At 47.6% G+C, this 57,671-nt stretch carries 52 protein-coding genes and 1 pseudogene (2 of these 53 only partly in view); 27 read left to right on the forward strand and 26 right to left on the reverse strand.

Going from position 1 to position 57,671, the window contains the following annotated elements; translation table 11 throughout:
• Window positions 1–852, forward strand: partial view of a signal peptide peptidase SppA gene (sppA, locus tag NC980_RS01740; RefSeq protein WP_190378747.1) — the final stretch only. Its footprint begins 951 nt before the window's first position; only the last 852 of its 1,803 coding nucleotides appear in the window; its start codon lies beyond the left edge, outside the window; the stop codon is at window positions 850–852.
• Window positions 853–960: 108 nt separating this feature from the next.
• Here sppA and NC980_RS01745 read toward each other — a convergent pair whose 3' ends face one another.
• The 3 genes from NC980_RS01745 to NC980_RS01755 are packed head-to-tail and all read right to left on the reverse strand — an operon-like array spanning window position 961 to window position 2,911.
• Complete coding sequence (locus NC980_RS01745; protein ID WP_190378748.1) at window positions 961–1,575, reverse strand: Uma2 family endonuclease; 615 nt, start codon at window positions 1,573–1,575, stop codon at window positions 961–963.
• Between the two features lie 2 nt (window positions 1,576–1,577).
• Complete coding sequence (locus tag NC980_RS01750) at window positions 1,578–2,174, reverse strand: DUF3172 domain-containing protein (RefSeq protein WP_190378749.1); 597 nt, start codon at window positions 2,172–2,174, stop codon at window positions 1,578–1,580.
• Between the two features lie 32 nt (window positions 2,175–2,206).
• Entirely contained in the window at window positions 2,207–2,911 is a 705-nt protein-coding gene (locus tag NC980_RS01755) for a hypothetical protein (RefSeq protein ID WP_190378750.1), read from the reverse strand.
• 121 nt (window positions 2,912–3,032) lie between these two features.
• On the opposite strand from NC980_RS01755, the gene NC980_RS01760 reads away from it, so the two are divergent.
• Complete coding sequence (locus NC980_RS01760; RefSeq protein ID WP_190378751.1) at window positions 3,033–3,851, forward strand: ABC transporter permease; 819 nt, start codon at window positions 3,033–3,035, stop codon at window positions 3,849–3,851.
• A 110-nt stretch (window positions 3,852–3,961) separates the two neighbouring features.
• The gene (locus NC980_RS01765; protein WP_190378752.1) at window positions 3,962–4,720 is read left to right on the forward strand and encodes a pentapeptide repeat-containing protein; all 759 of its coding nucleotides are present in this window, start codon (window positions 3,962–3,964) and stop codon (window positions 4,718–4,720) included.
• A gap of 14 nt (window positions 4,721–4,734) precedes the next feature.
• Here the strand turns inward: NC980_RS01765 and NC980_RS01770 are convergent, their stop codons facing one another.
• Window positions 4,735–6,957: a SulP family inorganic anion transporter gene (locus NC980_RS01770; RefSeq protein ID WP_190378753.1), complete on the reverse strand. Its 2,223-nt coding sequence runs from the start codon at window positions 6,955–6,957 to the stop codon at window positions 4,735–4,737.
• A gap of 572 nt (window positions 6,958–7,529) precedes the next feature.
• Between NC980_RS01770 and NC980_RS01775 the strand changes: the two genes are divergently transcribed.
• The 3 genes from NC980_RS01775 (at window position 7,530) to NC980_RS01785 (ending at window position 10,047) form a co-directional block, all read left to right on the forward strand.
• Window positions 7,530–8,627 carry an AI-2E family transporter gene (locus tag NC980_RS01775; RefSeq protein ID WP_190378754.1) on the forward strand — a complete coding sequence of 366 codons (1,098 nt, stop codon included), beginning with the start codon at window positions 7,530–7,532 and terminating at the stop codon, window positions 8,625–8,627.
• Between the two features lie 70 nt (window positions 8,628–8,697).
• Window positions 8,698–9,606, forward strand: a complete 909-nt coding sequence (locus NC980_RS01780; protein WP_190378755.1) for an alpha/beta hydrolase — start codon at window positions 8,698–8,700, stop codon at window positions 9,604–9,606.
• Between the two features lie 78 nt (window positions 9,607–9,684).
• A complete protein-coding gene (locus NC980_RS01785; protein ID WP_190378756.1) occupies window positions 9,685–10,047 on the forward strand; it encodes an S-layer homology domain-containing protein in 363 nt (120 codons plus the stop codon).
• A gap of 54 nt (window positions 10,048–10,101) precedes the next feature.
• On the opposite strand, the gene NC980_RS01790 is transcribed toward NC980_RS01785, so the two are convergent.
• Window positions 10,102–10,368 carry a Precorrin-3B methylase gene (locus NC980_RS01790; RefSeq protein WP_190378757.1) on the reverse strand — a complete coding sequence of 89 codons (267 nt, stop codon included), beginning with the start codon at window positions 10,366–10,368 and terminating at the stop codon, window positions 10,102–10,104.
• A 254-nt stretch (window positions 10,369–10,622) separates the two neighbouring features.
• Between NC980_RS01790 and NC980_RS01795 the strand changes: the two genes are divergently transcribed.
• From NC980_RS01795 to NC980_RS01805, 3 genes are all read left to right on the forward strand, one after another.
• A complete protein-coding gene (locus NC980_RS01795) occupies window positions 10,623–11,480 on the forward strand; it encodes a D-alanyl-D-alanine carboxypeptidase (protein ID WP_190378758.1) in 858 nt (285 codons plus the stop codon).
• 93 nt (window positions 11,481–11,573) lie between these two features.
• The gene (locus tag NC980_RS01800; protein WP_190378759.1) at window positions 11,574–12,173 is read left to right on the forward strand and encodes a TetR/AcrR family transcriptional regulator; all 600 of its coding nucleotides are present in this window, start codon (window positions 11,574–11,576) and stop codon (window positions 12,171–12,173) included.
• 66 nt (window positions 12,174–12,239) lie between these two features.
• Entirely contained in the window at window positions 12,240–12,743 is a 504-nt protein-coding gene (locus tag NC980_RS01805; RefSeq protein WP_190378760.1) for a glutathione S-transferase family protein, read from the forward strand.
• Window positions 12,744–12,965: 222 nt separating this feature from the next.
• Here the strand turns inward: NC980_RS01805 and NC980_RS01810 are convergent, their stop codons facing one another.
• Together NC980_RS01810 and NC980_RS01815 are read right to left on the reverse strand one after the other, a co-directional pair.
• Complete coding sequence (locus NC980_RS01810) at window positions 12,966–15,011, reverse strand: S9 family peptidase (protein ID WP_190378761.1); 2,046 nt, start codon at window positions 15,009–15,011, stop codon at window positions 12,966–12,968.
• A gap of 179 nt (window positions 15,012–15,190) precedes the next feature.
• A complete protein-coding gene (locus tag NC980_RS01815; RefSeq protein WP_348253900.1) occupies window positions 15,191–15,868 on the reverse strand; it encodes a DUF305 domain-containing protein in 678 nt (225 codons plus the stop codon).
• Window positions 15,869–16,145: 277 nt separating this feature from the next.
• Here NC980_RS01815 and NC980_RS01820 point away from each other — a divergent pair, with 277 nt between their 5' ends.
• The 3 genes from NC980_RS01820 to NC980_RS01830 all read left to right on the forward strand — a co-directional run bounded on the left by NC980_RS01820 (window position 16,146) and on the right by NC980_RS01830 (window position 18,955).
• A complete protein-coding gene (locus tag NC980_RS01820) occupies window positions 16,146–16,340 on the forward strand; it encodes a heavy-metal-associated domain-containing protein (protein ID WP_190378763.1) in 195 nt (64 codons plus the stop codon).
• A 22-nt stretch (window positions 16,341–16,362) separates the two neighbouring features.
• A complete protein-coding gene (locus tag NC980_RS01825) occupies window positions 16,363–18,618 on the forward strand; it encodes a heavy metal translocating P-type ATPase (RefSeq protein WP_190378764.1) in 2,256 nt (751 codons plus the stop codon).
• A gap of 97 nt (window positions 18,619–18,715) precedes the next feature.
• The gene (locus NC980_RS01830) at window positions 18,716–18,955 is read left to right on the forward strand and encodes a hypothetical protein (protein WP_199298679.1); all 240 of its coding nucleotides are present in this window, start codon (window positions 18,716–18,718) and stop codon (window positions 18,953–18,955) included.
• On the opposite strand, the gene NC980_RS01835 is transcribed toward NC980_RS01830, so the two are convergent.
• The 3 genes from NC980_RS01835 to NC980_RS01845 form a co-directional block, all read right to left on the reverse strand.
• Window positions 18,948–19,211, reverse strand: a complete 264-nt coding sequence (locus NC980_RS01835) for a metal-sensitive transcriptional regulator (RefSeq protein WP_190378765.1) — start codon at window positions 19,209–19,211, stop codon at window positions 18,948–18,950. The genes NC980_RS01830 and NC980_RS01835 overlap by 8 nt on opposite strands.
• Window positions 19,212–19,280: 69 nt before the next feature.
• Window positions 19,281–24,218, reverse strand: coding sequence for a caspase family protein (locus NC980_RS01840; protein ID WP_190378766.1), 4,938 nt, complete (start codon window positions 24,216–24,218; stop codon window positions 19,281–19,283).
• A gap of 59 nt (window positions 24,219–24,277) precedes the next feature.
• On the reverse strand, window positions 24,278–25,201 hold the full coding sequence (locus NC980_RS01845) for a hypothetical protein (RefSeq protein ID WP_190378767.1): 924 nt from the start codon (window positions 25,199–25,201) through the stop codon (window positions 24,278–24,280).
• Window positions 25,202–25,321: 120 nt separating this feature from the next.
• On the opposite strand from NC980_RS01845, the gene NC980_RS01850 reads away from it, so the two are divergent.
• The 4 genes from NC980_RS01850 (at window position 25,322) to NC980_RS01865 (ending at window position 31,456) form a co-directional block, all read left to right on the forward strand.
• A complete protein-coding gene (locus tag NC980_RS01850) occupies window positions 25,322–26,551 on the forward strand; it encodes an MFS transporter (protein ID WP_190378768.1) in 1,230 nt (409 codons plus the stop codon).
• A gap of 7 nt (window positions 26,552–26,558) precedes the next feature.
• Window positions 26,559–27,731, forward strand: coding sequence for a tellurite resistance TerB C-terminal domain-containing protein (locus NC980_RS01855; protein WP_190378769.1), 1,173 nt, complete (start codon window positions 26,559–26,561; stop codon window positions 27,729–27,731).
• 114 nt (window positions 27,732–27,845) lie between these two features.
• Window positions 27,846–29,732: a glutamine--fructose-6-phosphate transaminase (isomerizing) gene (glmS, locus tag NC980_RS01860; protein WP_190378770.1), complete on the forward strand. Its 1,887-nt coding sequence runs from the start codon at window positions 27,846–27,848 to the stop codon at window positions 29,730–29,732.
• A 1,166-nt stretch (window positions 29,733–30,898) separates the two neighbouring features.
• Window positions 30,899–31,456, forward strand: a complete 558-nt coding sequence (locus tag NC980_RS01865) for a DUF2808 domain-containing protein (protein WP_190378771.1) — start codon at window positions 30,899–30,901, stop codon at window positions 31,454–31,456.
• A gap of 117 nt (window positions 31,457–31,573) precedes the next feature.
• Here the strand turns inward: NC980_RS01865 and NC980_RS01870 are convergent, their stop codons facing one another.
• The 6 genes from NC980_RS01870 to NC980_RS01895 form a co-directional block, all read right to left on the reverse strand.
• Entirely contained in the window at window positions 31,574–32,806 is a 1,233-nt protein-coding gene (locus tag NC980_RS01870) for a glutamate carboxypeptidase (protein WP_347272953.1), read from the reverse strand.
• Window positions 32,807–33,419: 613 nt separating this feature from the next.
• Window positions 33,420–34,685, reverse strand: a complete 1,266-nt coding sequence (locus NC980_RS01875; RefSeq protein WP_190378772.1) for an AAA family ATPase — start codon at window positions 34,683–34,685, stop codon at window positions 33,420–33,422.
• Between the two features lie 75 nt (window positions 34,686–34,760).
• Window positions 34,761–35,081, reverse strand: a complete 321-nt coding sequence (locus NC980_RS01880; RefSeq protein WP_242027131.1) for a hypothetical protein — start codon at window positions 35,079–35,081, stop codon at window positions 34,761–34,763.
• A gap of 133 nt (window positions 35,082–35,214) precedes the next feature.
• Window positions 35,215–35,985, reverse strand: a complete 771-nt coding sequence (gene hisF, locus NC980_RS01885) for an imidazole glycerol phosphate synthase subunit HisF (RefSeq protein ID WP_190378773.1) — start codon at window positions 35,983–35,985, stop codon at window positions 35,215–35,217.
• A 95-nt stretch (window positions 35,986–36,080) separates the two neighbouring features.
• A complete protein-coding gene (locus NC980_RS01890) occupies window positions 36,081–36,464 on the reverse strand; it encodes a DUF4346 domain-containing protein (protein WP_190378774.1) in 384 nt (127 codons plus the stop codon).
• A gap of 31 nt (window positions 36,465–36,495) precedes the next feature.
• Window positions 36,496–37,686, reverse strand: coding sequence for a GNAT family N-acetyltransferase (locus NC980_RS01895; RefSeq protein ID WP_190378775.1), 1,191 nt, complete (start codon window positions 37,684–37,686; stop codon window positions 36,496–36,498).
• Between the two features lie 514 nt (window positions 37,687–38,200).
• Between NC980_RS01895 and NC980_RS01900 the strand changes: the two genes are divergently transcribed.
• Together NC980_RS01900 and NC980_RS01905 are read left to right on the forward strand one after the other, a co-directional pair.
• A complete protein-coding gene (locus tag NC980_RS01900; protein ID WP_190378776.1) occupies window positions 38,201–40,273 on the forward strand; it encodes a sensor histidine kinase in 2,073 nt (690 codons plus the stop codon).
• A gap of 159 nt (window positions 40,274–40,432) precedes the next feature.
• The gene (locus tag NC980_RS01905; protein WP_190378777.1) at window positions 40,433–41,134 is read left to right on the forward strand and encodes a hypothetical protein; all 702 of its coding nucleotides are present in this window, start codon (window positions 40,433–40,435) and stop codon (window positions 41,132–41,134) included.
• A gap of 12 nt (window positions 41,135–41,146) precedes the next feature.
• On the opposite strand, the gene NC980_RS01910 is transcribed toward NC980_RS01905, so the two are convergent.
• Window positions 41,147–43,066, reverse strand: coding sequence for an acetate--CoA ligase family protein (locus tag NC980_RS01910; protein WP_190378908.1), 1,920 nt, complete (start codon window positions 43,064–43,066; stop codon window positions 41,147–41,149).
• 165 nt (window positions 43,067–43,231) lie between these two features.
• On the opposite strand from NC980_RS01910, the pseudogene NC980_RS01915 reads away from it, so the two are divergent.
• The 3 genes and pseudogenes from NC980_RS01915 to NC980_RS01925 form a co-directional block, all read left to right on the forward strand.
• Window positions 43,232–43,414, forward strand: a pseudogene (locus tag NC980_RS01915) (hypothetical protein); the annotation flags it as partial.
• Window positions 43,415–43,638: 224 nt separating this feature from the next.
• Window positions 43,639–44,481, forward strand: coding sequence for a cyanophycinase (locus NC980_RS01920; protein WP_190378778.1), 843 nt, complete (start codon window positions 43,639–43,641; stop codon window positions 44,479–44,481).
• A 262-nt stretch (window positions 44,482–44,743) separates the two neighbouring features.
• Window positions 44,744–46,105, forward strand: a complete 1,362-nt coding sequence (locus NC980_RS01925) for an 8-oxoguanine deaminase (RefSeq protein WP_190378779.1) — start codon at window positions 44,744–44,746, stop codon at window positions 46,103–46,105.
• Window positions 46,106–46,249: 144 nt separating this feature from the next.
• Here NC980_RS01925 and NC980_RS01930 read toward each other — a convergent pair whose 3' ends face one another.
• From NC980_RS01930 to fmdA, 9 genes are all read right to left on the reverse strand, one after another.
• Window positions 46,250–46,387 (reverse strand): hypothetical protein, encoded by a 138-nt coding sequence (locus NC980_RS01930; RefSeq protein WP_190378780.1) that lies wholly within the window; start codon window positions 46,385–46,387, stop codon window positions 46,250–46,252.
• A 113-nt stretch (window positions 46,388–46,500) separates the two neighbouring features.
• Complete coding sequence (locus NC980_RS01935; RefSeq protein WP_348253898.1) at window positions 46,501–47,097, reverse strand: HupE/UreJ family protein; 597 nt, start codon at window positions 47,095–47,097, stop codon at window positions 46,501–46,503.
• A gap of 135 nt (window positions 47,098–47,232) precedes the next feature.
• Window positions 47,233–47,577: a nitrile hydratase accessory protein gene (locus tag NC980_RS01940; RefSeq protein ID WP_190378782.1), complete on the reverse strand. Its 345-nt coding sequence runs from the start codon at window positions 47,575–47,577 to the stop codon at window positions 47,233–47,235.
• 17 nt (window positions 47,578–47,594) lie between these two features.
• The gene (gene nthA, locus NC980_RS01945) at window positions 47,595–48,203 is read right to left on the reverse strand and encodes a nitrile hydratase subunit alpha (protein WP_190378783.1); all 609 of its coding nucleotides are present in this window, start codon (window positions 48,201–48,203) and stop codon (window positions 47,595–47,597) included.
• Between the two features lie 30 nt (window positions 48,204–48,233).
• Window positions 48,234–48,953, reverse strand: a complete 720-nt coding sequence (nthB, locus tag NC980_RS01950; protein WP_190378784.1) for a nitrile hydratase subunit beta — start codon at window positions 48,951–48,953, stop codon at window positions 48,234–48,236.
• A gap of 36 nt (window positions 48,954–48,989) precedes the next feature.
• Entirely contained in the window at window positions 48,990–49,505 is a 516-nt protein-coding gene (locus NC980_RS01955) for a DUF1097 domain-containing protein (protein WP_190378785.1), read from the reverse strand.
• Between the two features lie 46 nt (window positions 49,506–49,551).
• Complete coding sequence (locus NC980_RS01960; RefSeq protein WP_190378786.1) at window positions 49,552–50,511, reverse strand: GTP-binding protein; 960 nt, start codon at window positions 50,509–50,511, stop codon at window positions 49,552–49,554.
• Between the two features lie 202 nt (window positions 50,512–50,713).
• Window positions 50,714–50,974 carry a zinc ribbon domain-containing protein gene (locus NC980_RS01965; RefSeq protein WP_190378787.1) on the reverse strand — a complete coding sequence of 87 codons (261 nt, stop codon included), beginning with the start codon at window positions 50,972–50,974 and terminating at the stop codon, window positions 50,714–50,716.
• A 66-nt stretch (window positions 50,975–51,040) separates the two neighbouring features.
• The gene (gene fmdA / locus NC980_RS01970; protein WP_190378788.1) at window positions 51,041–52,246 is read right to left on the reverse strand and encodes a formamidase; all 1,206 of its coding nucleotides are present in this window, start codon (window positions 52,244–52,246) and stop codon (window positions 51,041–51,043) included.
• Window positions 52,247–52,596: 350 nt separating this feature from the next.
• On the opposite strand from fmdA, the gene NC980_RS01975 reads away from it, so the two are divergent.
• The 6 genes from NC980_RS01975 to NC980_RS02000 all read left to right on the forward strand — a co-directional run.
• Window positions 52,597–52,842: a hypothetical protein gene (locus NC980_RS01975; protein ID WP_190378789.1), complete on the forward strand. Its 246-nt coding sequence runs from the start codon at window positions 52,597–52,599 to the stop codon at window positions 52,840–52,842.
• A gap of 88 nt (window positions 52,843–52,930) precedes the next feature.
• A complete protein-coding gene (locus tag NC980_RS01980) occupies window positions 52,931–53,473 on the forward strand; it encodes an OsmC family protein (RefSeq protein WP_190378790.1) in 543 nt (180 codons plus the stop codon).
• 219 nt (window positions 53,474–53,692) lie between these two features.
• Window positions 53,693–54,823 carry an acyl-CoA dehydrogenase family protein gene (locus NC980_RS01985; protein WP_190378791.1) on the forward strand — a complete coding sequence of 377 codons (1,131 nt, stop codon included), beginning with the start codon at window positions 53,693–53,695 and terminating at the stop codon, window positions 54,821–54,823.
• Between the two features lie 35 nt (window positions 54,824–54,858).
• The gene (locus tag NC980_RS01990) at window positions 54,859–56,442 is read left to right on the forward strand and encodes an ABC transporter substrate-binding protein (RefSeq protein ID WP_190378792.1); all 1,584 of its coding nucleotides are present in this window, start codon (window positions 54,859–54,861) and stop codon (window positions 56,440–56,442) included.
• Window positions 56,443–56,444: 2 nt separating this feature from the next.
• Window positions 56,445–57,287, forward strand: a complete 843-nt coding sequence (gene ntrB, locus NC980_RS01995) for a nitrate ABC transporter permease (protein WP_190378793.1) — start codon at window positions 56,445–56,447, stop codon at window positions 57,285–57,287.
• Window positions 57,288–57,671, forward strand: the 5' end (the start) of a protein-coding gene (locus NC980_RS02000) for an ABC transporter ATP-binding protein (RefSeq protein WP_190378794.1). It continues 486 nt past the right edge of the window; 384 of the gene's 870 nt are visible here — the first part of the coding sequence; it begins with the start codon at window positions 57,288–57,290; the stop codon falls past the right edge of the window.

Here is a 57,671-nt window from a genome sequence, read left to right on the forward strand (position 1 = left end):
GTCGTCTATGCCGAAGGTCAAATCGTCAATGGTCAAGGGGGGGCTGGGCAAATTGGCGGCGATCGTTTAGCGAAACAACTGCGGGATTTGCGATTTGATGATGATGTGAAAGCCGTTGTCTTGAGAGTTAATAGTCCTGGCGGAAGTGCGACCGCTTCAGAAATTATTCAGCGAGAAGCCATTCTGACCAACCAGAAAAAACCTGTGATTGTGTCGATGGGCAATGTTGCGGCATCCGGTGGCTATTGGATTTCAACCTATGCCAGCCAAATCTTTGCAGAACCCACCACGATCACAGGCTCGATCGGTGTATTCGGCGGGCTGCCCAACATTCAGCAAATTGCAAATCAAAATGGCTTCAATTGGGATGTGGTAAAAACTGCTCGCTTTGCGGATAGCCGCACGATTTCACGCCCGAAAACACCAGAAGAGCTAAAGATTATTCAAACCTCAGTTGATCGCATCTATGACCAGTTTTTGACCAAAGTCGCGAACTCGCGCAAGCTAGAGAAATCCAAAGTTGCGGAGATTGCTCAAGGTCGGGTCTGGTCAGGCAATCAGGCTAAATCGATCGGTCTTGTCGATCAAATCGGTGGACTTGAAGATGCGATTCGAGCGGCGGCAGAACGCGCAAAACTGGGGAGCGATTGGCAAATTGACGAATACCCAAAACCCCGATCGTTTGAAGAACGCTTGATCGAAACGCTCACGGGAGCGATGGTGAATGAACCTGAGATCGATCCACTCACGAGCGAGATAAAGAAACTTCAGACGCAGTTAGAGAGCCTAAAATCGCTGAACGATCCGCATGACATCTATCTACGGATGCCGTTTGATTTGTCGATTCGATGAAGCTCTACTGGATCGCTAAGGAAACGCGATCGCCGCCCCCACTCCGCAGCACACCTAGCACTTTGACGACTCTTATTCAGAGTCATATTCACGTCCATTATCGGGGGATTAGCGATCGCGCATTGCTTGCTGAAAGACCCGGACTGCTTCACCGAGATCGGTCTCACCTATGAGAATGCAGCGCTGTAGTAGATCGAGATCCAGATTTTTCAGGTCTTCGAGTCGGCTGCGGTAGCTTCGCTTCCCTTCGGGTTCGATTTGCTTATAGCCATCAGCCTCCAGATGATAAAGCTTCAGCACCCCGTCTTGCCAAAACCACACCTCAGCGACGCCTAATGCTTGGTAGCGCCTAAGTTTGTTCGCTCCACCGCTCGTAAAGACAACCTCAATCGATAAATCAGGAATCGGCTTAACACAACCCAAACAGTAGGACTGATCAGCTTGAGCGGATGCAGTTCCTTCTTGTTCTTGAGTCATCGCTCCGGTTGGCTGAAAGAAGATTCCTTGATGGATCAGGTAGGTTGTGACCAAGTATCCGATAATGTGTCCAAAAATTTCGTGATCGCGTCCAGGCATGATTAGCTCGATCGTTCCGTCGTAATAAAATAGACGAACCCCGCGTGAGTGTTCAAATCCCTTTTGGATGGATTTGAACTGCTCCCACGTTCCAGGCACAACAATGTGCTGATCCGGCGTTGTGGTTTTTAGCGGGGTTTGCGTCATGGTTAGAACTGATCGTCGTTACCGAGGGTCGGGGTGGAAGCGCCACCTAAAAAGAGGTTCTTAGCGTTATCACTCTGGTAGACGCAATCGATCGTCACTTTATCTTTGTTGTCGAGATTGCCGATGTAGCCGAAGGTATTCATCTTCTGACGACATTCACGGCTTTGCTCGGCAGTCAGCAATTTGCGCTGTTCTAGCACTGACCAGTTGGCGCGTCTGATGATGCAGGCAGGTTCCATTCCCGCTTGTGCCACAAAGACCTTGAAGGGATTGAGCGTTACATAAAGGCGGGTACTCACCGCCATCGCGCTGGCTCCGTTTTGGATACAGATTTCAGGGTTGGGGGCTTGCTGGTCGATTTGAAGGTTTGTGACTACGCTAGTTGGGTTGGTTGGAGTCGCAGCGCTGAAGGCAATTCCGACCCCAATCCCTAAGACGAAAATGCCTGCAAGCACCGCAATTACGGTGGCGTTAAACCATGAAGGATTGTTATTGTTCACAGGTTTTCCTCGCTTGGGTTCGGGGGGCAGATATTCATCGTCTCGATCGTAGTCATTGTAGCGATCGTTGTAGGAATTGTTGCGGGGTCTGCGCTTCATAAGTGAGAAATTGAGAAGGGTTGGATTCTATTCTAGCGGCTCAAGCCTTGGCTTTCTTTCAGGAGGTCATAATACGCTTGGGTGGTGTCTTTCATGAATTGATATTCTGCTTTGACGCGCTCGTATTGGGCATCGAGAGGAACGTGCAGATCGAGCAGTAGGTCTGGATTGAAGTCTGCAATTCTTGTTCCAATTAAGGTTTCTCGCACGATGCGGACGTAGACTTCGCTGAGTTCATCGACTTTCTTAATGAGCTTATTAGTTTCATCGATCGCTTTTTCGTAGATTTCTAACTGCGACGAATAAAAATCAGAAACCGCAACTAATTTCGCAATTTTGTTAATCTTCTCAAACTGCTTTTCGAGCGCGATCGTATCGAATTCCAGTTTCAAATGCTCTTTCATAATCGGCGCGAGTTCTGCCATGACGCGGATTTTGTTTTGACGATCGGTGCGCGACAGGATGACGGGGGTAACCGAGCTTAAGCTGTGCCAGGAGTAAATATATTCGACATCACCTGCGTCGGTGATGGTGGGAAACACGACTTGAACGCGATCGGGAGCGCGAAATCGATGCGGCACAGCGAAGTTTCCCAACGGCAAATTCGGGTAGCGGTCTTCGGCTCCTTTGACAATCACGACATCACTATTGCGGATCGTCCGAATCTGATAATTCTGGTAGTGCAAATATAGATATGCGATTAGACCCATAAATAGAAAAACTAGCAGTAAACTCACCGCAAGATCTCCAGACTTTATTAGTTTATTGTGGCGAATTCGATCGCGATCTTGCCATCAGGGTAGAGATTAGAGTGCGTCGTTGATGTCACAATAATTAGCATTGTAAAGTTTTCTATATATGCGTTCTTCTCTGCGTCGTTCTTCGCTGTCTACTTCTTCGCTACCTACGTTGTGGCAAGATAGCCTAACGGTATTTTGGGGGGATTGGCTGGATCTGCGGGTACGGCTGGTTCAGATTGCGGCTTCGGGTTTGGTGTCGCCGTTAATTTATATTTTGGCATTTGGGCTAGGATTGGGTAGTTCGCTCGACAGCGTAACCAAACCGAGCGCAGGAGATAACTATTTGCAGTTTATTTTGCCGGGAATGGTGGCGCTTTCGTCAATGGTGATTAGTTTTGGCGGCACGACCTTTTCGATTTGCGGCGATCGCTTGTTTACGAAAACGTTTGAGGAAATTTTGCTGGTTCCAGTGCATCCGCTGGCAGTGCATCTGGGTAAGGTGCTGGCGGGAATTGTGCGCGGCCTACTGACGGCTGGGTCAGTGATTCTAGTGGCAATTCTATTTACAGGCAAAGTTTGGAGCTTTCTGAACCCATTGTTTTTGCTGGTTCTGGCTTTGAACTGTGCTGTATTTGCAGGACTGGGTGTGATTGTGGGCTTGAATGTGAAGTCACTAGAAGGTGTTGGCATTTATAACAACTTCGTGATTGTGCCGATGTCGTTTCTGGGTGGAACATTTTTCGATGCAGCAACATTACCCGCAGCGTTAAAAGCGATCGTTTATCTATTACCGCTAACCTATACAAGTTTAGGCTTAAGAGCGGCAGCCTATTTACCGATCGCGCAATTTCCCTGGTTTGTGATTCCGGTTTTGCTGGTGATGGCGATCGGACTTTCGGCGGTGGGTGCCTATCAGTTCTCACACCTGCAAGATTAAACTTTCATATCGCTGTATTTCACTCCATTACTTTCGATGCTCAATCTAGAACGAACGCTCTATAACCCTTGCAGCAACGCTTAGACTGTGAGCATAGGAGGGGCTGAATCATGGAAGTTCAGGAGCTACTACGGCGGTACGAATGGGGCGATCGAGATTTCTCTGGGGTTGATTTGAGCAATACCGATCTGAGCAATGTCACACTCGTCGATATTAATCTCAGCAATGCCAATCTAACAGGTGCAAATTTGAATCGAGCGTTCCTGATGAAAGCAAATCTGCGGGGTGCATTTCTGAATTGGGCAGATCTTCGCTTTGTCAAGCTGAATGAAGGGAATCTGATCGAGACAGATTTCACCAAAGCGCACCTCAACGGCGCATTTCTGGTGAGGTCTGATTTTTCACGATCGCGCCTCAGTGGTGCCGATTTGAGTCACGCCAATTTACGCGGTGCAGTGTTAGAACACGCCAATCTTTGTGGCGCAAAACTGCTTAACACAAATCTCCGCAGCGCCAATCTCCAGGGCGCAAACCTCAACTGGGCAAATCTGCAAGGCGCGAAACTGAGCGGTGCAATGCTCCAAAATGCGTTCTTGAGCGAAGCAAATCTGGCGGAGGCGTTTCTCAATGGAGTCGATCTGCGAGGGATTGATTTAAGTGGGATTAATCTTCGGGCAGCAAAGCTAAACGGCGCAAATTTGGAAGGTGCGACTTTATCGTTTTCAAATCTGCGTGAGGCACACTTACACGGCGCAAATCTCACCCGTGCGAATCTGATTGGCGCGAATTTAGAAACTGCCTTTCTTCAAAGATCCCTAACTGAATTGCATTACTACAATTCGATCGACCGACAAAGCGGTGAGTTTTGAAAGCGATAGACGACTCAAAACGAGTCCAATAGCTGATTGATTTCTTTCTCGCGATGCTGAAGACGTTCAGCCAACAACCCAACAATAAATCGATGAATGCTCGCTGCCAGCATCGGATCGGTGTTTTCAAGCTGCTCGAACGATTCTGTCGATAGAAAATATAACGTGCTGGGTTTGTCTGCAACCACCGATGCCATGCGGACTGTCCGGCGATACAGCCCCATTTCTCCGATCGTGTTGCCGATCGTGTAGGTACGAATCCGTTTGTTTTGACCATTGCTCAATTTCAAAACAACACTCACTTGTCCCGATGCTACAAAGTAGAGTCCATCAAACGGATCGCCCTGATGGAATAGATATTCACCTTCGGCAACCTGGCAAACCTCTAGACACTTCATCAGGCGATCGACCTGACGCGGATCAGGAAAATCAGCCTTTAGACAAGCGGCGAGTGCGGCATCAGGAGACTGAAACTCCTCTTCGGTCAGCGATTGATATTGCTGCAAAATTTGTTGCTCATACCATTCCAATCCTCGATCTAAGTCATCAAAGAGATGGCAAGCTTCATGATCTAAACAATCGCCCTGCTCTAATCGCTGATGCGCCGCAGAAGACAGATGGGTGTAAATCAAGTGAACCTGCTTCTGATGCGCTACCTGCTTCAGTTTGGCAAAGCTAAGAACGGCTGAGGCATCTAGCCCACTCACCAGCCGAAAATCGAGGATCACATAGTGAACAGGCGGTAACTCATGATTGTTAATGCGATCGCGGACTTGATTGAGCAATTTATTTGCCGTTCCAAAAAAGATCAAGCCCTGCAATTCCACAATGTAAGCTTGCTCACCTTGTTCTTCTAGGATTTCCAACTCTTCAGACGTGCGGAGGACATTACTGTGATGATAGGTTCCTGTGCTGATGCGTCGAACCACAGTCAGCCGGCTGTAGTTAATTACAAACAACACGATCGCCGTCCCTAGCCCGACGGCGATCGCTTGCAAAAAGCCAATGGTCGTCGTCACAATCACAATCAGCACAATGATGGCATAATCGGCACGCGCAAACTTAAACCAAGCTTCGTAGAGCCATTCATTAAAAAACTCAACTGTAATCAACAGCGGCATCCCAATCAGAATGAATTTCGGGAATAGCGATAACAAGGGCGCTCCACCCAGCATCATTGCGAGGCAAAGGGCTGCAATAATCCAACCCACCAATCGCCCTCGCGCCCCCACTTGGTAGGACAACGCATTCTCTCCAGCGCTGGCAAATCCACCGACTCCACCACCAATCCCTGCAACTAAGAACGCCACTCCCGATGCTTTCAATTCCTGATTCAGATCGAGATCGCGGGAAGCTATAAGCTCAACGCCATTAGAGTGAAGCAACAATGCGATCGCGGAGATCAGCCAAAGTGCCGCTAAGGTTGGAATTTGCTGAGCAATCACGCTCCAATTTGCTTGCTGGACTGCGGCAAGACTGGCAAAGTGATACAGTCCACCTGCGGGAACACTGCCCAAAATCCAACCCCGTTGGCTGGCATCCGCGATCGAAGTTCCGGTGAGCGCTAGAGCAGCGTAAAACAGCGCGATCGAGCCAAGAATAATACCTGGATAAACGAAACTACTATTAATTCGTTGGGGTAACACAAACATTGCCGCCGCAAATAAGGCAGCCGGAAGCCATTGCAGTAAAACATTCACCTGAAAGAAAGCAGCCAGCGAAAAAGGCTGTAAATCCAGCCCTGAAACCGACTGAAACGCTGCCACAAACAACAATGCTCCAATGCCTGCCAGAAAGCCTCCCACCACCGGATAGGGAATGTATCGCACGAAACTTCCCAAGCGAAACCAACCCAATCCCAGGAAAATGATGCCTGTGATCAGGCTATTCACCGCAAAGGTGGCAACAACGGTCATTAGCTTTTGCTCGATCGGAGCGTCCGGCATCGCTGCCACAATTTGCTTCGCAATCAAGCTGAAGATCGGAACTGTGACTTCTGCGATCGTCGCCACGATTGCAGGGTATGAACTGAGCGCGGTCACAACCGTACTAATAATGACCGAGCTAAAGAGCAGCAGCCCGATTCCAAAGGGCATAAACGGTGCGAGATCGCCTGAGAAAATCAGAGCGCCAAACGATACGGCACTCGTGACAGTGAGCAGACCCATAATTGCGCCTGCAATGCTATTGGAGACGATCGGGCTTGTCCCTAAGTTAGACTTTGCGATAAGAGTCACTGTAATTAGAAGATGAATATAGAAAAATAATGTCTGGATGTGCTTATCGTATAGAACTCTATTCAACTTTAGGGAATCAAACACCAAATTTCCTGCCTCAGAAGTAAGTTGAAGCAATTTACAATCAGTCTTTTGGCATAAGACAGGGCACACAATTGGCTGTTGGAGTGCTGTGTTATACCAAATTGATTTGTGGATGCGACAGGTCCTCGCCCCCTAAATTCCCCATTCTGCGGGAACTTTGAGTGTGATCTGTTGCGTTCTATGTTTAATTCGGTATTACCTCAGTTCAGATTTATACCTGCTCTAACGCTCTAATTTTATACCTGCTCTAACGCTCTAATATATTGAGCGTCTAGGCGAGGTTGGTGCAGGTGCGGAAGGATTAGCAGAATGAATTAAGTCACCTCTATCGAAAGATGTTTATTGTCCAAACGCTATTAATCTTGAGATGTTCTGCCCTTGATCAAGGGTCATAGTTCTTACTGCATTGATTCAGTGTTGAGTAGATGCGGCTTGCTCTGTATCACCACATTCAATCTCAGGGAAAAACCATAAAAGTAGAAACGTCTATGTTTAGCTTGTTTAACCGCTTTCCGGCTCAATTAACTCAGTGGATACTGGCTGGATTACTCGTACCGATCGTAGCCCTCAACTTATGGCTACTCTTCAAAGCGGTTCACTTGGCTCAACCTCTGGTTTCAATTCTTGTTTCAGCAGCATTACTGGCATTTCTTCTCAATTATCCGGTACAACTAATTCAGAAATGGGGACTCGATCGCAAGTATGCGGTTACAAGTGTGGTGGTCATGTTCTTTGGCTTGCTCATCGGCGCAAGTATTACCATCCTGCCCCAATCGTCTGAAGAACTTGGCGAATTCATCAGCGCATTGCCGACTCGGATACAATCCACTCAGCTAAAGCTTCAGATTCTGCAAGATTGGGCAATGCAGCATCATATTCCAATTCGGCTCAATCAGTGGACAGCTCAGTTTACTGATGGCTTACCCGATCGCATACACACGCTCGGAAATAATGCAGTAAATCTAATCTTTAGTGCGTTGGGCAGTGCGTCTAACTTAGCCTTAACAGGAATTTTCACCGTCTATCTTTTATTTGACGGATTGCAGCTTTGGAACGGAATTGCTCAACGATTACCGAGTCAAAAAATTGCACAGATTCAGCGATCGCTCCAGCAGCACTTTGAGGACTATTTCACCGGACAGGCAATTATGGCGATCGTGTCTATTGTTGCACTGACGGTCGTTTTCTTGATCCTCAGAATCCCGTTTCCATTGCTGCTCGGATTGTTCATCGGCACATTATCGATTTTTCCCTTTGGTGCTACGCTGGCAAGCTTCATTAGTGCATTGCTCATCGCAGCCGATGATCCAGGTTTAGGGCTTTGGCTACTTGGATCATCGATTGTGACAAATCAAGCGATTGATCAATTGATTACACCCCGCTTGATGGGAAAGCTGGTTGGGCTAAGACCATTTTGGATATTGCTTGCCTTAATGGTTGGAGCGAAGCTAGGTGGATTGATTGGAGTCATAATAGCGGTGCCGATCGCAAGCTGTCTGAAAGATATCCTTCAGGGATTTCCGACTTCTGTATCCTCGCCTGACGCTCTTCCTGCTGCTCCTGTCCCTTCAGAAATACATAGCTGATTGTGCTTGCGATCGCTGAGTATCTTAAAGAAGTGGCGCGTTATCAGGCTTGCCTGTGGAGGATTAAGGGATGCTACCTGAGTTTTTGCCTGCGTCAGCGAGTGTGATCGAGGATACGGATGCGATCGCTCTGCTGCAACAACTCCAGCGTCGAGCAATTCAAATTTCACTAGAGTTAGAAACAATAGAGATTGCAACGGCTTATGTTTATGCAGCGTGTGAGCAATCAACAACCCCGATCATTTTGCTTCCCGGATTTGATAGTTCACTACTAGAGTTCCGACGATTGTTCCCGCATCTTGCAGCTCAACATTCCGCCTGGACGATCGATCTAATTGGATTTGGGTTTACAAGCGCGATTCCAACCGTTTCTATCTGTCCTCAGACTATCCGGAAGCATCTGTTGAGCCTGGTTCAAACTTGGATTGCTCAACCTGTGATTTTAGTGGGTGCATCATTGGGGGGTGCAGTGGCGATCGATTTTGCGCTGCATCATCCGAACTGGGTGCAATCTCTCGTGTTAATTGATAGCGTTGGGTTTTCTGGCAGCTTCCCGATCGGGCAGTGGATGCCCCGCTCCGTGCTGGAATTCGGAGCAGATTGGCTACACTTCCGCAAACAAGCTGCTCTAAGTGCTGCATTAGCAATCCCAGGAATGGATTTAACGCTGATTGATGCACTTCGCTGTTCACTGCTGCATCAAGCTATGCCCGGATGGAAGGAAGCGATCGTCTCTTTTAGCCAAAGTGGAGGTTATACTAACTTAGACACTCAACTTGGGAAGATCCAACATCCGACTCTAATTCTTTGGGGAACCTCGGATGATGTTCTGGGCACAAAGGATGCAACCCGATTTCAGGAAGCCATTTCAAACAGCGAATTGATTTGGATTGAAAAGGCGGGTCATGTGCCACATTTTGATCAATCTGAGGCAGTTGCAGCCCATCTATCAAGCTTTGTGCATCAAGTCGGAAGCTGATCGTTTAAGAGAGTTATCAGTAGGATAAAGAAATAAGAATTCGTTAGTTAAATCCACTCACTGAAATTCTCTTCGTCTATGAAATTCTGGTATCTCACTATTACAACCCCTTTGATTACAACTCTTCTTTTTTCTGGCATGAGAGCGATCGCACAGTTGCCTTCCACTCCTGTTCAAACATCCCCTACTTCCGGTTGTCTCTTTGGCTATCCAGACCGTACTTATCAAGGGGAGCGTCCGATCACGCGCAATGAATTTGCGGCAGGACTGAATGCGTGTTTGCAGCAAGTAGATCAGTCGATTCGCTTCAATCGGGAAGAGTTTGCCACAAGAGCGGAGTTTGAACGCCTGCTTCAACGGCAAAGAGAGTTAAACGAACAATTGCGCCAAACAAGCGATCGTGTCGATACGCTCTCAAATCCACCTGCCTCGTCGAAGTAAATGTAGTTTTATTCCTCTAAACTCTCGAATCTTACAGCTAACAAAGCTGTAAGACTACTTCGATTTTCGCTTTGACTTTGGGGCAGTTCGATGTGCGCCAAAATATTTTTCGCTGCGATATCTCAGCCAAACTCGTAGGGCTTCCGGGATTTGGTCTTTCTGTTCTTTAGTCAGCGTGTTGTAGAGAGCGAGTGCTTTTTCTCGTTCTCCGCGACAGGCAGCATTGTTGTGAGCATCCCAGTAGCTACGAGCCACTCGAATCCGCCGACAGACTTCCTTGATTAGCGCCGCTCCGGTTAGCGGTTCGTCTTGCTTTGCCATGCGTTAATCTCAATCTCACTTTATTCTAACTAACCTCGCGGTTGCGATGAATCGCTGGTCTGCCACGTTCGTCAAATAGTATGAGATCAATCAATACCCAATTGCGATCGCTTCGGAGCCATGCTGTACGTGATTTTTCCCTCGGTGTCCGGCAAAACAGAAAATGCTGTCAATTTCAGTTCGTATGATATATTGCTTCACGGTGGATGAGGATTCTACTACAGAAGACCTAAGTACGATCTACGATAAGCAAGATGAAAAAAGCCGACAAGACAGCCCCCAACCGAGCTTACACCGTTCTAAAAAGCACCGCCGTTGTTGTCGGTATCAGCGTCGGGTTCTGGAGCCGGCCAGCAGCGACTGTTGCCCAAACCCTTCAACCGATCGTTTCTGAATCCAGATTTTGCCGCAGCGATTTAGCGTCGAAAATTGATCGCATTGTTCAACAGCCCAAATTTCGCACTGCACAATGGGGCATTCTGATTAAACCGATCGAAACCTCGACAATCCTTTATCAACGCAATTCTAATCGTGCCCTGATCCCCGCATCAAACGTCAAGCTTCTGACCACTGCTGCCGCCCTGCAAGTTGCAGATCAAAAGCCGCGATCGCTCCCAACTGTAAAGAACTGGCTGATTGCCGTGAACCGTTACAGCGATAACTATAAAGCGGATGCGCTGCGTCGTCGAATTGGAGGTCAACCGGCGATCCGGTCTGCGCTCGAAGCCTTGGGTGTTCAAGCGAATAGTTATGCACAGGTGGATGGTTCGGGACTCTCTCGCAGTAATCGAGCGACACCCGCTGCACTGGTGTCTGTGTTAGAAGCAATGTTCAGCGATCGTCAGAGCGAATTGTTTTACCGATCGCTAGCGGTTGCTGGAGTGAATGGAACATTGCGAAGCCGATTCCGCAATACGCCCGTTCAAGGCAATCTTTATGGTAAAACGGGAACCTTACGCGGCGTAAGAGCGCTGTCTGGATATTTAGATAATCCGAACTATGGCACGATCGCGTTTAGCATCGTGGTGAATCAACCGGGACAGTCTGGACAAGCGTTAGCGCAAGCGATCGATCAAATCGTGGTGCAAACTGCTAAGGTCGATCGCTGCTGAGCGGTGCTTGAACAATACAAGGTTTTGCGCTAAAAATCCTTTCCTTTTAGCGCGAGTTTCGTTTATATTTGAAGAAACCGAGCGGTCTGTAAAATGTCCAAAGCCTCTGAAGATACTAGAGCCTACATCATTGCTCAAGCAGCTGAACTGTTTAATCAAAAAGGATTTTCAGCAACTTCGATCGCAGATGTGATGCAGGTAACGGGATTGCAGAAGGGTGGTATTTACAATCACTTCAAAAGTAAGGAGGAACTAGCGATTGCGGCATTCGATTATGCCGTGACGCTGAAGCAGAAACGCTATCACAGTGTGTTACGCTCGTCGTCCAAATGCTTAGTTCGCTTGTTTAATTTCATCGATCTATTCTGCCAAGAGCCTGACACGCCGAGCCTGAAAGGCGGATGTCCGATTATGAATACGGCGATCGAGCATGATGCAGTTAAAGTGGAATTGCTCGATCGTGCCAAATCTGCAATGGATCACTGGCGGGCATTTCTGTGCAAAATCATTGCGCGGGGAATTGCCCATCAGGAGATCCAAGCTTCGGTCTACCCGGATGAAGTGGCGACGCTTATCATTGCTACATTGGAGGGTGGACTAATGATGAGTCAGCTTTATGACGATCGCACCTATCTTGATCGAGCCGCTCTTCATCTAAAACAGCACTTGCAAACATTAGCAGCAGCCTCATAATCTTTTTGAGACTTTACAGACCGATCGGTTTCTATTTTTGAACTAAGAATCCTGGAGAAATTAGTTATGTTGACGTTTTACTATCATCCACTGTCGCCGATCGCCCGACGAGTTTGGATTTGCCTGCTGGAGAAAGGAATCGAATTTGAGGCACAGGTCGTGCAGTTGCATCTAAAAGAGCAGTTTGAAGCGGAGTTTCTAGCATTGAACCCGTTTCATCATGTACCCGTTTTATTGGATGGTGAGGTGAGGCTAATTGAGTCGATCGCAATTCTGGATTATTTAGATGCTCAATATCCTCAGCCTCGAATGTCTCTACAAACTCCAGTAGAGCTTGGCAAGATGCGAATGATCCAAATGGTCACAATAAACGAGATCATGAGCTGTTTGTCAGCAGTGATAACAACGGAACAGGATCATCCCAAAGCAGAAATGCTAAACACGGGTCTAGAGTTTTTGGAACTGCAATTAGAAAGTGATTATTTTGGGGGAGATTGCTTGAACCTGGCAGATTGTGTTGTGGGTAGTACGCTACCCCTGTTTCGGCGGTTAGGGGTTCGGTTTGATTAGTATGCGAAACTGAGCCGCTGGATGGATAGATTGTACGATCGACCAAGTTGGCAACAGACCGAGCCGTCAGAGGAAGACTTTGGGAAATGGCGGCGGTTTGTGGAAGTAATGCTGTCGAGAAAGGTATCAAAGAAGAGATAGCCTCATCAGTTACATCACCTCCACCACACAATAGGGTTGGTACGGTAGTGTATGACTATCAGGGGCGAATGATCGCTTTACTTAGGCAAGCTTCCACTGATCCAGTAGAAAAGCATACTCAAACGCAATCTCTTTCAAGCGTTCGTATCGCCCAGATGCGCCGCCGTGTCCAGCCCCCATGTTAGTCTTTAACAGCAAGACGTTAGTATCTGTTTTCAATGCTCTCAGTCTTGCTGTCCACTTTGCAGGTTCCCAATAGGACACACGCGGATCATTTAAACCTGCGGTAATCAGCAAGGCAGGATAGGCTCTCGCTTCGACATTATCATAAGGCGAATAGCCTTTCATGTAGAAGTAAAACTCCGGATTATTCGGATTGCCCCATTCTTCCCATTCCGTTGCCGACAAAGGCAATGAAGTATCTAGAATCGTAGTAACGACATCTACAAAGGGAACCTGTGCGATCGCGGCTTTGAACAATTCTGGACGCTGATTGATCACCGCCCCCATTAACAATCCGCCTGCGCTTCCTCCAGAAATTGCTAAATGTTCGGCATCTGTCCAGCCTGCTTTGATCAGCATCTCTGCACAAGCAATAAAATCGCTGAAGGTATTTTGTTTATGTAAGAATTTGCCGTCTTCATACCACTTGCGTCCGAGTTCGGAGCCGCCCCGAATATGCGCGATCGCTAACACAACCCCACGATCGAGCAGGGCTAAGCGAGCCGAAGAAAAAGAATCGGGATAGCTAAACCCATAGGAACCATAACCCGTCATCAGTAAGGGATTTTTGCTTGTGCGATCGATGCCTGCTTTATAGACGATCGACACCGGAACAGCAGTGCCATCGGGCGCGATCGCTTCGAGGCGTTCACTTCGATAGTTTGCGCGATCGTAGCCTCCCAAAACGGGCGTTTCTTTCTTGAGTTCGCGAGTTTGGGCATCGAGGTCATAATCAAAAATCGAAGACGGTGTAACCAATGAGGTGTAGCCAAACCGCAGCGTTTTTGTATTGAAGTCTGGATTGATCGATTCTGACACTTCGTAGGTAGGTTCTGGAAACGTGATTGTATGTTCTTCCTGTGTGGAGAACTTACGAACCCGAATGTTGGGTAGTCCAGCTTCGCGATCGTAGATCACTAAATGATCCATAAAGGCACTAACACCCATTAAAAAGATATTTTCGCGATGCTCGATCACCGTCTCCCAATGTTCCACACTCGGATCACTGACGGGCGCTTTCATCAGCTTGAAGTTCAGAGCGTTTTCGTTGGTCAGAATGTAAAACGCATCCGTATGATGTTCAACTTCATACTCGATGCCAACTTGACGCGGACGAATTACCTGGAAGTCTCCGTTAGGATTGTTCGCATCGAGATAATGAACTTCTGAGGTGATATTGCTGCCCAAACCGAGTAGCAGATAAGCTTCACTCCGAGTTTTATCAATTCCAAGAAAATAAGCATCATCAGCTTCATGAAACAACAGTTGATCAGTGTCGATTTCACTTCCTAAACAGTGGCGAAACAATTTATAAGGGCGATTTGCTGGATCAATCTGAGCATAAAACACAGTTTGATTATCATTGCCCCAAGCAAACGAAGCGGTGTCAGGGATTGATTCAGGATACAGTTGACGAGTGGTTAGATCAAGGAAAAACAGGGTATAGCGCTCGGCTCCTGTTGTGTCAGTCGCATAAGCTAATAGCTGCTGATTTGGACTAACTTCAAGCACACCTAAGCTAAAGTATTCTGTGCCTTCAGCTAGCTGATTTTGATCCAGTAGCACTTCTTCTGGTGCATCCAAGCTTTGATATTTGCGGCAGTGGATGGGATAAGCTTTTCCGGTTTCAGTGCGGGTGTAGTAATAAAACTCGCCTCGACGATAAGGTACAGACAAATCATCTTCCTGAATGCGTGATAGCATCTCGTCGTAGAGATCTGCTTGCAGCGATTCTGTATGCTGCATTATTGTCTCAGTGTAAGCATTTTCAGCTTCAAGATAGGCGATGACTTCAGGATTGTCGCGCTCCCGCAGCCAAAAATAGTCATCAATGCGCTCATCGCCGTGGAGTTGATGCACATAGGGACGTTTGGGTGCGATCGGGGGAGTGACTGAATCTGACATAACGCAAATCGTTGAAGAGCAAGATCAGTCAAGCACTTAATCCGAGCTTCTGTCACTCCCCAAAAGGTAGCATTTTGTGGAGCGACAGAAGCTTCGTCATGCAAGGCTCTACTTACTCAAATCGCTGTCAGCATCGAGTAGCCCAATCGGTTGCTGCGATCGAGCGAGATTGCAAAAAATTACTGGTTATACCAAGCTTTACGCCACTGTTTCATTTGATCGACCTCAGTTTGCTGAGAGGTTGCAATTTCTTGCGCTAGCTGCTTAATCTCAGGACGCTTCGACTTTTGGAAAGCATCTTTTGCCATTGCGATCGCACCTTCATGATGCGGAATCATTGCATTGATAAAGCGCAAATCGAACTGAGCGTCGGCTGTCCCCAAGTCCTGCTGCATCGACATCATTTGGCGATATTCGACTGACATTGGTATGGTTGATTTTTCTTTGCCTCCATACATCACAAGTTCCTGAGCAGCCTTTGGATACCATTGGTTTCGCCACTTCGCCAGCAATTCATTTTCTTCACGGTTCTGCGTGATGACGATATTGCGGGCTAGGGTTTTAATCTCCGAGCGCTGCGATTTTTGTTCGGCTTGTTTTGCCATCTCGATCGCGCCGCGATGGTGAATTCGCATTGCATCAATGAACCGTAGATCGTAATTGTCGTCTGCTGCACCTAAATCCATGTTGTGCATCATGTTGCCCGTGCTGCCATGATTCATAGTGCTGTGATCCATTCCGGGCATTGGGTTGGAAGCCGGCGAGGAATTCTGCGTCGTTGTGGTGGAGCAGGCAGCGAGAGTAGCAAGTATGAGAGGCAGCGAAGCTCTTGCAATGATTCCAACGGTTAGCTGGATTGTCGCTGGTTTGGGAGAGTCGTCTAAGGCTCTAGGTTTAAACAGGGATTTCATTGTTAATAAAAAAAGACAGCACTGGAACACTTTTATTGTGGATTCTCCAGTTCACTGGAGAGTCAATGGTTAAAGCTGAAAATTGTGTAGGATGCCGTTCATATGCGACAACCTTGCCTCTGACTAAAGACAGAACCTAAAAAGATTACTTGACTCTCCAGTTCACTGGAGATTTCAGAATGATGATGTAAGAATTCAATTTGCCGTTTTAGGAGTTTGGCTGATGTCTCTTCAATTGACTGTTCCGAATATGGCGTGTTCCGCCTGTAGCGATACGATTACCACCGCGATTAAGTCGATCGACCCGAATGCAAGCGTGACGGCTGATCCCAAAACAAAACTTGTCAGCATCGAAACGCAAGCTTCAGAAGCGTCGATTAAACAGGCTATCACTGATGCGGGTTACACCGTTGCTTAGTCCTTTTCCTTAGATATGCATAATGGAAACCACCACATTAAAGCTTCACGGCATGAGTTGTGCCGCCTGTGCGAAGAATATTGAAGGCGCAATCCGATCGCTTGAAGGAGTGAAGGAGTGTAACGTCAACTTTGGCGCAGAGCAAGCGACGATCTCGTTTGATTCGCATAAAACAACTGTGGCTGATATTCAGCAAGCAGTTGATGCCGCAGGATATTCGGCTCAACCGATGCAAGAAGATGTGCTTGCGAGTGAAGACGACATCGAACGGCAAGAGCGCCAAACTCAACACCACAAACTCCAGCGCAAAGTTTGGACAGCAGGCACGATCGCGGCGGCGCTGGTGATCGGTTCACTTCCAATGATGACGGGACTCTCGATTCCCTTGATCCCGATGTGGCTGCACCATCCTTTACTTCAGTTAGTGTTGACAACTCCGGTGCTGTTTTGGTGTGGTGCATCCTTCTTTGTCAATGCTTGGAAAGCTTTGAAGCGGCATACTGCGACGATGGATACTTTAGTTGCGATCGGTACCGGATCGGCTTATCTGTATTCTTTGTTTCCTACTTTCTTCCCGCAGTGGTTTACGGCTCAAGGTCTCAATCCGGATGTTTATTTTGAAGCTACAACAGTCATTATTGCGCTGCTCTTACTCGGTCGATTGTTAGAAAATCGAGCGAGGGGACAAACCTCAGAAGCAATTCGGAAGTTAATCGGGCTGCAAGCCAGAACAGCGCGAGTGATTCGTCAAGGGAGAGAAATTGACTTACCTATCGCAGAGGTCGTAGTAGGTGACGTAATTCTCGTTCGTCCGGGTGAAAAGATTCCGGTGGATGGGGAAATTCTGGAAGGTCGATCGGCGATCGACGAAGCAATGGTGACGGGTGAAAGCTTGCCTGTCACAAAACAAGTCGGAGATGAAGTAATTGGAGCGACCTTAAACAAAACAGGGAGCTTCAAATTTCGAGCAACACGAGTCGGCAAAGATACCTTTCTGGCTCAAATTGTTAAACTGGTGCAGCAAGCACAAGGCTCAAAAGCACCGATTCAACGGTTGGCAGATCAAGTCACAGGTTGGTTTGTGCCTGCGGTGATTGCGATCGCGATCGCAACCTTTATCCTCTGGTACAACGTCATGGGCAACGTGACGATGGCATTAATTACGACAGTTGGAGTGTTAATCATTGCCTGTCCTTGTGCCTTGGGATTAGCGACTCCTACATCAATCATGGTTGGCACAGGTAAAGGTGCAGAAAATGGCATTTTAATCAAAGGTGCAGAAAGTTTAGAACTGGCGCACAAACTGCAAACGATCGTGCTTGATAAAACTGGAACTATTACTCAAGGAAAACCAACCGTCACAGATTATGTGACTGTCCAAGGCACTGCTGATCATAATGAGTTAAATTTACTGCGGCTTGCAGCTTCGATCGAGCGCAACTCTGAACATCCGTTAGCAGAAGCGGTAGTACACTATGCCCAAGCTCAAGGAGTCGAGTTAACCAATTCACAGGAATTTGAAGCCATTGCAGGAAGCGGTGTTCAAGGTTATATCTCTGATCAACTGGTTCAGATTGGTACACATCGTTGGCTGTCTGAGTTAAACATTGATACTGGAACACTTAAGCAACAGTGGGATCAGCTTGAATCGCTCGGTAAAACAGTCATTTGGATTGCAGTAAATGGTAAAGCATCAGCAATTATGGCAATTGCTGATGCAGTTAAACCGTCCTCGGTTGCTGCCGTTCGAGCCTTGCAAAAGTTAGGGCTAGAAGTCGTAATGTTGACTGGGGACAATCGCCGTACTGCTGATGTGATTGCGCGGGAAGTGAACATTAAGCGAGTGTTTGCAGAAGTTCGACCGGAGCAAAAAGCCGCGATCGTGGAAGCCCTTCAGCGTGAAGGAAAAATCGTTGCAATGGTGGGAGATGGAATCAATGATGCGCCTGCATTAGCTCAAGCGGATGTGGGAATGGCGATCGGCACGGGAACGGATGTGGCGATCGCAGCTAGTGATATTACGCTGATTTCGGGTGATTTACAAGGCATTGTGACTGCCATTCAGCTTAGTCATGCAACCATTCGCAATATTCGGCAGAATCTGTTCTTTGCTTTTATCTACAACGTTGCAGGCATCCCAATCGCCGCAGGCATTCTGTACCCAATTTTTGGTTGGTTGCTGAGTCCGATTATTGCTGGAGCAGCAATGGCATTTAGTTCAGTGTCAGTTGTGACGAATGCGCTCCGACTGCGTAACTTTAAGCCCAAGATGAGGTGATTCATGGTTAAGCAAGTCATATTCTTTGCAACATTAGCTGGGTTTGGATTTTTGATCGGAACGCTTTCAGGAGCAATATTGTAAGAGGTGGCAAACGATGAAAAAGCTGATCATCAGTGGGATTGCAAGTTTAGAGCTAGTGATGGGAGGTTCATCTGCTGTAATGGCTGAGACGATGCACTCGCCTCAAACTGCTCAGGAAGGACAATTTCATCGCATCGAGCAACCTTTTGCTAATAAAGCGATCGTCACGCTCGGCGGACTCGGATTAATCGGTCTAGAACTGTGGTGGTTCTTGCTCAGTAAACCAAGACCTCGTAAGGCAACAACTAAATAAGCAAGTCCAATGCCTTACGAAAATTGTTGAGTTCTCCCTCAAATTCCCCGGTTTCAGACGCTTCGATCAGGCAATGTTCCACATGGTCGAGCAGAATAATTTGCGCCACTTTATTCAATGCGGATCGAACGGCAATCACTTGTGTAACCACATCGGAACAGGGACGATCGCTCTCGACCATCTTGGAAATTGCCTCAACGTGTCCTTTAATTCGAGCCAGCCGATTCAGAACTTGTTGCGTGTGAGCATGTGTCATGATTATGCCCCCCTGAGGGATCAGGATGCTTTGATTCTACAATTTCTACACGAGAAAGAAACTAGGACATTAGTTGTTGTTACAGTTCAAGGAACGATTGTCTTTGGTAGAGTCTGACCGTAGGTAAGATCGCACTCGATCGCAGCTTCGGCTCAATAAGCTATCTAAATTGAGGTTCCATCGGGTCAGGCCTAAACGATCGCTGGTACTCAAAAGTTTGTCAGACTGAAAGGCAACACTAGCAATTCGATCGTTCGTGCCGACTAAGGTTTTAATCAGTTCTCCGGTTTCACTGTTCCAAAGCTTGATCGTCGTATCATCACTGCCAGAAGCTAACACTGAACCATCCTGATTAAAGCTCAGGGATGTCACTCCGCCATTGTGTCCGATCAAAGTTTGTCGGAATCTAGCTTCATCAACTGCCCAGAGTTTAATCGTATTGTCCCAACTTGCAGAAGCTAAAGTTTTTCCATTGGGACTAAAGGCGATCGCGGCTACTGCTAAGTTATGTTTGCCAAGAATCGTGGAAGTTCTGCGATCGGCATCCCACAGCCGCACGGTATCATCAACGCTGCCAGAAGCCAAGCGCCCATTAGGACTGTAACTTAAGCTCGTCACTTCGTCGGTATGACCTTGCAAAATGGTGCGGATACTGCCTTGAAGCGTCCAAATCTTAATCGTTCGATCTGCACTTGCCGATGCGAAGGTTTCTTGATCAGGACTGAAACTTAATGCTGTAACCCGATCGTTGTGCCCTGAGATGGTTCTAATCAGTTCTCCAGTACTGATATTCCATAGTCGAATTGTTTTATCTGCACTGCCAGAAATGAGCAATGTATTATCAGGACTGATTTGAATCTGAGTAATCGGTGCAGTGTGACCTTTTAAGCTGAGAAAGTCTTTGTTGTTTTGCAAGAGAATGGTGTTGTCAGGAGCCGCGATCGCGGTAATACTTCCGTCTAAATTTGTGGTCATCGCCGATAGACCTGTATTCAATCGAATCGGTAAATCCATCTGCCAAATTCGCGCCGTTTTATCAGCACTCACACTGAGAAGCTGAGTTCCAGCAGGACTGAAGCTAACGTGCATAACTGCGGCTTCATGTCCTTGAATGGTTTGAAGCAATGCGCCCTCCAAATTCCAAAGCCGAATGGTGCGATCGATTGAACCTGTCGCGATCGTGCCTCCATCTGGACTATAGCTTGCAGTGTTGACTTGATCGCGATGTCCTTCTAGGGTTGTAATTTCTTTACCGTTCAATGTCCAAAGCTTTGCTACATTGTCCCCACTGGTGAGAAACGATCGACCATTCGGAGCCATCATCGCACTGGTTACGCGATCGTTGTGAACTCTAAGGCTTCTGAGCGCAACCGCTCTACCTACTTGCCAAATCCTCACCGTTCCATCTTCGCCACCGGATAGGATCTGGCGATCGTTTTGCCCAAATGTCACGCTGTTGACCCATCCTCTATGTCCCCGAAAGGTCTGAACGGCTCTCATCTGATCGAGTTGCCATAGCTTTATTGTGCCGTCTCGACTGCCTGAGATCAGCGATCGACCATTCGAGCTAAACCGCACCGATGTCACCCAGTTTTGATGTCCAACTAAGGTCTGTATCAGTGTCCCGTCACGATTCCACAGTTTGATGGTTTTATCTGCGCTGGCAGTGACAAATTGCTGCTGATCAGGGCTAAAGGTTACTGCTAAAACACGATCGCTGTGTCCCACTAAATCTTTGATCAATTGACCTTCACGCGACCATAGTTTTACTAAGTTGTCGTTGCTCACAGTGACAATTAGCTGACCATCAGAACTCATCTGCACATCATTCACTTGCTGAGCGTGACCTGTGAGCCGATTCGATTCTTGCGTTTGAGAGATTGCCTGCTGTAAGGTTGCAATCGTATTAGTTCGCACCTCTACCGGGACGAATCGATCGAGCTGTTTTAGCTGTTGTCCTGCTTTGATCGCTGCGGTTAGTGCTTCTAGCTGCTGATTTGAGTTCAGCAATGCTTCAGATGAGGCAGACAGTGCTTGGAGCGAGCGGATCTGAGCATTTCGCTGATTCCACAGTGCCAATCCTCCTAATCCAAGTGCGGCAACTGCTAAGCTTGCAATGGCTGCGATCGCTTGCTGAGCGCGTTTGAGCCGCCGTTTGAGCGCAATTTTCTCGCTCTGACGCGCTTCTAAACTGGCTTCAATAAAGACTTGAGTATCTTGAGTTAGTTCATCAGTGTACTTAACATAAAGTTCTTCTGCTTCTGCCAGCCGCATTCCTCGCAACAATAAATCTGGAGGACGATTGCTCTTTTTCCAGTCGATCGCGGCTTGCTCGATCGGTCTCTGCACTCTCAATCGATTGCGGTTCTCATCCAGCCACCAGCGCAAGGTTGACCAATGGCGAATCAGAATTTCGTGGGCAACTTCAATGGTGACAGAAGGCTCAAACTCTGACGGCTCAATACCTGATAGCTCAGTGCCCCGACTGGTTGGCACGTCTTCGGTGTTGATCACAATCAGTTTTGCAGCACTCAGCGATTGTAAAGTCCGATCGACCACAGCTTGAGGATACTTTGCAACGGATAACTCTGACTTCAACACCCTCCGCCGCGTATCTTCAACGCCTTCTCCTAGCTGCGTGAGCGACAGGAAAATCCATCGAGCACAGTGCTGCTCCTCTGGGTCAAGTTGGTTGTAAGCGGATTGAGCTTTATGCTCTAATGCACCCTGCAAGCCGCCAATCTCAGATTGATAAGCCTCTAGCGTGAGTGTTCCTTGTTGCCGATGCTGCCAAAGCTGCTCCAGCACAAACTCTAAAATCGGCAAGTCTCCCGGAGTCCGATCGAGTTCTTGCAGCAGCACTTCGACCAGTCCCGGTTCTACGGTTAATCCCACTTGTTCCGCAGGACGCACAATCACCTGACGGTACTCTTCATCGCTGAGACAAGGAGGAATCAGAATGCTCGATCGCTGTAAAATCGTCGCAAGTTGAGGTATTTCTAAGCCTGCTGCGACAAAATCTGCCCTCAATGTCAGCACTAATTTGAAGCGATCGCGGGTGTACTCCAGTGTTTCCAAAACAATATTGAGAAAGTCTTGCCGAACCGGTTCCGAACACAGCGTGAACAGTTCCTCGAACTGATCAATCACAAGCATGACCATCGGTTCAGCACGAGTTCTAAACCATTGCACCAAACCTTCTACTCCTTGATACAACAGTCCCTCGACTTGCTCTTGTTCTTCTGAATCAGCTAAACATTTAACCAGCGTATCAAACGGGCGATCGCCCGGACACATTCGCCCCAGCCACCAGTGTTCACTACCGGGGACATGCTGCCCTTGCCTTAACTGTGCCATCAATCCAGCTTGCACGATCGAAGACTTCCCGCTCCCCGATGCACCGACCACTGCTAAACAAGATTGCTGCTGAACTGCCTGCAAAAGCTGTTGGATTAAAGCTGATCGTCCATAGAAGAACTCGGCATCATGCTCTGTAAACGGCTGCAACCCCCGATAAGGACAGACACTAATATCTGAACTGCGATTCGCCTGCTGGCTCGGAAACACTTCGATCACACCCTGCGTCCCCGATAGCCAAACCGATAGCGTCGTTTGTCCTGCTAATGCTAGTTGAAGCTGAGTAATCCATGCTGCAACCGGATAGCCAGAGTGACGATCGGCAGCATTCAAAGTCTCAACCAGCGATCGCGTCAATAGTTCAGGATCAGTCCGAGCCGCCGCCGCAATCAAGCATTGTCCCAGCTCTCGCTGCAACTCTTCGATCCATTCGGGTAAATCACTTGCACTCGGACAATCCAGAATCACAATCTGTTGGGCCGCTGTACTGTGTCGCAGGGTTTGACGCAGCCACGATCGCGAAATGCGCTCTGTTCCCAGGATTAAACAAGGTTCGCCTTCAACCGTAGTTCCAACTCTAGCCCGGAGATACAGTAAAACCGTCGTCGCTTCGGGAGTTTGTAGCTTGGTTTGAATGCTTGATCGAATCGTTTCCCAATCATCAGACTGATAAGCCAACTCGAATCCAGCGCTGAGCAGCTTACTTAGTTGCAGGGTTAGACTGTGATTGGGAAAAGCATCAATGACGATCGCTTGACGAGAGGGAGGTGCGATCGTGCTTGACTTTACACCAATCACGAACTGCCCAAAGCCTTCTACAACTCGTTTTGGCGTTTGCAGTGGATACTCAGGCTGAAGCTGCGTCTCACCGCGTCCTCGTTTTTGCTGATTAATCAACCGGAGTTGTTGATTGCTTTTATCAATGTACTGAAGTGTTTGATGATACACATACTTGTACAAACCATCGGCATCGATCGTTCCAGTTGCGTCTGCTGCGGCTCCCCGGAGTCCCTGCATCAGAAAATAGGTAAACACCCCATGTCCTAACTCTGGAAACTCCCACGACTGCTGCGCTTGATCGCACGACAGCAATGCGTAGAAGCCCTGGCTCTCCGAAGCTTGTCGCCCCAACACCCGCACTAACTGCTGAGTCGGATTCGGCAATGTGCCTCTCAGCGTCATTCCGCCACTATGACAGGCATCTAACCAGATAATCTGCTGTTTTGCTTGACACTGACCGAATTGTTCCAAAAGTTCAGCCACACTCAGCCCAGTGTTGAGCAAATCTGCTTTCTGAGTATCGGTTAAACAAAGAATTGGCTGTTGAGTGGTCGTCTCTAATACTCCGTGACCTGAAAAATACACCAGAACGGTATCTGCCGCCTGCGCCGATCGCACAATCTCCCTTAGGCTGTCGCGGACTTGATTTAGTGTCGCTGGTACTCCAAAATCATGACGGATTTGCATCGATCGCTGCGGAAAGCTTTGGGTTGCATCAATCAGCGCTTCAGAAAGACCCTGACAATCGATCGCGGAATATTGCAGTGAGGGAAGCTGCGGATCTCTGTAGCGATTCACACCAATCAGCAAGATCCAGAGTTTAGCTTGTCCCGTTTCTAGGACGCTAGAACGATTGAGAGCGCGGGGCATAACAGTCTCTTAACAGAAGTAGAATGCAGCTGAAGCAGAGCGCTACAGCACTGAATGGATTAACGATCAATGGCGTAAGTATAATCGAACAGATGCCCCACTTGGCGACGTAAGCCTGCTAATGGGTAAAGTTTTGGAGCCATTGTTTCTGCGTATTGGTCGGCTGCAACGATCGTCTGACGGGCTTCGGCTTTCGGCAGTTGCCCTTGCTTGAATGCTTTAATTAAGGCTTCGATGCCTTGGTTGTATTCGGCGCTGTTTCGGAAGTTGAATTGTGGCTGGGTTTGTTGTGAGGGTGCTTGCGGTGGGTTTGTGGGTGAAGCATTCGGAGCAACTGCACCCATCGGCAACGCGATCGGAGCTTGCAGCGACAGCACATAGACACTAGCAGCAGGCAACTGCACAACCCGAACATTTTTGGGAGAAGACATCCCACTGAGAATCCCGATCGCGCCTCCAATCATTCCTCCACGCTCAAACATATCAGTAGAGCGGCTACTCGGAGCAGTTGCACCCATAACAGACCCCAAAAGATTGCCAAAAACGCCGCTATTTTCGCGGGCACGCTCTGCACCGCTGACTTGCTCGATCGTATTGCCCGGAATCACCGCCGTGGTCGCTTGAATCGGGACAATCTGACCGCGAACGACGATCGCTTCTGCTACGATTCGCGCTCCACCATTTTCTGGCTTTAATTTGATCGAGACGGGCGTATCAGCCGGAACTACTTCGTTTCCTTGCAGATCCATCAGCGGTTGTGCCAACGGGACGGTTAAGGGATAGTCTTGTTTTTGTCCCACGTCAACATTCACTGCACCGGGAAGCTTAATGACGACTCCTGCCGTTTGAGGAATGATTGTACCGGACTGAGATCTAGAGATAGAGGCTGTGTTAGAAACGACGACCTGAGCTGAAACCGGAAGCGCAACGGGAGCAGAAACCGTGATCGTTAAAGCCAAGTTCAACAGTGTACGAGCGTTCATCAGTCTTTCCTCTATACGATTACATCTGAGGAATAGGGACGGCGATCGGATTCTATGCAAGTCGGTTTTGATAAATTTCTCCACTACACTGAACAGCAGTATTGAAAGAGTTTGGGTTTCATGGGATTTTTGCCGCGTCTTCAGCACCAGGTTTGGTTACTCGCATTTGGGCGATTGTTATCTCAAGTCGGAACAGGATTCACGCTATTTTACGCACCGATTTTCTTTGTTAACCAGGTCGGGCTGTCCGCAACCTCGGTAGGAATCGGGATCGGGAGCGCAGCCGTTTCGGGAGTGGTGGGTCGTGCTTTGGGGGGGACATTTGCAGATTCTAAGTTCTGGGGACGGAGAAGAACCTTACTCCTGTCGGCACTGATTAGCGCGATCGCATCTTTCGCACTGGCGATCGCCTATGACTTCCCAACCTTTGTGCTGGGCAACTTGTTAATGGGCCTGGGAACAGGAACCTACTGGCCCGCGACAGAAGCCGTAGTTGCAGATTTAACCACACCAGAGCAGCGCAATGAAGCCTACTCGATCACACGCTTGTCCGATGCTCTGGGATTAGGCATTGGAGTTGTTCTCGGCGGATTGTTGATCAGCGCAACAGGATTGTATCGCGCATTATTTGTGATTGATGGCATCTCATTCCTAGTGTTTTTTGTTGTCATTTACTGGCTGATTAAAGAGACGAACCGATCGATCAGCCCCCATTCTCAATGGAGCGGCTGGAAAATCGCACTCAGCGATCGCCGACTGATGATTTTTGCGATCGTCAATACGATGTTTACAACCTACATTGTGCAGATCGATAGTGCTTTGCCGCTATATCTAACTAACATTGTGCGGATCGCGCCAGACAAGGGCTTTGAACCGACCACAATCAGCGCATTGTACACGGGTTATTTAACGCTTTCAGTGCTGGCGCAGTTGCCGATCGCTCGGTTTCTCAATCGATTCAGTCGAACTCAGGTCTTGATGATTTCAGCAGGATTTTGGGCAGCAGCATTCGCTCTGGTCTGGGCAACCGGAGCTGTAGCGCAAACGCACTTAGGGTGGGCGATCGCGACGTTTGTAATGTTGGCATTTGCGATCGTCACCTATATGCCTTCGGCAGCATCACTGGTGGTCGATATTGCGCCTGAATCGCTGCGCGGTGTCTATTTGGCTGTGAACTCCCAGTGTTGGGCGCTGGGCTACTTTATCGGGCCGCCGATCGGCGGTTGGGCACTCGATCAAACCAGAACGATCGCCAGTGGCTACTGGCTAGGTTTGGTGGCAACCGTTGCGATCGCGGTTCTGATTTTACAAGTGTTAGATAAAATGGTCAGGCACAGCCCTTCCGCGTAACCGCACTATGTTCAAAAGTCGTTTATTACTGAGTCTCATTGCCTTGGGTGTGAGTTTTGCAATTAGTTTGCTGATCACACGCAACTTTGGGACATCAGTGATTAATGGTGTTGTAACGCTGTTTGCAAGCCTTGTCGGAGCGGCAATCACCGAAAATCAGCATCGCCAAGCGCTGTATCGTCGATCAGAAGAATTAACCGGACATATTCGGGCGCTAAAACGGCGGCGGGCTGAAACTTACGAATCGCTGGTTCTGATGACTCAAGGGCGCGATCAGGTTTCTAATAGTTTAAACGCACTGCAAACCCAATTGCGAAATCTTCAGATCCAAAGTTCAAATCTTTGGCAGCAAAAAGAGGAATTAAGCTGGAATCTCACTTCTCCGCAAGCCTCACCCACGAATCAAATTTACGCGCTACAAACCAAGCTGCAAGAACTCGAACAAAAAGAAGCCGAACTGAATAAATCACTGTCTGCCACCCTATCCGCAAAGCAGCGGGCTGAACTGGGTCTAAAAACAACACAAGCACAACTGAATCAATTCCAAGCACAACTTGCAGAACTGCAAAGCCAAAAAGCCGAACTCACAAAAGAAGTGAATGCGCTACTTTCTCAAAGACAACAATTAGACACACAAATTGCAACCTTACAGCCAAAAGTCAAAGAACTAGAAAAATACCGGGCTGAATTAAATCAGTTTCTCGCCTCGGCTGAACCCAAGCGCCAACAAGTCGAAAGTAGCTCAAAATCGCTTCAAGGCGCGATCGGTAATCTCCAAGCCCAAATTTCCTCGCTCCAAGGTGAACTCGGTCAACTCGAACAGCAAATTCTCGATCGCCGCGTGCAAAAAGAACATCTCGATCTCGAACTTTCCACCCTCCGCCGTGAGCTCGAACCCAATCCCAATTCCCAGCCCGCATCCGAATGGGAAACCTTTCTGCATCAATTACAGCCTCCCGAACTCGAAGCCCTGAGCGCGATCGCCCACCAACTCAACCCCAATGCCACCCTGAAGCAAATTGCCGAAGCCAATTTGACCATGCCCGAACTTCTGATCGATGCAATTAACGAACGTGCAATCGACACGATCGGCGATTTTGTCATTGATCCGACTCCGGGTTCCGGAATTACGATCGCACCTGAGTATCTAGAAACCGTGAAGCAACTGCTGAAACGATAGTATTTCTATAAATTCTCTTACAAGCGATTGCGAAATGTCCAAATTTTATCTGGTATCTTGCCAAAACTCAGGCTAAATTATCGGGGATAACGTCCCTCAGTTAAGGAGTGAGCTATGTGCGGAATTGTCGGGTATATCGGCACTCAAGAAGCGAGTGGAATCCTACTCGAAGGGCTTCGGAAATTGGAATATCGGGGCTACGATTCTGCCGGAATTGCTACAATCTTAGACGGTGAAATTCACTGTGTCCGGGCAAAAGGCAAACTCCACAATCTCGAAGAAAAACTTGCAGGCGAAACCAATCCTGCCCGTACCGGAATCGCTCACACTCGCTGGGCAACCCACGGCAAACCCGAAGAATACAACGCCCACCCGCACATGGATATGAACATGCGGATTGCGGTGATTCAAAACGGCATTATCGAAAATTATCGCGAACTGCGCGAAGCCTTAAAAAGTCGCGGGACTGAATTTCGCTCAGACACCGATACCGAAGTCATTCCCCATTTGATTGCAGAAGAACTGAGCAAAGCAGAATTCTCGGCTGAGTTTCCTCTGCTCGAAGCGGTGCGGCGAGTCGTGAAACAACTAGACGGGGCATTTGCGATCGCGGTTATTTGCGCGGACTATCCCGATGAATTAATCGTTGCGCGTCAGCAAGCGCCCGTGGTTCTCGGCTTTGGTCAAGGTGAATTCTACTGTGCATCCGATACGCCTGCCTTAATTCCCTATACTCGCGCCGTGCTGAATCTCGAAAACGGCGAATTGGCCAGAATGACTCCGATCGGCGTTGAAATCTACAGCTTTGAAGGACAACGCCTGAAGAAGAAGCCCCGCACCTTAGATGTGAATCCGGTAATGGTGGAAAAGCAAGGCTTCAAACACTATATGCTCAAAGAAATTTATGAGCAACCCGGAGTGGTCAGGGCTTGTTTAGAAGCTTATTTTGATACACATTGGACAGCCGCCACCGCGACCTCTCCTGTGAAGCTAAGTCTTCCCAACACATTGCTTGACAACCTACAACAGATTCAGGTAATTGCATGCGGCACCAGTTGGCACGCTGGCTTAGTCGGGAAATACTTGCTAGAACAATTAGCCGGAGTTCCAACTTCAGTGCATTATGCGTCTGAGTACCGCTATTCTGCCTCACCCCTCACTCCGAATACTTTAACGATCGGAGTCACTCAGTCCGGTGAAACTGCAGACACCTTAGCAGCCTTAGCAATGGAAAAAGATCGTCGAGCCAAACTCAGCACTGATCTAGAAGCTAGATTGCTGGGAATCACCAACCGCCCCGAAAGCTCACTCGGTCAGCTCGTTCCCAACATCATCGAAACTCATGCAGGCATTGAAATCGGTGTTGCGGCCACCAAAACCTTTGTCGCTCAGGTAATGGCGTTTTACGCTTTAGCGATCGATCTAACCTTCCGCCGCCAAGCAAAATCGCCCGAAGCCATTGAACAACTGCTCAACGGATTACGCCAACTCCCCGCACAAATTGAAATAATTCTCGAAAGCCAAGAGCGCTACATCGAAGAGCTCGCCCACGATTTTGCTGAAACACAGGACTTTATCTTCTTAGGGCGCGGCATCAACTTCCCGATCGCGCTTGAGGGAGCCTTAAAACTCAAAGAGATTAGCTATATTCACGCAGAAGGCTATCCCGCAGGCGAAATGAAGCATGGGCCGATTGCATTATTAGATGCGAAGGTTCCGGTCGTAACGATCGCGATGCCTGGATTGGTGTTTGAGAAAGTGTTATCAAATGCACAGGAAGCACGAGCGCGAGATGCAAGATTGATCGGTGTGACTCCGATGGATGAGCAAGACGCAGCAGATACCTTTGATACGCTGATTCCTGTTCCACATGTCGATGAAATGCTATCGCCTATTCTCACGGTGATTCCGCTGCAATTGCTGGCATATCATATTGCCGCACGACGTGGGTTAGATGTTGATCAGCCACGCAACCTAGCAAAGAGCGTCACCGTGGAATAGCAGTCGCTTGTGCAAATTGTGTTGTTGTATGGAGTGATAAAACGGATGAACAATTAGCTGATGTGCAACTTTTTTGTGCCCCAACGTAATGAATTCGCGGCTAGACAAGAAACACAATCGCTTCATGGACTGATCTAGAAGAAGGGCTGTGAGTGCACGCAGGTGCACTTTGTTTGTCTAGCTGCGGTTTCAACCGCCAAGCTTAAAGTTGCACATTGCCTACAGTTGGTAAAAAGACCCAACAATTTAGCATGGTCACATTATGCTCTTTGGGAAGTGAGTAGAACAGAACACCTGCTCGCTTTCCAGGAGTATTTTTATGAGTAGACGGAAGTACCATTTAAGTTAATTGCGAAGATAGAAGAGTGTTGCTTCTCAACAATTTCTTACAATCGCAGATAATCTTAACAGCAATCAGAGACGAGCTTGGTTTTCGCAAATTGCCCGACTGTATCTGATAAATTTTTGAGAACAAGCATCAAGGTTCTCCTAATTGTATAAGCTAGAGCAGAAAATTTTGTACAGTTAAGTACAGCAAATAGTACATTCCTGTAAGTTCAAGTTGAGAGGTAAATCCGATGAAACCTATAAACTAGCTTCCTGAAGAAAACGATGAGAAAGCCAATCAGTATCTAGACCAAATCAATCGTGCTCCTTATGCAACGATCGCTGCAATGTTAGTCGGACTACTCTGTTTGTTCACATTCGTCATCTTAGTCAGTAGCTTCTAAGTCCCTGTTAGAAGTTAGCCCAAAGCGTAAGGAATTGATGAGTTTCTCTTTACTAAGATTGAGCGACATCAAAAATAGATTCGCTTGATGGATCAAGGAGGAGCAGATGAGAATGCCTGGTTGTTTCACAGCTTTTATGCAAAAGCTCAGTTCTGATTCAGTAAGTTGGGGAAGCTTGCTGATCTTCGCTGTTAGTCTGATTACCCTAGTGCTACTCATGATGCTGTATATACGGGCATCACTGGTGTAGGTGTAGTCTCTTTCAATGGGTTACTTTTTCACAAATAAGAGTGAGCTGCAGCATTCGTGCCTTCATGCTGCAGCTTCATTGATTTATTTCATTGATTTATTGCTGCTGAGAACGAGCAAGAATGATCGCACTGTTTTAGATTGTCCTTGCAGCTATCACACTTAGAAAAAATGGAGACAACAAATATGCTGACGAAATTAGCTTGCGCGAAAGCTCAACAGAGCCTTGTGTCATTACTTACATTCAGCACTGTAGTGTTTAGCTTATCACCGGCTATAGCAGGGCAATTTGGAGGGCGGGGTTACTTCGATCATGCACCCTACCTGAGTGCGAGTAGAGCAAGTAGCTATGCACCTAACAGTCCAGCACTCTATGAATTCACACTCACAGTTCCGTCAAATGCGGGAGCCGCTTTGCAAAGCATTAAGGTTGTTCAAGACCCTAATCTCGATCGTGTCCACTTTGATCCCAATCGTAGTCAAGCTTTTCTCGGAAGTACCGCACAAGGACAATTACTTCCGTTAGCTGCAACTGGAGGCGAACTTCCAAAAGATGCCAGTGAGGCAATCGTTACCTTTAATCCACCGATTCAACCGGGGCAAACAGTAACAGTGGCGCTCGATGCAACTGCAAATCCTTGGCATAGTGGCGTTTATCTATTTGGTGTGACTGCTTATCCAGAGGGTGATCAAACTTCTGGCTTATTTTTGGGCTATGGGCGTATTCAGTTTCAATCCCGCTGATAGACGCACGATTATCATCTTGTCGATCGTGCTATTTCTACTCTGGAGGGTGTTATACACTTTGAAACTTGACCACAACAAACTGCTTGAGGCATTGATGTTTCTTTGGTGAAATGATCAAAGTGCCATCAAAAGCTTTGTCAGCAGGTAAATACGAGGTGCGATTCGATCCAAGCTGATATATTCATCGGCGCTGTGGGCACCTCCACCCACAGGACCTAGCGCGTCTAGCGTTGCTGTACCAACTGAGGCGGCATAGTTCCCATCGGTACCGCCCCCACTGCCCTCTACACCAAGGCTAAGCCCTAGTTCTTGATAAATCGCTTGCGCTTTTTTGACTAACCTATCCGTTTTAGCGTTGGGTGAAAAAGGTGGACGACCTCGTTCTGCCAGGATTTTGATTTCACTACAAGGAAGCAGTTTGTTTTGCGATAGGCGAGTGAAGTCCTGTTCTAGGCGATCGTATTCTTGGGCATCCAGGACCCGCACATCGGCTTGCACCTTCGCAAACGCAGGAATAATATTGGGTCGCTCCCCCGCTTGAAACACCGTAAAGTTGACCGTTGTTTGTTTTTTTGGGTTGCTAGTTCTGCTGAGTTGCAAAGCCTGATGCGCTGCCTCAAGGATGGCATTGCAGCCTTTTTCGGGTTCCGCACCCGCATGGGCTGCTCGACCTGTCACCTCGAATCCGTAATAGCCAATTCCTTTGCGCCATGAGGTCACTTTATCGTTTGGAGAGCCAAATTCTAAGACCAAGGCAACATCATGCGCTGTTGCCATTTTTTTGATTAACTCACGCGAGCCAAATGATCCTTTTTCTTCATCCGGATTGATCAAAAACGTAATTTTCTCAAAGTCGGTAAACTTCATGTCTTTGAGAATCTTCAGGGTTTCAAAGCCTAAGAGAAGACCGCCTTTATCATCCATCACGCCTGGACCATAAGCCTTGCTATCTACCACTTTGAACGGGCGTTTAGCAGCAGTCTCCGTCTCAAATACCGTGTCAGTATGGGCAAGAAGTAAAATCTTACGCGTGCCGGTTCCCCGAATCGTAGCGATAATATTGCGTCCAACACTAGGAGTCGCACTGACGATTTCAATCTCGGCATTGATCGCTCGGAGATATTCAATCATCCGATCTTCGACTTGGGTGAGTCCGTCCTGATATCCTGTGCCGGAATCGATGTTCACGATCGTTTCCAGTTTTGACAGAAAATCAGATTGTGCTTGCTGGGCTTTGGTATAAAGAATTGAATCGAGAGATGCAACAGCAGAATCGAAGTAACTTAGGGAAAGCAATACGGTCAAAATACAGCTCAACAAGCCGACCATGATCCCAAAACGCTTCACTGTCAACTCCTTTGATTTTCCTATAGCAATATTGTTTTCATTGATTTTTCGGATAATACTCTAGTTTTGGCATAACTTAATAACTTAGAAGTTTTAGCGCTTCTACACTGCCAATTCTTCAGAAGGGAGTGAAGGAGCGATCGCGCTCTGAAATTGAATTGACTTTTTCAGGAAATGCAGTGCTTAGAAGTCTCTTAGTGCAAGGTTTTCAGGAATTGTCCAACCGTTTTATTAGAAAGATGGGTTGAACAATCGTCGAAAACAGAACAAATTGTCCAACCATTTTTTCGCACTATTCAAAATCTGAACGACGAGATGGACATTACAGGCGATGAAATTGTTCAACCGTTTTATTACTTAACACCTACTACATCTATTCTCTCAACAAGGTGACACGCTCCCTTTCCGCTGTTAAGGATTATGAGCAAATTCTAGAAGTTGGTCAATCTTGGGCACAGAATTTAGCCGAACAATACATAATTGCATGATGTTTGCAGCCCACTTTACTCTTTGATCATCTTCCATCGACTCGTAGAGAGCACGACCAGATTCAAGGAGATGCCCTTCATCCCAAAGATTTCGCGGTGCTTGCATACTACTAGCCATATAACTACTAGCTAGGGCGATGCACGATCGTTTCAATCACTCTTTGTCGATCGCGAATTCCCACAATCCGCACGTAATTTTTCTGATTCTCATCTAAACAAGATTCCAAAGCCGAAATTGCCGCCGCCCCATCCCCTTCAAACATTCCGTAACAGTTCCAAGAATTCGTCCTAAACCGTCGGGCATCAACCACTTCAATTCCGAGCCGTTGTCCCTGTCCCAAAATGCGATTAACTTCGCTCACAATTTCAGGAGTCAATCGATTACTCGAAGGCTGACCGTTATAACTGCTCGATGCTTGTACCGCGCTCTGAGATCGAACAGGTTCGGTAACCGTTGCACCATTATGAACAGGTTGCGGTGCCATCTTAATTTCACCGAGTCCACGATTGTGAACGGTTTGATTGTATTCCTCAACTAATCGCAGTTCTTGAAGTCGTTTCTGTTCGCGTACCATTGCCGTTCCGACTTCGATTAGATGGGACAAACTGAAATCCGGTTTGCGGAATTCTGGTGGACGATCGTTACTGTTGACCACTCGCTGAGAAATGCGATCGATTCCCACATCTTCAATTAAGCGGCGAATTTGCTCATCATAAAGCCGCGATCGCAGTGCGCCATAGAAATCGATCGCTTGATCCGGAAACTGATCGACTAATTTCTCGATGTCGCTCTTCGCCACCTGATCGACTTCAAAGATTCCGCCAACAATGCCGACTCGGTCTGCTCGATCGGGTTCCCAAAAAAACTTATCCATCCGCCCATCTCGTGTCAATGGAGCGTACAACGTCGAAAAATCATTCCCCGTCAGAATAATCGGAATTCGCTGCGTCGGCTCAGAATTATAACTCCCCGGAAGCTGAACATTTGTCGGATTATCCGCGATATTCATCAGCGTTCCATGTACCAACTGCGTGTTTACCGTGTACTGAGTGAACTGATCCACCCGTCCCGCACCTGCATCAAAATCATTAATTAGCAAAACCGCCATTTTGCCACGCACTTTCACATATTCCCCTGCCTCCAAATACCGCATCCGAATCAATCGCGCCGGATCACCCGCATCCGGGCTTTCCAACTCTCCAGCAGACATATAAACGGCTTCGATTCCCATCCGCTCGAACACCAAATCGCACTGAAACGATTTTCCCTCTCCCTTACGTCCGTGAACTCCCAAAATTAGAGGCGCTCTCACGTTTGGCAGAGATAGAAAATTCTTGGTGATGTGAACAGATAGCTTATCGAGGAAGCGGGGAGAAATGTAGTAACTCATAATGGCTCACTAAAAATGGGGCAAGTCTAACTCACCCCAATTGTTAAAACTTTATAACATTAGATCCTACCGAACTTATGGCGAAATGTTTCGCGCAATTTGCGGAACTGATCGAGACACCGAAGCGCCCATGTAAAGCTGATCTTGTTCTTCGAGATATCGCGCCACCGATTCATAAGCCTCTTGATTCATTGCGGTCTCTTGAGGCGAAAGGTGACTCACATAACCCATGACGTTGCCCATCACAAAGTAAACACCAACCAGTGCTGTAGCTGCCATCGAAACTAATGTGCCAGCTAGCATCAGGGAGAACTCTTTCTGCTCGATCGCTTCCTGCATAAGATGAAGCGCCCAAGCCACAAGAGCAATGACAATGAATAAGATTGTTATCACCATAGTTTACGTATTGTAACAGACGCTCAGAAAAGAAGCTTCATTCTGAGCGCGATCGCAAAGAAAGATTCTCTAATTCTGGTGGTAGCAAATCCTTATCAGCCGCGACCGGAACACTCCTCTAAGTTCAGTCATTCTATGCGTGTCGCACGGGAACCTGGCGATCGCTTAAGTATGTCTTTATCTGCTCAACGCTTAACTGCCCATAATGCAGCAACGATGCCAATAACGCTGCCTCCGCCTTTCCCTCGGTTAAGGCTTGATAAATATGTTCACAATTCCCCGCACCGCCAGAGGCAATCACCGGAATCTCAACTTGATTGGCGATCGTACTGGTTAAATCCAGGTCATACCCCGCCTGCGTTCCATCTGCATCCATGCTGGTCACAAGTAATTCTCCTGCGCCCCGCGCTGCGACTTCTTTCGCCCAAGCGATCGCATCGATTCCGGTATTCTCCCGACCGCCCCGCACATACACATCCCAACCTGGATTGGTTGGATCTTCCCGACGACGAGCATCGATCGCGACCACAATGCACTGAACGCCGAAGCGGTCGCTGGCTCGATTAATCAAATCCGGATCACGCACCGCCGCCGAATTAATACTGACCTTATCGGCTCCGGCTCTTAGAAGTTTCTTAATCGTGTCTAAATTTTGAATCCCGCCCCCGACCGTCAACGGAATAAACACCTGTTCCGCCGTCCGATACACCACATCGTAAATAATGTCTCGATCTTCATGCGTTGCGGTGATGTCCAAAAACACAAGCTCATCCGCGCCCGCTTCGTTATAAACCTGCGCGAGTTCCACCGGATCACCCGCATCCCGTAGATCTACAAAATTAACCCCTTTAACCACGCGCCCCGCTTTCACATCCAAACAGGGCAGAATTCGTTTTGCCAACATATCAAGTTACTTTCTGGTGGGAAAAGGATCGTAGCGCTAACTTGGAGCGGGAGTCTAGAGGAAATTGCTGCAAGTTCAGCCCATCCTACGCTGAACTAATCCTGCACGTATTCCCGATCGCTCAATAAACATTGCTCCGCCCTGACAAACTCGCGCCCCAAATAAGCAGCATGATCTAATCGAGAAATACAGCAAGTTTCCGGCTTCTCGAACACCTCGATACACAGTTCCTTTGCGGTTCTGCCTTTAAAAGTCTTTGTCGGTCTGCGCTTTAGTTCACCACCGCAAGGGAGCGGTTCCCCCGTTTCGGGATCACACGCTAAGCCCTTCTCGTTGATCGTGTTCGTGTAATGCTCTGCACAAATTAAACGCGAGGCACGATCGACATAAATAATAAAGTAGCCACTCGGATCGAGTTCAATGAATCGATTCGACAACTTATCATCAAAGGCAACTGGGTTGAAAACAGCTTGAGTCATGTCAGCAAAAATATGGATCTCCTGATCAATTCTAGATTTTGAAGTCGATCGTTTGTTGCTTGAACGGCAATTCTTGATTAATTGCATCAATTTCTTGCTGTTCGAGATCGTTAATTTGATCAATGTGCGATCGCAAAATTTGAGACAGGCGACCGTTATAAAACCGATGCAAAGAATGGTTCGGAGTCGCCGGAAATCCGCGCCGCTTCTTGTGTCGTCCTCCTGCTCCCGGATCAAAAATTTGAATCCCGTTGTTGATCCCCCACTCGATCGGCGCGTAATAACACGCATCAAAATGCAAACAATCAATTTCCTGTTTACAGCCCCAATAGCGCCCGTATAAACGATCGCCCTTGCTTAAACAAAACGACATGCCGATCGGGTGGTCATTTTCTTCTGCAAATGCCGCAAAAAACACCACGCGATGTCGATATGTTGAATGAAGCTGCTCGAAGAATTTCTTGGTTAAATATTTACTGCCCCACCAGCCAAACTTATCGCACGTATCGCTGTAAAAGCTGTACATCTGCGAAAAGAGCGATCGAGGAATCTCATCCCCAGTCAGCGCTTTAAACGTCAATCCCGCATTCACTACGGCTTTACGCTCTCGCTTAATGTTGCGGCGCTGATTGGCATTAAACGCATTCAAATAATCATCAAAGCTCTCATACCCCTGATTCGACCAGATAAAGTTATGGTGCATCCAGGAGCTAAAACCATGGCGCTCCATCACCGTCCGCCACTCGGGAGCAACATAGAGAAAATTACAGCCAGAAATCCGATTGCGTGAGCAAAAATGATCGATCGCGCTCACCATCATTTCCGTGATCTCATCCTCATCTTCTCCAGGCGCAATTAAAAACCGATATCCTTCGGCTGGCGTAAACGGCGACATTCCCAACAGCTTCGGGTAATACTGTACCCCTAACCGCTCCGACAAATCCGCCCACTGATGATCAAACACAAACTCCCCGTAGCTGTGTCCCTTAATATAAAGGGGAGCCGCTGCAATTAGTTCGCGATCGCGCCACACCGTCAGATGATTCGGCATCCAGCCCGATCGAGCCGTTGTACTGCCAGAAGTCTCCATATTATGCAGCCAGTCCCACTCCAGAAACGGCGTTGAGAGCGGCATTGCCAACGCATCCCAAGCTGCCTGCGGCACTTCAGAAATTCGATTAATCCACGCGATCGAGGTACGGGGCTGGAGTTGTTCAACCATGACCAGACTTTAGAATGCTTCATACAGCGTAATAGATTTGCTTAAATCTGGCATAACGCTTTACTGCCTGAAACTTGTTCAATGCCTAGAGACTCGGAAGCAGAGTGAAGTCGGATCTGATACCAAATTGATCTTTAATCGCTACAGATCTTGCAAGCCCCCTAAATCCCCCACCTGTGGGGGACTTCAAGCCAAAGAAGGATTGGATTCTCAAAGTCCCCATTTGGGGAATTTAGGGGGCAAAGGATCTGTAGCATTAACAAATTGATTGGGTATGAGGGCGGTCTCCCCCGCTCCCCAGAAAAATTTTATTGAGAATGGCGAAAATCTCTCATCACCGTTAAAGTGAAGAAACGTTTTTCAGCGGAAATTCGTTCAAGATCATGACGCTGATCTTTGCCTTCTCTTTCGAGCGATTCCCCGATCGCGGTAAGCTTTGACTTGTGCGTCACTTTATATCATCGGTGCTGCTCTACTGTGCTGCTGCGTCTCTTACTCCGGTTATAAAGGGCTTATGGCGAAGTCATCCCAATCCTCATTCCGTCGCATCCTGCTGAGACGTTTGTTGCTGCTCAGTATTCCGGTGCTATTGACTGGTGAGGTTGTCGCGTACAAAAAAGCAAGAGCAGGACTGCTCGAAACGGCACAGCATAATCTCACTGCCAGCGCCTCTCGTAAAGCCGAAGCGCTACAAACCTCGATCGCCAACTTGCGATCAAATCTTGCACTCGCTGCCACCTCTTCAGCGCTACAGCTTAATTCCGCGCAATCCACCTACGATTTTCTAGAGCAGCTTCGACGCTCTTCTCCGATCGCGCTTCAATGTGTCCAACTGATCAACGTGAGCGACGGAACCGTTAGATCCAGCACTTGTGGGAATCAGGCGATCGTCCAGTTTCCGTTTGATCCCTGGCAAAATTACTCCACACCCTCGAATATTGTCGATGTTAAACATATTCAGGTTGCCCTCGCGTCACCGGCGAAAACTGGAGAGTTATCCGTTGATCATCAGCTTAATTTAGTGGTGAGTGCGCCTGTAACACTGAAATCAGAGAAGCAAGAGGGGCAATATGCGCTGAGTGTCCAAGCATCTCTCTACTCAAAGCCGGAACCCGCGCTGAACGCGATGACAACGGGTTATACCATCGTGATTGACGATTCTGGAGTCATTTTGGCACACCCGATGGCCGAGCGCATCGGACGCAATATCCGCCAAGGAGCCAACGCAGAACAGCTTCAACGCGCGTTTGAAACTGTAATCGCCAATAGCACGGTGGGCGATCGTGCCACCAATCAGCAAGAATCGCTTGATCCCGTTCTGTTTGAAGAGAACGGTGCAGAATGGATGGCAGGCGGCAGCGCGATTCAGGTATCGCTGAAAAGCGGGGAATCTTCGACTTGGGTAGTGTTGGCAGCCACTTCAGTAGATAGTGCGCTCTACGGTTTGACAGACATCAAACAAGTGCTGGTAATCCTGACAGTGGGACTCTTAACGGCGATTTTGCTCGCTACGATCTACCTCACTCGTGATTTAGCGCTTCCGATCGAGCAGTTAAGCGAATACGCGCTGAAAATTCGGCAACGATTCAACGGCGAACGCGCTCCAAAAAACTTTAAAGTGCGCGAACTCAACTATCTTGCAGAAGCGCTCGATAATATGGTCGAACGACTAGAAGAGCGAGCCAGTGAGCTAGAAGCCGCATGGCAAGAGGCACAGTCTGCCAATCAGGTGAAAAGCGAGTTTCTAGCCACCACCTCTCACGAATTGCGGACACCGCTCAATGGAATCATTGGCTGTGTGCGATTAGTCCGTGAAGGATTGTGTGATAGCCGCGAAGAAGAACTAGAGTTTCTTCAGCAAGCCGATCGTTCGGCAATGCACCTGCTGCAAATCATTAACGATCTGCTTGATATTGCCAAAATCGAAGCGGGTAAAGCCGAACTCAATCTGCAACCGATCCAGATTCGCGAGTTTTGTCAAGACTGCCTCAAGATGGTGCAGCCGACTGCTGATCTGAAACGATTAAAGCTGATGCTGCATCTTAATGCCGATTGCGATCGCGTTCCCTTAGATGAATTGCGGGTGCGCCAAATGCTGCTGAATCTTTTATCGAATGCAGTGAAATTTACGCCCGAAGGGGGAACGGTTTCGCTGGTAGCGCGAATCGGCTACGGCTATCAACTCGTTCAGGATGTGCGCCCCGATCGCAGCCCGATTAATCAAGAAACCTCTTATCTTTGCCTGGAAGTCGAAGATTCTGGCATTGGCATTCCAAAAGATCGGTGGCACTTGCTGTTTAGACCCTTCCAGCAGGTGGATTCATCCATGACTCGTAAGCACGAGGGGACTGGGTTAGGGCTTGCCCTGACGAAACGCTTGGCAGAAATGCACGGGGGAACGCTGTCGTTCTGGTCAGTCCCCGATAAGGGCAGTACATTTCGGATTTGGTTGCCGTGGGTGGCATCTAGTAGCGAAAAGCCTAAAAGTACGATCGATGAAAAGGTGAATGCTCCATGCAGTGAGCCGATCGAAGGATCGATCGAGCAGCCCGGCAGAAAGATTGAGGGGTTAGGAACACGAAGCTAGGAATTTTGAAAGCCGGATGGTTGCTAGTTAGCGGCTCAGTGTTGATGGAACTCTTTCTATTATTCTTTTTTGAGCATTGTAAAACTCTATTGACTGCTTCCGTAACGGCAAACCGTGCAGGCGTAGTTTTCAACGAACAATAAATTAGAGGACTGTTTCATGCAATACCGCTATCTTTTGGCGGTGAGTGCGTTGTCGCTTGCCTTTCCGATGGCTGCCTCCGCCGCCGTTTACACTACACAAACCGGACAAACTCGCTTTGTGCTGGATGAAAGCAATGGGAAACCGATCGTTGAGTATGTAACTCGAATTCAAGGTAGAGACTGGATTGGATCGGCGAATGTCTCCGGAGTTCCAGTGCCAGAGAGTGCAGTGTCGCGCTATCAGGGAACGTTTCGAGACATTCGCTCAGGAGGAGGAGCGGAGCAAGTCTGTACAGGCACGATCGACATTCTCAACAATCGCCCCAGTCAAACGTTTTCGGTAACCTGGAAAGTCACAGGTGGAAAAGCTTGTCCGGCGATCGGGCAGACCACGACGCTGAGGTTGGTCGATGCGCTGCCCCGTCCAGATGCGCGAGGAGACTTTACGCCTACGATCGTCAATCAGTGGAATGGTGGCACCCAGTCTACCACTTGGCGTGGTTGGCAGGTCGTGTCAGCAGATGGCGTTCTCAACTGTCGCGCAACACCGAATGGTGCAATCAGAAAGACTTACAAAACTGGAACACCGATCGCTGCCTATCGCGATCGTTCTGGGCTGGCAATGACTACCTCAAATGGTGTGCCCTGGCTAAGAACGAGTGATAACTGCTTGGTGCGGGCAAACTCCCGACACATTCAGCCCACCAACTTGTTTTAGTGTGATTGTAGGTTAAGCAGGTAGGATCAGTGCGGCGATCGCTTCTAGATAAACGCGGCTGAATCCTTCTGCTGCACTCAGCGAGAATTGTTCGATCAATCCTTGATGCTGAGTTGAAACCGTACTTCCCTGCTTAATCACCACTCTCGTATCTTCAAAGATGTCCCGCGTCAGCATCATTTCAATGTCAGTGGGATCATTCAAAATCACCAGATTGCTATTGGTGTAGAACATTCCAGCGCGATCGAGAACTGATTCAGGATATTCAGCAATCAGCAAATCTAGCTTCGGATGCCGCAAGAGATTCTGAACATTGGTGTTGTAGTCTGAGTGCAATGGTTTTTCAGAGTGATTGATCAATACTCCATCTTGACAGACGGCTCCAATTGTCCAGTGCGGATGATGCCGGAGAATGTAAGCGATCGCTTCTTGTAGTTCTGGAAGGGTGACGCGATTGAACGTAATGATTGGGATGCGACCATTATCACCTGCATGAAAGAATGTTCTGAGAATGTGAGTGGTGACATCAACACTTTGACCCACAGAGGGCTTCATGTGCATAAACACACCCGGAGCCGCATTAATCTCAATGATTGCAAAGTTGCCCTCTTTCCAAGAGCGACTCAAATCGCGAGTAATGATATCAATTCCTAAGCAAGTCAAGCGAAAATGCTGAGCGACATCTTGCGCTAAAACAATGTTATCCAGGTGAATGTTTGAAGTGGCATCGATGCTCAGTCCGCCTGAAGAAAGGTTGGCAACTTTGCGGAGATAAACTTCACAATCGCGCTCTAACACACTGTCTAATGAAAAGCCTTGCTCAGTTAAGTACCGCTCCATTGCATCATCAACTTTAATTTTTCCAAGCGGTGAAGTCGGAGTATCACTACGTTCACTAGAGCGATTCGCACGAGCGATAAGTTCTGAAATGGTTAATTTACCGTCTCCAATCACTGAAGCTGGACGGCGCTCAGTTGCGGCAACAAACTTACCATCTACACACAGTAATCGAAAATCACTACCCTCAATGCTCTGCTCAACAATGATTTCCACCGGATGCTCCGGTTCAACGGCATCTACTGCTCGATCGAATGCAGCTTCTAAGTCTTCATCACTGCGAATATTTGCAGTAACACCAATACCTTTATGTCCAACCACAGGCTTGACTGCAACCGGATAGCCTAGTCGATCGACTGCACTTTGAGCTTCTTTGAAGGTACTCACAATTCTTCCTTTAGGTACCGGAAAGCCTAGTGTACTCAAGAATGCTTTACAGTCATCTTTGCGCGTTGTGAAATCTGAATCAAGATGACTATCACCATCAAACGTGGTTGCAATCCCTCGAACGTGCTTACGACCATATCCATATTGCATCAAGCCTTCATCCCACAGATAGAAAGCGGGAATTCCCTGGGAATGCGCCGACTTCAGCAGTGCATAAACTGTAGGGCCGCCATAGGTCGATCGACGAAACTGTGCCTGTAGCACCTCAATATAATCACCAATCTCGAAATCTCGCCCTTGTGTAATTGCCTCAAACCAATCCCAAGCTGAAAAGATAATTTCTCGACTGGTACGAGCGTGTAGCGTTTCGATCGCAATTCGATCGAACTTTGGATAAGCTTTCAGATTCCAATGCTGTAAATGCAGTTCCATCTCAAGCTGGCTCAGGTGGGCGACCGTTTGAGCGAATAAATCAGCATGAGATTTGAACGAGATCTCGTAGAAATGAGGATAGCGATCGCTGATGGCATTCACGTACTTTTCTAACGGTAGAACACTTTGATGTTCAGTTTGTGCAAAATCAAATATGGTCGCTGCCGTTGATAGATACGGATTTGCACCCATGTAATAGCGAATGTTGAAGATGTCAAACGCATCCGTCTTTCTTGCATTGACTCGGCTAACTTCAGACACGCGATCGAGCACCATAAGATTTCCGTTCATCTCTACGTTGAGACTGTACTTAAGTGAGCGGAACGATCGCGTCTATCTGTAGATATTTCTTCAACATCAGAAGACGTAGAACCCTGGCAGGGTGACAAACCCTACTCAAAATGATTACAACCAAACTAAGTTAAGATAAGGAAACATAGTATGACTATCTCTACAGATCATCTACGGGAAGAAGTTCATGCTTTAGCAGAAGAAGCGTTCCATCTGCACTTAATTTCAGGCTATGGCGATGGCGAATATGAAGGCGAGTATCAAATTGTTTATAAAGGTAAACCGAGACATTTGCCGTTAGAACGAGCCAAAGCATTTTTAATCAACTTAATGCAGCCGGAAATGACGAGCTTTAATCAATTCCGACTGGGGTTGATGTTGATGATGGAAAGCTATCGTCGGCGATCGAATGAGTCTCGACCACACTAGTTCAGTCTCAAAAAGTTCAGTCTCAGAACTGAGCTTAAAGTGTATCGAAATCTACCATTTGGTTGTGATGGCGTTTTGCCTGGATGTGCTTGAGTTGAATTAATTGATATTGCGACTGGAGCATAGTTATGGTGAGTCAGGTTGACACTCAAGCCCAAGAGAGCGTAGCACTGCCAGAAACACATGGAGAACTTGTGATTATTGGGGGTGCAGAAGACAAAGAAGGAGAATGTAAGATTCTGCGGGAATTTGTGCGCCGTGCGGGCGGGCTTCAGTCACGCATTGTAGTGATGACGGTTGCAACCGGATTACCGGGCGAAGTTGGAGAACAATATATTGGAATTTTTCGCCGCTTGGGTGCAGAAGATGTCAGAGTGGTTGATACTGCACACCGTGATGATGCCGGTGATCCAAAAGCGATCAAGGATGTTACCCAAGCGACCGGAATCTTTTTTACCGGAGGCAATCAAGCCCGGATTACAGAATGCCTCAAAGATACAGAACTCGAAGCAATGCTACACAAACGCTTCTCTGAAGGTGCTGTGATCGCGGGAACCAGCGCAGGTGCAGCAATGATGCCCGATATGATGATTGTGGTCGGTGAAGGTGAAACCAATCCACGACGCGAAGTGGCTGAGATGGATCGCGGCATGGGATTTTTGCCGAATGTGGTGATTGATCAACACTTCGCACAGCGCGGACGTTTAGGACGGTTGCTTTCCGCTTTGGCGCAACAGCCTGCCAGTCTGGGCTTTGGAATTGATGAAAATACTGCGATCGTCGTCAACGGCAAGATTGTAGAAGTGATCGGCGAGGGTGCAGTGACGATCGTCGATGAATCTACGGTGGTACACAATAACATTGAAGCATTGTTACCGGACGAGGATTTAGCGTTTTGTGGTGCAACGCTTCATGTGCTGCCGAGTGGCTACAAATTCGATTTGGAGAAGCGATCGCCCATCTTTAATTAATCTATCTTTAGTTAACTACGAAGTGTTTATGGTGTTTGCCAAGCAATCTTTTTCAAAGTTTGGTGAGCACCTGATCGGCCTGGATTAGTATCTTTTTTCGAGCTGATGTTAAAGAATTGCTGAAGATTAAAAACCTGCCTGGAAAAGGCTGTAATTCTGGATGACAGCATGATCAAACAGTTTGACACTTAACAACTTAATAGGTGTGAGTCTTGAACAGTTAGCGATCGCTCATTGCTGTCAATCAAACGCATCGAATCTTATGCCTACCTTGCTTGTTAAAAACATCCATACCTTAGTCACAATGGATAAAACCCGACGGGAAGTTCGCAATGCAGCAATGCTCATTCGAGACAATGTAATCGAGCAAGTTGGGGCCACAGCAGAACTACCGCAAACCGCAGATGAAGTATTAGATCTGAGCGATCGAGCTGTGGTGCTTCCCGGTCTTGTCAACACACATCACCACTTCTATCAAACGCTCACCCGTGCTGTTCCCGCCGCTCAGAACTGTGACTTGTTCAAATGGCTGCAAACTCTTTACCCAATCTGGGCAAAGCTCACTCCAAGAGCCGTGTATATCAGCGCTCAGATGGCAGCCGTTGAGTTAATTCGATCGGGCTGTACAACCGCAAGCGATCATCTCTATATCTATCCGAATGGTAGTACGCTTGATGATGAGATTCAGGGAGTGCAAGCGGTTGGGCTGCGGTTTCATGCCAGTCGGGGCAGCATGAGCGTGGGGGAAAGTCAGGGAGGACTGCCACCAGATTCGGTAGTAGAAAAAGAAACAGATATTTTGAAAGATAGCCAACGATTGATTGAGCAATATCATGACAACGATCGTCATGCAATGTTACGGATTACGCTTGCACCCTGTTCTCCGTTCTCTGTAACGCAAGACTTAATGCGAGAATCGGCAGCAATGGCACGATCGTACTCCGGTGTTCGATTACATACTCACTTGGCTGAGAACACCTCTGATGTTGAGTACAGCTTAGCGACCTTTGGTATGACCCCTGGAGACTATGCAGCCTCAGTGGGTTGGATTGGTTCTGATGTGTGGCACGCGCATTGTGTGCAGCTAGACGATAAAGCGATTCAACAGTTTGGCAAAACTGGAACCGGAGTGGCGCATTGTCCTTGTAGTAATATGCGACTTGCAAGCGGGCTGGCTCCGACTCGTAAGATGCTTCATCATAATGTTCCCGTGGGCTTAGGGGTTGATGGCTCCGCCTCAAATGACACCTCGAATCTCTTGAATGAAGCCCGGACTGCATTTTTAATGGCGCGAGTCCGAGAGTTAGATGCTGCTGCAATGACGGCACGGGAGGCGCTAGAACTGGCAACGCTTGGAGGCGCAAAGGTTTTAGGGCGTGACGACATTGGTTATCTAGCACCGGGAATGTCAGCCGATTTCATTGCCATCAATCTCGATCGACCGGAGTTTGCAGGGGCGCTTCACGATCCAGTAGCAGCACTGATTTTCTGCCAGGTCAATACTGTAGACTATAGTTTTATCAATGGTCGAAAGATTGTTGATCAAGGAAAAATCACTACGATTGATCTTCCGACTTTGATCGAGGAACACAATCGATTAGCACATCAGCTAATCTACCTGTAGAAAGAACCAAAGTTACACTACTGACATCAGGATTAAATCTCTTATTATTTCAGGGAGTCACAACGTTTGAAGATGCGATCGTTGTTGCAACCGTTGATGCTGATTTGATCCAAGCCGCACCCAATCGAACTTTAACGTGCTGGGTTAATACTGATTTTCTCTATCCATCGGGGGACTGCCAGCAGGCAATATGTTCAACGCTTTTACTGCCACATTCACAGGCTTCGGGCTTGGATGCGACCCATTCACGGCTGCATTCACTGCAACAAAACCAAGCCGCATTGATCAAGACTCTCAACGCGCTCGACGGTAATGAGTCGGAAACTGGTCAACCTTCTAGATTGGCTTTGTTCTAATCTACCTTCGCAGCGCCTGTGATGTGCCGTCGAATTGAATTACCCTTTTAGGAATGAGACAGAGACATCTACAATCTGAGAGAACAGAAGCGAGATTCCAATCCCACAAACTACGAACCCCGTCGATCGTAAGCTGTCGAAAAATTGCGGTTGTCCAGAGCGTGCCAGCAACACTTTGCCTAGTCTAAAGGCGATCGCCGCAATACCCAACTGAATGCCAGTGAAACCTAATAAATATGCGAATACGGCAGTCATCTGTGCCCCCACGATCGCTTCGCCGTAAGCATATCCATGACACACGCCCGCGATCGTACTCAGGACAGTGATTGCTTTCAAATCGTTCTTTTGAGTCAGCAGAAAGCCAAATAGCAGGATTGTTCCGGAGATCAATAGTTCAATTCCTGGAAAATTGAAACCGAGAAGATGTATCCCGGTTCCGCCCATCGCAGACCCCATAAAAGCGATCAGGATTGCCGCTCCTTGTCGTTTTACGGCTGCTAATAACCCGATCGTCACGATAAAAGCAAAGTGATCGACACCAATCAAGGGATGTGCTAATCCTGACAAAAATCCTTCCCAGAAGTTACTCGGCGTTTTCCCGTCCATTGGATGATGCGCCATTGCTGGAGAAGTCATGAGCAGCACACTCATGGCGCTTAGAACAATGAATCCTTTTGTCTGAATACTTTGGTTGAAAGCAGTGAATCGAGAAGCCTTACAGTGTTGAATCATTCATCCCTCACAGATCATGCGTGTTGTTTAACGGAAGAACTAGAAGCAATCTTTTACCAATTCAGTCGTTCGTTGCTCTAGCTCTTCTAGCGAAATTAAATTCGTGTCCAACGCTAGTCGCTCTAGTGCCAACAACCAACGCTGGTAATAATCCCAGTCTGGATCATCCTTACAATGCGTGGCTTCCCACTCTGCGATCGACGCGATTAATTGCTGGCGAAACTCTTCCCACTCGTAGTGACCTTTCTTCGAGAGCGCGATCGCCATGCCAAAAGCGCGTCCTTCCCAATGCCTTTCAAATAACAGTTCTCCGTTATTTCGAGGGGGTGCATTCGGATCAACCAGCATACTGGCTGCCGCGAATTGTTCAAACTTGACGTGCATCTGATCCTCCAATGTTTTTAAGCTGGGACAACTACTTTTGCTGCGCCCTGCATTGCTTCGGGAGTGACGATCGCAGCAAGCTGTTCTTCAGTCCAATCCTCGGCTCCTGTGGGACGTTCTGGCAACACAAACCAGCGAATCTGGGCACTCGTATCCCAAACTCGAATTTCAGTGGAGTCAGGAACGTCTAGACCAAACTCTTGCAATACTTTTCGAGGTTCGCGAATGGCTCTAGCCCGGAAAGTTGGATCTTTGAACCAATAGGGCGGCAATCCTAAAACGGGCCAAGGATAGCAAGAACACATTGTGCAAACAATCAGATTATGAACCCCTGGTGTGTTCTCCACAGCTTTCATGTGTTCGCCTTCTGCTCCTGCCATACCACGTGGGAAATTCATTGATGCGATCGCGGATGGCGTATCCTCTAATAGTTTCTGCTTAAACTCTGGATCAATCCAGGCTTTTGCCACAATTCTCGCGCCGTTAAATGGCCCCATGTCCTTTTCAAAGAACTCAACGACCTTATCAACAGTTTCACTGGTAATAATTCCTTTTTCAATCAGGAGCGACTCCAACGCCCTCACACGAGCAGCACTATAAGTTTCGCGATCAATACTTTCAGTCATGATTCCTGTCCTTTATCAGTTCCACAGAAGTTAAGCTGGATCTTCTAGATAAGCTTCAAAAATTTGCACATAGATCCACGTTTTCGGCTCAGTCAAATTGCCCCAAATTTCATGAGAGTCAAATTTGACGTTATAAATAGGCATCGGATTGCCTACGCCATCTCCGGTTGGAAAGTAATAGTTGTAAGCGCCTGGATAGACTACATCAATTACGCCTTTTTTGGTTCGTAGATACCCTGGCAGTTTGCAATGCTCCGTTGGCGGCGGGTTTCCGACAGTGACCACATCACCCACTTTGAACTTGGGCTGAATATCAACATCACACTTGGGCGAATCGCCAACCAGCAAATACTCGATCACTTGATTGTCGATCGCGGGTTCTCCCCCTTGTGGCAAGGGCGCGTCTGGCTTTTCTAGATAGGCGGTCGTTTTTGCATCAAGCTCCTCTTTGGAAACATAGCCTGATTCGACAAAAAAGCCAGAAATTCCACCCAACCACTTTTCATAGTAGCGGTACTTGAAATAGTCAAAGGGATTCATCCCTTCAGCACCTTTACGCAGATGCCCCCAAGTCCAAAAGCTCTTAAACCGAGTCGGGACAGTTTTAACTGCGTCTAGATGGTTACTTAATCCCATCATGGCAACGTGAATGCCAAAGATGCGTTTTTCCCAAGGTTGAACAAATACCCGTTTTTCAAAGCTAGAAGGGGCTAATCCTTCAATTCCACCAATGTAGTGCTGTAGTTTCATTTTGCTCCTGCTCTGTGTGAATGATCCACGGCTTGTCTAAACGCGAGTTTGCTCCCTTGTGGGAATGCCTTGTGTCGTCATCGCCTCGCCCCACATTTCCGATAGATAACCAAACACTCCGCCTAAAATCATCGCTGCTGCTGCAACGAGTGCTGGATTCTCTAGCCCTGGGGTTGTAATTGCTTTGTCTGTCGCGATCGCCGTTCCAACTGTGGAAGCAAACCCCCAAACGATCGCCGGGATTGCTCTCAGTAAGGGAACTTTAGAAGCTTGCACCATTGCCGCGCTACCAAGTCCAACACAAATCGCAGCAATTAAAGGATTACTTCCCAAAGCTGCGATCGCTACAAGTGTGAGAGAGGCGATCGCGATTCCTGTTAGATTAGACGCAATGCTCTGTTTAAGACCTGAAGTCTTACCTCCCAAGATAAAGAACGATGCCCAAGCAATAAATGTCACCCACACGGGGACAAGAATCAGTGTCGCTGTGAGGTAAGTATCGATCGCGCCTAGCACCCCAATACTGACACTGTACGCATCTAGCTTTTTCATATCATCAAATCCTACTGATAGATGAGGTTATGTTCTGCTGCGAAATCTAGACCAGACACGATTGGAAGCCGCTTTTGAGTTCTGCTTCTGGCAACTCTCGCCCGATAAACACCATTTCATTTCTCCGCAGTTCGTTGGATTTCCAGGGTCGCCCCGGTCTGCCGTCTAACAACATATGCACCCCCTGAAGTACAAACCGTCGATCCTCATCGTCTACATTCAAAATGCCTTTCATCCGAAAGATGTTTTGACCTTGAATCTGGACGAGTTGATTTAACCAGGTTGTGAGTTTGTCGCTGTTTACAACCCCAGGCTCAACGATCGAGACTGAGAAAACAGTCTCGTCATGCTCATGCGCTGATTCGTTGAGAAACTCTGGATCAATTGATAAAGCATTTTTGAGGTCAAACGCTTTCACTCCTAGAATCGAACTGATCTCAAGATTGCAGTTGTGAGTCCGGTAGAGTTTGGCAAAGGCATTCACTGACCGAATTCGCTGTTCTAACGTTCCGAGCCGTTCAGCAGAAACGAGATCAATCTTGTTGAGCAGAATAACATCGGCAAACGCAATTTGTTCTTGCGCTTCATTGCTATCCCAATGCTCCCAAATATATTTCGCATCAACAACCGTAACAACGGCATCTAACTGCGTTTTAGATCGCATTGTTTCATCGACAAAAAAGGATTGAATGACCGGGGCTGGATCAGCTAATCCAGTGGTTTCAATCACAATGTGATCAAACTTCTCGCGCTTCTCCATTAAGTTACCAACAATCCGAATTAAATCCCCCCGAACTGTACAACAAATGCAGCCATTGTTCATTTCTAAAATTTCTTCATCAGCATCCATCACAAGCTGACTATCAATGCCTACGTCCCCAAATTCATTCACAATCACAGCAACTTTTTTACCGTGTTCATGATGCAGAAGATGATTCAGCAGTGTTGTTTTGCCTGACCCAAGATAACCAGTAATGACTGTAACAGGAATAGAGCAACTCAGCATAATTTAGCGCGATTTCTACGATTGGTCAGTGTTGAGCAATGAGATTGCTTTAAGAAAATTCTGTCTATATCTTTGATTCGATCGAGCTTGAGTTTACTAGTCCCACTAATGTCCCTGAAGAAGAGTAGTGATTGAGACAAATTGAAACTCACTTGCTTATAGCCTTGAGAGGCAGACGCAATGATCGATCAAGGAAGCTGGATTAATGTCCAATCATCCAGGGTCGCCCTCCTGTGTGGCTTCTGTTTTTTGGAGCTTCCGGCTCTGTTTCGCGTTTAACCAGTTGTGGCTCTGGGTTTTCGCGCTTCAGCCGCAGCACACCAGACAACACAGCCGGAGCAGAAAAAATTCGTTTGGCGGGAGCTTCGCAGGTCGGACAATGAGCCGAAGACGTTGATTCAGAGATCGATCGCCACACATCAAAAATGCCACAGCTCTCACAGCGAAATTCATATAAGGGCATAGCGTTCATCTTTTGCTACATGAACAATTAGGGGATGAGAACCACCCCACTTAACGAGTCCGTTGGTTACACAGGTAAAATTGGCTGATCAAAAATCTCTGTTGGAATGGCGACTGTACAACAGGCATTTGGAATGTCTACAATGCCGCTGATTCTGCCTTCGACTGGAGCGCAACTGAGCAATAGATAGGCTTGCTCTCCGGTGAAGCCAAACTTCTTCAGGTACTCGATCGCATTGAGACAAGCGCGACGATACGCAATGTGAACATCCATAAAATACTGCTTGCCCGTAAACTCATCGACTGAAATTCCTTCAAATACGAGGTACTCAGAGTAACGCGGTTCAACAGGCCCCGGCTTAAAGATCGGATTGATCATGCCGTACTTGTCCATCCCGCCTTTGATAATGTCTACGTGCAGGTCGATAAAGCCAGACATCTCGATCGCGCCACAAAACGAAATCTCTCCATCGCCTTGCGAGAAGTGAATGTCGCCCATCGAAAGCTTTGCCCCTTCCACATAGACCGGGAAGTAAATGCGAGTGCCACGCGACAGATTCTTGATATCACAATTGCCGCCATGTTCGCGAGGCGGAACTGTTCTAGCGCCTTCTGCGGCGATGCGATCGAAGTCGGATGCTGCTACTTGCCCTAAGATCGCATTCTTCGGATTTGGTAAAGCAGCTAACGTTGCCAAATCGCCTTTGATTTCTGCTCCGTAAGTGCGGCGATCGGGTTGAGAACTCATTAGCTCTGCTTCCCGCTTGTTCCACATCGCCAAAAGTTCATGTGATGGCGCACAGCCAATCAAACCAGGGTGAGTAATGCCCGCAAACCGCACACCCGGAATATGCCGTGAACTCGTATAGATGCCCTGGAAGTCCCAGATTGCTTTAGCGGCTTTGGGAAAGTGATCGGTTAGAAAGCCACCGCCATTTTCTTTAGCAAAGATGCCTGTAAAGCCCCACTCATCCCCTTGCAGCGCTCCAATATCAAGCAAATCTACAACAAGAATATCTCCGGGTTGAGCACCATTTACCCAGATAGGGCCACTGAGAACGTGAACGACTGTTAAATCGACCTCTTCAATATCTTTTGGATCATCATTGTTCTTGATCTGTCCATCCGTCCAATCCTTACACTCAATCCGAAACACCTCGCCCGGATTCACCGAAACGACTGCTGGAATATCGGGATGCCAGCGATTATGTCCTGGCAATTCCTGCTGATCCATTGGTTTAGTGAGATCGACCTTAAACAATGTCTTCGGCATAGTTCTCTCCTTGAAATAACAGGATGCAGCAATATTTATTTCCGCTTCGCATATCGACACCGTGCCAGCCTAACTACTCAAAACACCGATCTACTAAATCCAGGTGCGATCGCTTCAAATGGCAATCAGTTCATAGCGTTAAATCTTAGATATAAAGAACACAATTATCGATTGAGAGATTGTGTCGGAAGAGACAATTTTCCAAAATAGATTCTTTAATGATCCTATCAATCAGCGTACTTCCAGATTGTTCTAATCTCTGAGATCTCAGATCAAAGCGGTCTCTACACAAACGGTTACAACCAATTTTGCTACGCTTACTGCTGCTTATCACTATCAGAAAATTGATTATGAGCGACTATCGCTTAGTTGACTGTGATTTTTATGACCAACTTGAAGCATTGGCAACTTTGCACCAGGCCTGCTCGATCGTTTATCGCAATGCAACGGGAGAAACGATTGAGGTTTACGATCGCATTGTTAATGTCTACGCAGCAAACAAAGCAGATTTTCTGAGGCTCAACAGTGGAACTGAAATCCGGCTCGATCATCTCATTACAGTCAATAGTAACTCAATTCGTTTTGCTCAGACGTAAACTTGAACATAGAATTTGTAACCACAAGCACAACATTAATTTAGCGAAGTCTGCTTTTATAGATAGAACGTTCTATTTGAATCGAATTATGACTCAGACAACCTTTACCACGCAAGTCAAAACGCCTCTCCGTCCTATAAGCAAGGATGGATTGGAGAGTCTAGCTGCAACCGCAAAGGCAAATCCTAACGTTGTCAAATCGTTGAAGGTTAAGACAGTCTGTGAAGGACAGTTTCGTAATCTAACTTATGTGCGTGATTTGCCTGCTCATGTGATTGACGAACCACCGAGTTTGTTAGGAGAAGACACGGCTCCCAATCCTTCTGAAGCGGTGTTAGCTTGTTTGGGTTCTTGTTTGTCTGTTGGCATTCACGCTAACGCTACAATGCGCGGAATTGCGCTGACAAAGCTAGAGCTAGAATTAGAAGGCGACATCAATATTACAGGAGTTTGGGGCATTGGGGATCTCGCTGAAAAGCGGCTTGGCTTTACTGATATTCGCGTCAAGGTTGATTTAGAAGGCAATGCGAGCCGTGAGGAGTTAGAAGACTTGGTCGCGCACTCTAACTACTGGTCGCCTGTCGCAAACACCTTACGCTTGCCCGTCAACATGGAAGTTGCCTTGGCATAGACTTAGGCATCACTCCTGCTCATTTTTGCAGTACAAGTTTTTGCAGTACAAGTCAAAGTCTCTTATGCTTCAATCCCTTCTCCTACAGACTTTAGGAGATATATTTCTTGCATCCAAGAAGCAAGCAGAGGCTTTCCTAAAAGGGAAGGGATTAGGATGAGGGTTATTTTCGACAGTTAATTATCTCTTTTCAGAACTGTTCACAACCTCATTTCAGCTATGCAACTAATTTCTAGCTCAGTTGCGGAACCCGCCTCATCTCCCCCGATCGCTGACACATTGATTCAATTGAATACTGCAATTCGCACTGATCTTGCACCGATCGTGTCCGACATTGATCAAGGGAAATATCCTCGTGCTTTTATGCACCAAGTTGGTGCCATTGGTGGTTTTGCTCAAGCAGTGTCCCCAGAATTTGGCGGTACGGGGAATGGTTTGTGGACTGCAATTCAAGTGATCGAAGCAATCTCGGCAGAATGCCTCTGTACTGGGTTTATGACCTGGTGCCAGATTGCTTGCACCTGGTATATGCAGAATAGTGACAATGATTATCTGCAACAGCAGGTTTTACCTCAAGTCGCCGCAGGAAAGCGTTTGGGCGGTACTGGGTTATCAAATCCGATGAAGCACTTTGCCGGAATTGAGAAGATTGCGCTGGTCGCAGAACGTCGCTCGGATGGTTATGTGCTGAATGGAATGCTGCCCTGGGTTTCTAACATTGGGGTAGGGCACTACTTCGGCATTGCGGCTCAATTGTCTGATTCTGATCAGTATTTGATGGCGATCGTCTCTGACGAACTAGAGGGACTGTCTCTGCGGCAAAATGCTCACTTCATTGCATTAGAAGGCAGCAATACCTATAGCTGTGTGTTTCGCGATGTGTTTGTCCCGAATGAATTGATTTTGGCGGCTCCCTGTACAAGCTATGTCAACCAAATCCGTCCAGGATTTATTTTGACGCAAGTTGGCATGGGATTAGGACTGACCGCAAGGTGTCTTGAGATTATGAAGCGTAGCAATCAACGCTATGGGCACGTCAATTGTTTTTTAGATGATCAAGTTGATAACTTGAGTGAAGAGCTAGAAATAGCTCGTCAAAACACGGCTGTACTTGCCCATGCAATCACGGGCAAAATCACAATTGATCGCACTCAACTCAAAGCCGTGATCCAAGCCCGGATTACAGCATCGGAATTGTCATTGAGAGCCGCTAATGCTGCAATGTTGCACACAGGAGCTAGAGGCTATTTACATGGCGCAGAAGTGGAACGCAAGCTACGCGAATCCTACTTTGTGGCGATCGTTACTCCAGCTTTGAAGCAGCTAAAAAAGATGCTGCATGAACTGTAAAAGAACACCGTTGTTATAACTAGAACCATACGATCATGGCAGCACACACGAAATTGTTAGAGACGAGCGGAGTTTATTCTTTATCTGAGTTAGCTTGTGCTTGTGGTGGATCACATCGATCGCAAGATCATTGGAAATTTTTAGAAGGAATGCCCCAAGATCCGGCGGATTTGATTGATGATTTGATCAAGATGGGGCATTATCCAGACACAACATTGAAATTAGCAAAGGATTTGACCTACGCTGAATTTCAGCAGGCATTGCTGCTGCGAATGATTGATCAAGCAGAGCCAGAACAGCGCGACTTGTGCAATGACTTAATTCAACAAGCAGGCGGATTAGAAGAAGCCTTTGCTGCCGCATTTGGTCCGAATGCAATTGAATTCTTGGGTGATGCAGTACGGCTGAGTCGATTCCGGCGGCGAGATTTTTTGGTTAAAGTGGCTGCGGCTGCGGCAGTGGTGACGCTTGCAAGTTGCGGCAGCAGGCGCGAAACTCAATCTTCAACTACTTCAGCCTCCGCTTCCGCTAACTTAGAAAAACCGAATCTGACGATCGGCTTTATTCCGATCGCTTGTTCAATTCCGATCGTTGCCGCAGAGCCTTTAGAGTTTTACAAAAAGCAAGGGCTGAATGTGACGTTGAAGAAAATGCCAAACTGGGCAGCCGTGCGAGAAGCAGCGATCGCAGGAGAGTTAGATGCCTACCATATGCTGTCGCCGATGCCGATCGCCATCTCTATGGGTTTAGGTTCTACTGCTTTTCCAATTAAGCTTGCTAGCATCGAAAACATCAACGGACAGTCGATCGCAGTCGCCAACAAGCACAAAGATCGCGTCAAAACAGCGGCAGATTTTAAGGGAATGTCGATCGGGATTCCTTTTCCTTATTCGATGCACAATTTGTTGTTACGCTACTATCTCGCTTCTGGTGGGCTAAATCCAGATCAGGATGTGAAAATTGAGATTGTGCCGCCGCCGGATTCTGTTGCAAAGATGGCTGCTGGACAAATTGATGCGTTCCTGATGCCAGATAACTTTGGGCAGCGGGCGGTCTTCGAGAAAGTTGGATTTATTCATCTGCTAACCAAGGACTTGTGGAATGGTCATCCCTGCTGTGCCTTCGCGGCTAGCCAAGCCTGGATTGATACTCACCCGAATACGTTCCGAGCCGTGAATAAATCGATTATTGAATCTGCTGCCTACACCAACAGCACAGCAAATCGAGGAGAAATCGCCAAGCTGATGAGCGATCGTAAGTACCTCAACCAGCCAGAACCCGTGCTGCAAGCTGTGTTAACTGGGAAATTCGAGGATGGGCTAGGAAACACTCTGGATGTTCCCAACCGCATCGACTTCGATCCTTATCCCTGGAAAAGCTTTGCAGCTTGGATTTCGTCGCAAATGGTGCGCTGGGATCTAATGCCCGAAAATAAGGCGAACTATGACGAGATCGGCAATCAAATTTTTATGACCGATTTAGCGCGAGAGTTAGCACGGGAAGTAGGACAGAATCCGCCGACTGAACCGACTCGCGTTGAAAAGCTCAAGACGGGTGAATTTAACCCTGCCAATGCTTCTGCGTATGTGCAAGAGCAAATTAAGAAATTTGGAGCTTAGTCATGGCAACTTCTCCTGTTGTTAAACCTCTTGTTAGACCTCGATCGCGTCCTGCTTCACTGCTGCAAAACCAGAACCTGCAAGCGATCGTCCTGTTTCTCGTCCTGCTGACCGCACTGCTCAGCATTTGGGAATTGGGAGTTAACCTGCAAATTTTCTCACCCGTGATGCCCTCTGCAAGTCGCACAATTGCAGATTTTTGGAATTGGATTAGCGATCCCTTCTACGACAATGGTCCGAACGATAAAGGCGTAGGATTGCACCTCATCTCTAGCCTTCAGCGAGTAATGACTGGATTTCTGCTTGGATCAGCGATCGCGATTCCAATAGGAGTCCTGATTGGTTTATCAGAAGTCGTCTCGAAAGCGGTGAATCCATTTATTCAATTGATGCGCCCAGTATCACCCTTAGCCTGGTTGCCACTAGGATTAGGGCTGCTGAAAAGCTCCGAAGGCACCGCATTGTTTGTGATTGCAATTTCTAGTATTTGGCCTACGCTCATCAATACTAAATTTGGAGTGAGTAGCGTCTCAAAAGACTATCTGAATGTGGCTCGGACTTTGGGTGCTTCTCGTTGGCGAACGATCTGGAAAATCATTCTTCCGGCTGCGGCTCCGAGCATTGTGGCTGGATTGCGGATTAGCATTGGTATCTCTTGGCTTGTAATCGTAGCAGCAGAGATGATTGTCGGCGGAACAGGCATTGGTAGCTTTGTTTGGGCAGAGTGGAATAACTTAAGCATTACCAGCATCATTACCGCGATCGTCATCATAGGAGTCACAGGATTGGTTCTCGATCAGCTATTAGCATTGTTGCAAACCTGGGTTTCTTTCGGAGAAAAGTAAATGGTTTCTTCTCGCACCGATCGCATTAAAACAGATACCTCTGTTCAGTTAAGCTTACAAAATGTGTTCAAGGTGTTTCCAGGACGGCAACACTGGCAAGATAAACTACTTCGTCGCACTTCTCAAGACTTTGTGGCGATCTCGGATATCAATTTAGACATCACCCCGAATACCTTTGTTTCGATCATTGGACCTTCGGGCTGCGGTAAATCAACCCTACTGAACATTATCGCTGGACTGACCACACCGTCTCAGGGTTCAGTGTTGATCAACGGAAAGCAGGTACATCATCCGGGAGCCGATCGCGGTGTCGTGTTTCAGAACTATTCGCTGATGCCCTGGATGACCGTTGCCGAAAACATTCGGTTTGCGATCGAAACGGTG

It is taken from the genome of Leptolyngbya sp. AS-A5, assembly GCF_039962495.1.
Classification (GTDB): domain Bacteria; phylum Cyanobacteriota; class Cyanobacteriia; order Leptolyngbyales; family Leptolyngbyaceae; genus Leptolyngbya.

What these genes read in the sequence shown, in the direction of transcription:
- NC980_RS01745 (WP_190378748.1), bottom strand. Translation starts at nt 1,575, where the DNA reads ATGACGCAAACCCCGCTAAAAACCACAACGCCGGATCAGCACATTGTT.
- NC980_RS01750 (WP_190378749.1), bottom strand. Translation starts at nt 2,174, where the DNA reads ATGAAGCGCAGACCCCGCAACAATTCCTACAACGATCGCTACAATGAC.
- NC980_RS01760 (WP_190378751.1), top strand. Translation starts at nt 3,033, where the DNA reads ATGCGTTCTTCTCTGCGTCGTTCTTCGCTGTCTACTTCTTCGCTACCT.
- NC980_RS01765 (WP_190378752.1), top strand. Translation starts at nt 3,962, where the DNA reads ATGGAAGTTCAGGAGCTACTACGGCGGTACGAATGGGGCGATCGAGAT.
- NC980_RS01775 (WP_190378754.1), top strand. Translation starts at nt 7,530, where the DNA reads ATGTTTAGCTTGTTTAACCGCTTTCCGGCTCAATTAACTCAGTGGATA.
- NC980_RS01780 (WP_190378755.1), top strand. Translation starts at nt 8,698, where the DNA reads ATGCTACCTGAGTTTTTGCCTGCGTCAGCGAGTGTGATCGAGGATACG.
- NC980_RS01785 (WP_190378756.1), top strand. Translation starts at nt 9,685, where the DNA reads ATGAAATTCTGGTATCTCACTATTACAACCCCTTTGATTACAACTCTT.
- NC980_RS01790 (WP_190378757.1), bottom strand. Translation starts at nt 10,368, where the DNA reads ATGGCAAAGCAAGACGAACCGCTAACCGGAGCGGCGCTAATCAAGGAA.
- NC980_RS01795 (WP_190378758.1), top strand. Translation starts at nt 10,623, where the DNA reads ATGAAAAAAGCCGACAAGACAGCCCCCAACCGAGCTTACACCGTTCTA.
- NC980_RS01800 (WP_190378759.1), top strand. Translation starts at nt 11,574, where the DNA reads ATGTCCAAAGCCTCTGAAGATACTAGAGCCTACATCATTGCTCAAGCA.
- NC980_RS01805 (WP_190378760.1), top strand. Translation starts at nt 12,240, where the DNA reads ATGTTGACGTTTTACTATCATCCACTGTCGCCGATCGCCCGACGAGTT.
- NC980_RS01810 (WP_190378761.1), bottom strand. Translation starts at nt 15,011, where the DNA reads ATGTCAGATTCAGTCACTCCCCCGATCGCACCCAAACGTCCCTATGTG.
- NC980_RS01820 (WP_190378763.1), top strand. Translation starts at nt 16,146, where the DNA reads ATGTCTCTTCAATTGACTGTTCCGAATATGGCGTGTTCCGCCTGTAGC.
- NC980_RS01825 (WP_190378764.1), top strand. Translation starts at nt 16,363, where the DNA reads ATGGAAACCACCACATTAAAGCTTCACGGCATGAGTTGTGCCGCCTGT.
- NC980_RS01830 (WP_199298679.1), top strand. Translation starts at nt 18,716, where the DNA reads ATGAAAAAGCTGATCATCAGTGGGATTGCAAGTTTAGAGCTAGTGATG.
- NC980_RS01835 (WP_190378765.1), bottom strand. Translation starts at nt 19,211, where the DNA reads ATGACACATGCTCACACGCAACAAGTTCTGAATCGGCTGGCTCGAATT.
- NC980_RS01840 (WP_190378766.1), bottom strand. Translation starts at nt 24,218, where the DNA reads ATGCCCCGCGCTCTCAATCGTTCTAGCGTCCTAGAAACGGGACAAGCT.
- NC980_RS01845 (WP_190378767.1), bottom strand. Translation starts at nt 25,201, where the DNA reads ATGAACGCTCGTACACTGTTGAACTTGGCTTTAACGATCACGGTTTCT.
- NC980_RS01850 (WP_190378768.1), top strand. Translation starts at nt 25,322, where the DNA reads ATGGGATTTTTGCCGCGTCTTCAGCACCAGGTTTGGTTACTCGCATTT.
- NC980_RS01855 (WP_190378769.1), top strand. Translation starts at nt 26,559, where the DNA reads ATGTTCAAAAGTCGTTTATTACTGAGTCTCATTGCCTTGGGTGTGAGT.
- glmS (WP_190378770.1), top strand. Translation starts at nt 27,846, where the DNA reads ATGTGCGGAATTGTCGGGTATATCGGCACTCAAGAAGCGAGTGGAATC.
- NC980_RS01865 (WP_190378771.1), top strand. Translation starts at nt 30,899, where the DNA reads ATGCTGACGAAATTAGCTTGCGCGAAAGCTCAACAGAGCCTTGTGTCA.
- NC980_RS01875 (WP_190378772.1), bottom strand. Translation starts at nt 34,685, where the DNA reads ATGAGTTACTACATTTCTCCCCGCTTCCTCGATAAGCTATCTGTTCAC.
- NC980_RS01880 (WP_242027131.1), bottom strand. Translation starts at nt 35,081, where the DNA reads ATGGTGATAACAATCTTATTCATTGTCATTGCTCTTGTGGCTTGGGCG.
- hisF (WP_190378773.1), bottom strand. Translation starts at nt 35,985, where the DNA reads ATGTTGGCAAAACGAATTCTGCCCTGTTTGGATGTGAAAGCGGGGCGC.
- NC980_RS01890 (WP_190378774.1), bottom strand. Translation starts at nt 36,464, where the DNA reads ATGACTCAAGCTGTTTTCAACCCAGTTGCCTTTGATGATAAGTTGTCG.
- NC980_RS01895 (WP_190378775.1), bottom strand. Translation starts at nt 37,686, where the DNA reads ATGGTTGAACAACTCCAGCCCCGTACCTCGATCGCGTGGATTAATCGA.
- NC980_RS01900 (WP_190378776.1), top strand. Translation starts at nt 38,201, where the DNA reads ATGGCGAAGTCATCCCAATCCTCATTCCGTCGCATCCTGCTGAGACGT.
- NC980_RS01905 (WP_190378777.1), top strand. Translation starts at nt 40,433, where the DNA reads ATGCAATACCGCTATCTTTTGGCGGTGAGTGCGTTGTCGCTTGCCTTT.
- NC980_RS01910 (WP_190378908.1), bottom strand. Translation starts at nt 43,066, where the DNA reads ATGGTGCTCGATCGCGTGTCTGAAGTTAGCCGAGTCAATGCAAGAAAG.
- NC980_RS01920 (WP_190378778.1), top strand. Translation starts at nt 43,639, where the DNA reads ATGGTGAGTCAGGTTGACACTCAAGCCCAAGAGAGCGTAGCACTGCCA.
- NC980_RS01925 (WP_190378779.1), top strand. Translation starts at nt 44,744, where the DNA reads ATGCCTACCTTGCTTGTTAAAAACATCCATACCTTAGTCACAATGGAT.
- NC980_RS01930 (WP_190378780.1), bottom strand. Translation starts at nt 46,387, where the DNA reads ATGCGGCTTGGTTTTGTTGCAGTGAATGCAGCCGTGAATGGGTCGCAT.
- NC980_RS01935 (WP_348253898.1), bottom strand. Translation starts at nt 47,097, where the DNA reads ATGACTTCTCCAGCAATGGCGCATCATCCAATGGACGGGAAAACGCCG.
- NC980_RS01940 (WP_190378782.1), bottom strand. Translation starts at nt 47,577, where the DNA reads ATGCACGTCAAGTTTGAACAATTCGCGGCAGCCAGTATGCTGGTTGAT.
- nthA (WP_190378783.1), bottom strand. Translation starts at nt 48,203, where the DNA reads ATGACTGAAAGTATTGATCGCGAAACTTATAGTGCTGCTCGTGTGAGG.
- nthB (WP_190378784.1), bottom strand. Translation starts at nt 48,953, where the DNA reads ATGAAACTACAGCACTACATTGGTGGAATTGAAGGATTAGCCCCTTCT.
- NC980_RS01955 (WP_190378785.1), bottom strand. Translation starts at nt 49,505, where the DNA reads ATGAAAAAGCTAGATGCGTACAGTGTCAGTATTGGGGTGCTAGGCGCG.
- NC980_RS01960 (WP_190378786.1), bottom strand. Translation starts at nt 50,511, where the DNA reads ATGCTGAGTTGCTCTATTCCTGTTACAGTCATTACTGGTTATCTTGGG.
- NC980_RS01965 (WP_190378787.1), bottom strand. Translation starts at nt 50,974, where the DNA reads ATGCCCTTATATGAATTTCGCTGTGAGAGCTGTGGCATTTTTGATGTG.
- fmdA (WP_190378788.1), bottom strand. Translation starts at nt 52,246, where the DNA reads ATGCCGAAGACATTGTTTAAGGTCGATCTCACTAAACCAATGGATCAG.
- NC980_RS01975 (WP_190378789.1), top strand. Translation starts at nt 52,597, where the DNA reads ATGAGCGACTATCGCTTAGTTGACTGTGATTTTTATGACCAACTTGAA.
- NC980_RS01980 (WP_190378790.1), top strand. Translation starts at nt 52,931, where the DNA reads ATGACTCAGACAACCTTTACCACGCAAGTCAAAACGCCTCTCCGTCCT.
- NC980_RS01985 (WP_190378791.1), top strand. Translation starts at nt 53,693, where the DNA reads ATGCAACTAATTTCTAGCTCAGTTGCGGAACCCGCCTCATCTCCCCCG.
- NC980_RS01990 (WP_190378792.1), top strand. Translation starts at nt 54,859, where the DNA reads ATGGCAGCACACACGAAATTGTTAGAGACGAGCGGAGTTTATTCTTTA.
- ntrB (WP_190378793.1), top strand. Translation starts at nt 56,445, where the DNA reads ATGGCAACTTCTCCTGTTGTTAAACCTCTTGTTAGACCTCGATCGCGT.